The organism is Rhizobacter sp. (assembly GCA_019635355.1).
Taxonomy (GTDB): Bacteria; Pseudomonadota; Gammaproteobacteria; order Burkholderiales; family Burkholderiaceae_C; genus Rhizobacter.
In genome coordinates, this window is record JAHBZQ010000001.1 from 1 (window position 1) to 54,920 (window position 54,920).

Below are 54,920 nucleotides of genomic sequence, written 5' to 3' on the forward strand. Positions count from 1 at the left end.
CTGCTGGAGCTGTGGCGCGAGACGAAGCTCACCGTCTTCATGGTCACGCACGACCTGTCGGAAGGCTTCAACCTCGGCACGCGCCTGCTCGTGTTCGACAAGGTGCGCATCGACCCGCAGGCGCCGCAGGCCTATGGCGCGCGCATCACCTACGACATTCCGCTCAACCAGGGCCGGCTCGCCTCGGGCGCGCCGATCGCGTCGCTGCTGCCCGCGCAGGCCCTGGTCACTTCACAGGAGCCAACATGACGACCCCCGAATCGCTGGCGATCCGCGCCACGCTCTACGAAGAGACCGTTCCCGGCGGCGGCCACACCTCCTTCATCTTGAAGCGCGGCCAGGTGCTGCGCCTGACCGACGTGCAGGGCGGCGCCAACGTGAGCCTGATGCTGCTCAATGCGCACCAGCCGAGCGAGCGCCTCAACCTGCCCGACACGCTCAAGGGCCAGCACACCGCCCGCCTCACCGCCGGCCACTGCCTCTACTCCGACATGGGCCGCGTGCTCGCCGCCATCACCGCCGACAGCTGCGGCTGGCACGACCCCTTCGGGGGGGTGCTCAACGCCGACGAGGTGCGCGAGAAATACGGTGCCGGCCGCTACCAGGAGCTGCGCAACGACTTCTTCCGCAACGGCCACGACAACCTGCTGGTCGAGATGGGCAAGTGGAACCTCGACCTGCAAGACCTGCTGATGGTGGTCAACCTCTTCAGCAAGGTGACGGTCGACGACGAGGGCGCCTTCCACTTCGTTCCCGGCCACTCGAAGCCTGGCGACCACGTGGAGCTCTACGCGCCGATGGACACGCTGGTCGTGCTCACCGCGCTGCAACACCCGATGGACCCGAGCCCCGAATACGCGCCGCGCCCGGTGCAGCTCACTTGGGGCGAAGCGCACAGCGAGGGGCTCAGCCTCGCCTGCCGCAGGTCGCGCCCGGAGAACGAGCGCGCCTTCCACAACACCGAGCGCTTCCATCTCTGAGGAGCCCGCCATGACCACCTCCCTCACCAACAGCGAGCTGCGCGCGGACGACGCTGTCTTCCGCCACGTGATCCCCGCCGGCGAGCCCTACCTCTTCGAGGTGAAAGCCGGCCAGACCGTGCGCCTGCTCGACCTCGAAGGCAACCAGGCCGTCGACACGCTCTTCTACAGCGCCGCCAACCCGCGCGAGCGCTACGACGCGCAGCGCACCATGCGCCGCCAGAACAAGGCCTACCTCACCACCGGCACGGTGCTGTACTCCAACCTCGGCAACCCGCTGCTCACCATCGTGGCCGACACCTGCGGCCGCCACGACACGCTGGGCGGCGCCTGCGCGCAGGAGAGCAACACGGTGCGCTATGCGCTCGGCAAGCGCTACATGCACAGCTGCCGCGACAATTTCCTCTGTGCCTGCTTGCGCGACGGGCGCATGAACAAGCGCGACATCGCCGCCAACATCAACTTCTTCATGAACGTGCCGGTCACGCCCGAAGGCGGCCTCACCTTCGAGGACGGCATCTCCGCACCGGGCAAGTACGTCGAGCTGCGCGCCGAGCGCGACGTGATCGTGCTCATCTCCAACTGCCCGCAGCTCAACAACCCCTGCAACGGCTGGAACCCGACGCCCGCGGAGGTGCTGGTATGGAACTGATGACGCACTGGCGCCGCCTGCGCGCGGCGCTCTACGGCTTCTTGAAGACCCGCGCCGGCCTGTACGGCAGCCCACCCCGGCGCTGACGGCCCGGCACCCCAAGACACCCCGCCGTGGACGACCACGGCGCGCACCTTCCATTTGCGGGACGGCCCGCCCCCATCGAAGGACGCCCCATGTTCGACAAGCTGCTCATTGCCAACCGCGGCGCCATCGCCTGCCGCATCCTGCGCACCTTGCGCACGCTGGGCGTGCAAGGTGTGGCTGTGTTCTCCGAGGCCGACGCGGCCAGCCTGCACATCGCGCAGGCCGATGAGGCGCTGAGCCTCGGTGACGGGCCGGCCGCGCAGACCTACCTCGTCGTCGACAAGATCCTCGCCGCGGCGCGCAAGAGCGGCGCCACCGCCATCCACCCAGGCTATGGCTTCCTCTCCGAGAACGCCGCCTTTGCCGAGGCCTGCGAAGCGGCCGGCATCGCCTTCGTCGGGCCGACGCCGGAGCAGCTGCGCGTGTTCGGCCTCAAGCACACCGCGCGTGCCATCGCAAAGGAACAAGGCGTGCCCATGCTCGAAGGCACCGGCCTGCTCGACGACGTCGGGCATGCGCTGAAGGCCGGCGAGGAAGTGGGCTACCCGGTGATGCTCAAGAGCACCGCCGGCGGCGGCGGCATCGGCATGCGCGTGTGCCGCGACGCACGCGAGCTGGCCGATGCCTTCGATGCGGTGCGGCACCTCGGGCAAAGCAACTTCGCCGATGCGGGTGTCTTCATCGAGAAGTACATCCAGCGCGCGCGCCACCTCGAAGTGCAGATCTTCGGCGACGGCCAAGGCGGCGTGCTCGCGCTCGGCGTGCGCGACTGCTCGGTGCAGCGGCGCAACCAGAAGGTGCTGGAAGAAACCCCCGCACCCAACCTGCCCGCTGGCATGGCCGAGGCCTTGTGCGCCGCGGCGATCCAGCTCGGCAAAGCCGTGAGCTACCGCAGCGCCGGCACGGTGGAGTTCGTCTACGACAGCGAGGCGGAGCGTTTCTATTTCCTGGAAGTGAACACGCGGCTGCAGGTGGAGCACGGCGTGACCGAGCAGGTATGGGGCGTCGACCTCGTGCGCTGGATGGTCGAGCTGGCGGCGGGTGACCTGCCGCCGCTGGCCGAGCTGGCGAAGGGGCTTGCACCGCGAGGCCATGCGATCCAGGCGCGGCTCTATGCCGAAGACCCGGGCCGCAACTTCCAGCCGTCGCCTGGGCTGCTGACGCAGGTGCAGTTCCCGGCCGCCGATGGGCAGGCCTTGCGCATCGACACCTGGGTGGAAGCCGGCTGCGAGATCCCGCCCTTCTTCGACCCGATGATCGCGAAGCTGATCACCTGGGCGCCGAGCCGTGATGAGGCGCGTGCGGCGCTGGACGCGGCGCTTGGCCAGACACAGCTCTACGGCGTGGAGACCAACCGCACGTACCTGCGGCAGATCCTCGCCGATGCGCCGTTCGCGAGCGGCTCGCCGTGGACACGTTGCCTGGAGCAACTCACCTACCGTGCCGACACCGTCGAAGTGCTGGCCGGCGGCACGCAGACCACGGTGCAGGACCACCCAGGCCGACTCGGCTACTGGGCGGTGGGCGTGCCGCCCTCGGGCCCGATGGACAGCCGCGCGCTGCGCCTGGCCAACCGCCTGCTCGGCAATGCGGCCGATGCGGCCGGGCTCGAGATCACGATGAACGGGCCGACGCTGCGCTTCAACACCGCGGCGGTGGTGGCGCTCACCGGCGCGGCGATCGCCATCGAGCTCGATGGCCGGCCCCAGCCGATGGACACGTCGCTCGCCATTCCCGCCGGTGCAGTGCTGCGCCTGGGCAGCATCGCCGGCGCCGGCGCGCGCAGCTATCTGGGCCTGCGCGGCGGCATCGACGTGCCCGACTACCTCGGCTCGAAGAGCACCTTCACGCTCGGCCAGTTCGGCGGGCATGTGGGCCGCGCGCTGCGTGCGGGCGACGTGCTGCACCTCGCCGCGCTCGTTGACGCGTCCGCCGGCACCAGCCTGCCGCCCGCGCTGGGCACTTCGCTCGGCAGCGTGCGCGAGCTGCGCGTGGTCTACGGCCCGCACGGCGCGCCCGAGTACTTCACGCCGGCCTACATCGGTACCTTCTTCGCCACCGAGTGGGAGGTTCACTTCAACTCCAGCCGCACTGGCGTGCGCCTGATCGGCCCCAAGCCCGAGTGGGTGCGCGACAGCGGCGGCGAGGCGGGCCTGCACCCCTCGAACATCCACGACAACCCCTACGCCATCGGCGCGGTCGACTTCACCGGCGACATGCCGGTGATCCTCGGCCCCGACGGCCCGAGCCTTGGCGGCTTCGTCTGCCCGGTGACGGTGATCGAGGCCGACCTGTGGCAGCTCGGCCAGCTGAAGGCCGGCGACAAGCTGCGCTTCGTGCCGGTCGACATCGCCACCGCACGGCGGCTCGCGCAAGCGCGTGAAGACGAGGTGGCGTCACTCACGGCGGTGAGCGTGCCGTGGCAGCCCGCGCCGCTCGCGTCGCCCATCGTGCTCGACCTCGGCACGGGCGACAAACGCCTCGTCGCGCGCCTCGCCGGCGACACGCACTTGCTGCTGGAGATCGGCGACCCCGAGCTCGACCTGGTGCTGCGCTTCCGCGCGCATGCGCTGATGCGCACGCTCGAAGCGCAGGCGCTCGACGGCGTGATCGACCTCACCCCTGGCATCCGCTCGCTGCAAGTGCACTACGCGCCCGACGTGCTGCCGCTCGATCGCCTGCTGCAGACGCTTGCCGGCTTGTGGGATGGCGTGTGCGCCTCGCAAGACCTGCAGGTGCCTTCGCGCATCGTGCACCTGCCGCTGTCGTGGGACGACCCGGCCTGTCAGCTCGCGATCCAGAAGTACATGACCACCGTGCGCAAGGACGCACCCTGGTGCCCAAGCAACCTCGAGTTCATCCGCCGCATCAACGACCTGCCCGACCTCGACGCGGTGCAACGCACGGTGTTCGATGCCAGCTACCTGGTGATGGGCCTGGGCGACGTGTACCTCGGCGCGCCGGTCGCCACGCCGCTCGACCCGCGCCACCGCCTCGTCACGACGAAATACAACCCGGCGCGCACCTGGACGGCAGAGAACTCGGTGGGCATCGGCGGCGCCTACCTGTGCGTGTATGGCATGGAAGGGCCGGGCGGCTACCAGTTCGTCGGCCGCACGCTGCAGATGTGGAACCGCTACCGCGACACCCCTGCCTTCGACGGCAAGCCGTGGTTGCTGCGCTTCTTCGATCAGATCCGGTTCTACCCGGTATCCGCCGAGGAGCTGCTGCGCATCCGCCGCGACTTTCCGCTCGGGCGCTACCCCTTGCGCATCGAGCCCACCACGCTGGCGCTGGCCGACTACCAGGCCTTCCTCGCGCGCGAGGCCGAGGGCATTGCGGCCTTCCGTGCGCAGCAGCAGGCGGCCTTCCATGCCGAGCGCGAACGCTGGATCGCCAGCGGCCAGGCGCATTTCGAGAGCGAAGAAGCGGCCGTGGCCACGGGCGACGAGGTGCCGCTCAAGCCCGGCCAATGCGGCGTCGAGAGCTTCGTGGCCGGCAACCTGTGGCAGCTGCAGGTGAGCGTGGGCCAGAAGGTGGCGGCGGGCGACGTGCTGGTCATCCTCGAGTCGATGAAGATGGAGATCTCACTGCAGTCGCCCTCGGCCGGCACGGTGCGCGAGGTTCGCGTGCAGCCCGGTTCGCCGGTGCGGGCCGGGCAGTACGTGGTGGTGATTGACGAGGCCTGAGGCCGCGACGAGGCGTGAGGTCGCGCTAGAAGGTGAGCTTCACCGACTCGGCGCTGCGCTTGGCCGGGCCGTGGAAGACGGCCTCGACGTTGTTGCCATCCGGGTCGATCACGAAGGCCGCGTAATAGCCGGGGTGGTAAGGCCGCTCGCCGGGCGCGCCGTTGTCCTTGCCGCCACTGGCCAGCGCGGCCTTGTGAAAGGCATCGACCGTCGCGCGGTCTTTCGCCTGGAACGCGAAGTGGTGGCGGCCGGTGAGGTGGCCCTGCGCCGCCTGGCTGTCGGCGGTGGAGACGAAGAGCTCGTCGGCCCAGAAGAAGCCGTCGCCGGTGCCGCCGATCGGGATGCCCAGCACTTCGAGCACGGCCGTGTAGAAGCGCTGGCTGGCCGGCAGGTCGCGCACGACGAGTTGCAGGTGGTCGAGAAGGCGGCCGCGGTGCAGTTCGTTGGTTTCCATGAATGGCTCCTGTGGTGACTTCGGACCATCCTAGCCAGCAGGCGGCGTGCCGTGGCGGGTGTCAGGGCCTGTCAGGGCGCTGCAAAAAACTGCTGACGGGCATGTCGAAACCGGGCGCCGTCGCCCGTCGTGCCAACAGAGGGTCGTCCTCTGATGAAAGGAAGACAAACCATGAACGCCACCACGACCAACACCGTGCGCCTGCACCGCGTGCTGCGCACCACGCCCGAGCGGCTGTACCGCGCCTTCGTCGATGCCGAAGCGCTTGCCAAGTGGCTGCCGCCCAATGGGTTCACCGGCAAGGTCCACGAGATGGACGCGCGGGTGAACGGCCGCTACACGATGTCGTTCACCAACTTCTCGTCGGGCCACACCCACGGCTTCACCACCACCTTCCTCGAGATGAAGCCGGGCGAGCGGCTGGCCTACGTGGCGGTGTTTGACGACCCTGGCCTGCCGGGCGAGATCAAGACCACGGTCACGCTGATGAAGGTGAGCTGCGGCACGGCGCTGCACATCACGCAGGAAGGCATTCCGAGCGTGATCCCGGTCGATGGCTGCATGCTGGGCTGGCAGGAATCGCTCGCGCAGCTCGCCCTCTTGGTCGAGCCCGAGATCCCGGGCTGAAGCAACCGCGCCGATTCAGGCGCTGCGGCACAAGGCCGCCACCACGTCCGACTGCGTGATGATGCCAACGAGCCGCTTGTCGTCGTCGATGATGGGGATGTGGTGGTGGCCGGTGTCGGCGAAGAGCGGCACCAGCTCGCTCAAGTGCCGGTCGGCGCTGGCCACGCGCACCTGGCGCACCATGATCTGGCCCACGGTCTCGGGCTTGTTGGCATAGGGCGTGGGCGAGGGTGTGAGGAAACTGCGCAGGCGCTCCACCCAGCCGTGGTGGAAGTCGAGGTCGGCGTGGCGCATGAAGTCGGCGAGCGTCACCACGCCCACCACGCGCCTGACCTTGTCGACCACGGGCAGGGCCTTGATGCGGCGCTCTCGCAGGAGCTTCCAGGCGTCTTGCAGCGAGTCGCCGAATTCCACCGTGACGAGATCGGTCGACATCACGTCGCGGCAGCGCAGCTCGCCGAGGCGGCGGCGGTAGGCCTCGAGTTCGGTCTGCGCGAGCAGCGCCTGCAGGTCGTCGCGGCTGATGTCGAGCACCTGGTTGTAGCGGCGCAGCACGGCGTCGAGGTCGGCTTCGCTGAAGACCGGCTTGGGCGCGCTCGGCACCGGCGTGGCCAGGCTCTGGCCGTGCGGGTAGCGTTTGCCGGTCGCGTTGTTGTAGGCGATGCCGGCCACCGCCAGGGCCAGCGAATGCGTGAAGACGGGGGTGAACGCAAAGGCCGGGTCGTGCACGTTCGACAGCACCACCAGCAGCGCGCTGGCACCGCCCGGCGGGTGCAGGCAGCGGGTGGCGAACATCGCGGCGATCGCCAGGGCCACGGCCAGCGCGGCAGTGCTGGGCGAGCTGCCCAGCAGCATCGTGACCGCGATGCCCACCAGCGCGGAGACCGTGTTGCCACCCACCACCGACCACGGCTGCGCCAGCGGGCTCGCCGGCAGGCCGAACACCAGCACCGCGCTCGCGCCCAGCGGCGCGATGAGCCACGGCAGGCCGGCCAGCGCGCCCACGCCGTGCGTGGCGGCGAGGCTCAGCAGGGCGGTGCACAGGATGCCGATGCCCGCGCCCGTGGCCACGCGCCAGCGTTCGCGCGCGTCGACCGGCAGGGCGGCGGGCCTCAGGTCGGAGAGGCGCTGGGCGATACGCGAACGAAGCGGCGAGGTGATGAGATCGGTGCTGGACATGGGGCTGGTCGACGCGCCAAACGGGGAAGGCACGCATTGTGGCCGGGTGCTAAGCTGGCCCGCATCCGTTCGCTGAGACCCCAGCTTCACCCTTGCGAGAGACCCCACCATGCCCGGACTGCTGCCCCACGTCGACCCCGAAGGCCTGCTCGAGTTTTCGGTCGTCTACACCGATCGCGCGCTCAACCACATGTCGAAGAAATTCCAGGGGGTGATGCGCGACATCTCGGCCACGCTGAAGGAGGCCTACAACGCCAAGGCCGCGATCGTGGTGCCCGGCAGCGGCACCTTCGGCATGGAAGCGGTGGCGCGCCAGTTCGCCACCAACCAGAAGGTGCTCGTGATCCGCAACGGGTGGTTCAGCTTCCGCTGGACGCAGATCTTCGAGATGGGGAACATCCCTTCGTCTGCCACCGTGCTCAAGGCCAAGCGCATCGGCGCCGCACCCGACGCGCCGTTTGCACCGGCCTCCATCGACGAAGTGGTGGCCGCCATCGAGCGCGAGAAGCCGGCCGCGGTGTTTGCCGCGCACGTGGAAACGGCGAGCGGCATGCTGCTGCCAGACGACTACCTGCGCGCCGTGGGCCAGGCCGTGACGGCCGCGGGCGGCCTCTTCGTGCTCGATTGCATCGCCTCGGGGGCGATGTGGGTCGACATGGTGAAGAACCACGTCGACGTGCTGATCAGCGCGCCGCAGAAGGGCTGGAGCGGCTCGCCTGGCTGCGCCTTCGTGATGCTCGGCGAGCGGGCCCGTGCCCGCATCGACCAGACCACCAGCACCAGCTTCGCCTGCGACCTGAAGAAGTGGCTCGCCATCATGGAAAGCTACGAAGGCGGCGCCTACAGCTACCACACGACGATGCCCACCGATGCTCTGACCCGCGTGCGCGACGTGATGCTCGAAACGAAAGCCTTCGGCTTCGAGAAGGCGCGTGCCGCGCAGCAGGAGCTGGGCAGCAAGGTGCGCGCGCTGCTCGCGAAAAACGGCTTCAAGAGCGTGGCTGCGCCCGGCTACGAGGCGCCGGGCGTGGTGGTGAGCTACACGAGCGACCCCGAGATCCAGTCGTCGAAGAAATTCCTCGCCGCGGGCCTGCAGACGGCGGCCGGCGTGCCGCTGCAGTGCGACGAGGGAGCCGACTTCAAGACCTGGCGCATCGGCCTCTTCGGGCTCGACAAGCTCGGCAACATCGACCGCACCGTCAGCCAGCTCGACGCTGCGTTGAAGCAGATTCGCTAGCAGCGCCCAGGGCCTGCGCGAGGTAGGGCGCGGTGCGGCTGCCGGCCGCCTGCGCCACCTCGGCGGGCCGGCCGCAGGCCACCTGCCGGCCGCCCTCTTGCCCCGCGCCGGGGCCCATGTCGATCACCCAGTCGCTCGCGGCGGCCACGCGCATGTCGTGCTCGACCACCACCACCGTGTTGCCGGCGTCGACCAGGCCGTTGAGCTGCGCCATCAGCCGGTCGACGTCTGATGCGTGCAGGCCGGTCGTGGGCTCGTCGAGCACGTAGAGCGTGTCGCCGCGCTGCGAGCGTTGCAGCTCGGTGGCGAGCTTGATGCGCTGGGCTTCGCCGCCCGACAGTTCGGTGGCCGGCTGGCCCAGGCGCAGGTAGCCGAGGCCGATGTCCTGCAGCAGCTGCAAGGGCCGGCGCAGCGGGGCTTCGTCGGCGAAGAAGGCCAGCGCCTCGCTCACCGTCATACCGAGGACTTGCGCGATGTTCTTCTCGCGCCACGTGACCGTGAGCGTCTGCTCGTTGTAGCGCGCGCCGTGGCAGGTGGGGCAGGGGGCATAGACGCTCGGCATGAAGAGCAGCTCGACGCTCACGAAGCCTTCGCCTTCGCAGGTGTCGCAGCGGCCCTTGGCCACGTTGAACGAAAAACGCCCGGCATCGAAGCGGCGCTTGCGGGCCGCGGGCGTGGCGGCGAAGAGCTTGCGCACGTGGTCAAAGAGGCCGGTGTAGGTGGCGAGGTTGGAGCGTGGCGTGCGGCCGATGGGTTTCTGGTCGACGCGCACCAGGCGGCGGATGGCCTCCATGCCCGAGCCGATGCGGCCGCGTGCAGTTTCGGTGATCTCGCCGGCGGCATCGTCGCCTTCGTCGTCGGCGGGTGGGGGCTCGTGGCCGAGCTGCGCTGACACGAGCTGCACCAGCGCCTGGCTCACGAGGCTCGACTTGCCCGAGCCCGACACGCCGGTGACGCAGGTGAAGGCGCCGAGGGGAAAGCGCGCGTCGAGGCCGCGCAGGTTGTGGCAGGTCACGCTTTCGAGCGTGAGCCAGCGTGTGACGGGGCGCTGTGGCGCAACGAGCCGCCGCGCGCCGAAGAGGTGCTTCGCGGTGTGGGACCCGGCCACCTCGCGCAGCCCCTCGGGCGGCCCGCTGTAGAGCACCTGCCCGCCGAGTTCACCCGCGTCGGGCCCCACGTCGACCAGCCAGTCGGCGCGGCGCATCAGCGACACGTCGTGCTCGACGACGAAGATCGAGTTGCCTCCGTCCTTCAGCCGCCCGAGCGCGCGCAGCAGCGCTTCGCCGTCGGCGGGGTGCAGGCCAGCCGAAGGTTCGTCGAGCACGTAGACCACGCCGAAGAGGTTGGAGCGGATCTGCGTGGCCAGGCGCACCCGCTGCAGCTCGCCGGGCGAAAGCGTGGGCGTGCTGCGGTCGAGCGAGAGGTAGCCCAGGCCCAGGTCGCACAGCGTGCTCACGCGTTCCAGCACGTCGTGCGCGATGCGCTGGGCGGCGATGCGTTTTTCTTCCGACTGGTGAGGGGTGAGGCGCACGTCGGGCGCGGCCGCATGCGCCGCGCCGCCCGCAGCCACGCGGCGCGCCGTGTGCTCGCGGGTGGCCGAGCGGCTCAGGGCGGGTGATGCGGTGGGGTCGATTTCGAAGCGGCCTTCTGCGGCGGGCCGCAACGCGTCGGCCAACTGCGTGAGCGGCATCTGCGCCAGCTCGCCGATGTCCAGGCCCGCAAAGGTGACGCCCAGCGCCTCGCGCTTGAGCCGCTTGCCCTGGCATTGCGCGCAGAGGCTGCCCACCATGTAGCGCGAGACACGCCTTTTCATCAGCGCGCTCTGCGTGGTGGCGAAGGTCTGCAGCACGTACTTGCGCGCACCGGTGAAGGTGCCGTGGTAGCTCGGCTCCTCCTTGCGGCGCAGCGCGGCGCGCGTCTCGGCCGGGGTGAAGCCGGCGTAGACGGGCACGGTGGGCTGCTCGTCGGTGAAGAGGATCCACTGGCGGTCTTTCTTCGGCAGATCGCGCCAGGGTGTGTCCACGTCGTAGCCCAGCGTGACGAGGATGTCGCGCAGGTTCTGCCCGTGCCACGCGGGCGGCCAGGCGGCCACCGCACGCTCGCGGATGGTGAGCGAGTCGTCGGGCACCATCGATTGTTCGGTCACCTCGTACACATGCCCGAGGCCGTGGCACACGGGGCAGGCGCCTTGCGGCGTGTTGGGCGAGAAGTCTTCGGCGAAGAGCATCGGCTGGCCGGGCGGGTAGGTGCCGGCGCGCGAATACAGCATGCGCAAGAGGCTGCCGATGGTGGTGACGCTCGCCACCGTCGAGCGCGTGCTGGGCGTGCCGCGCTGCTGCTGCAAGGCCACCGCTGGGGGCAGGCCGTCGATGGAGTCGACGTCGGGCACGCCCACCTGGTCGATGAGGCGGCGCGCATAGGGCGCGACCGATTCGAAGTAGCGCCGCTGCGCCTCGGCGTAGAGCGTGCCGAACGCGAGCGACGACTTGCCCGAGCCGGAGACGCCGCTGAAGACGACGAGCGCGTTGCGCGGCACGTCGAGGTCGACGTTCTTCAGGTTGTGCTCGCGCGCGCCGCGCACGCGCACGAAGCCGTCTTGTGGCGGCACTTGGACAGAGGTGTGGGCTGGGGTGAGCTTGGGCATGGCACGAGACTTCGGCAATTCACATGCCCATCGTCCGCCGTCGCTCCTGACGCGCTCCTGCCCTCGGCTCGCATACGATCGGCGCCCATGAGCAATGCCACACCGACCCGTGCCGCGCCGCGCGAGGGCTCCGACGCCGAACTCCACCCCTATGGCCGGCCCGCTGGCGGGTGGCGGCTCCAGCTCTTCCGAGTGATCTTCGAAGCGGACACGCCGGCGGGCAAGTTGTTCGACGAAGTGCTGATCGGCCTCATCCTCGCGAGCCTTGCGGTGGTGGTGCTCGACAGCATTGCGTCCATCCACGCGGCCTACGGGAGCGTCTTCACCGTGCTCGAGTGGAGCTTCACGCTGCTCTTCACGCTCGAGTACATCGCCCGGCTCGTGTGCGTGCAGCGGCCCATGCGCTATGCCCGCAGCGTGTTCGGTGTGATCGACCTGGTGGCGGTGCTGCCCACCTACCTCGCCATCCTCGTGCCGGGGCTTCATGCGCTGATCGACGTGCGGGTGCTGCGGCTCTTGCGCATCTTCCGCATCTTCAAGCTCAGCGCCTACATCGCCGAATACGGCGCGCTCGGGCGGGCGCTCTACGAGTCGCGCCGCAAGATCTTCGTCTTCCTGTCGTTCGTGATGATGGTGGTGCTCATCATGGGCACGCTGATGTACGTGGTGGAGGGGCCGGCACACGGCTTCCACAACATCCCGACCGGCGTGTATTGGGCCATCACCACGATGACGACGGTGGGCTTTGGCGACATCACACCCAAGACCGACCTCGGGCGCTTCATCGCGTCGATCATGATGCTGCTCGGCTGGGGCACGCTGGCCGTGCCCACCGGCATCGTGAGCGCTGAGTTCACCGCGCAGAAGCTGCGCCCGCGCACGCGCCATTGCATGGCCTGCGGCAGCGACGGGCACTCGATGTCGGACCGCTTCTGCCGCGACTGCGGTGCGGCGCTGCCGTCGGTGACGACGCCGAAGTGACGCTCAGGGCTTGAACATCAGGTCCAGCACGCGCTGGGCCCGCCGGGTGTTGACGCGGCGCGTGCCGATCAGGTTGGCGATCAGCTCGTTGGCCCCCGGGGCTTCGGTGTAGGCCATCTGCGCCTCGCCGTAGCGGCGCGCGTCGAGTCGCCCCTTGACCAGCGTGCGCACGGTGTCGTGCCGGTGGTCGGCGGTGATGGCCACCATCGTCTCGGCCAACGTGGCGGCCGGCCCTTCGATCAGGTGCGCGAAATGCCCGCCCGTGTAGAGCAACGAGCCGGTCAACTGGCGGCGTGCGTTGAGCTGGCGCGCGTTGGCCACGATGTCGTGCACCTGCTCGCGCGAGGCGAGCGAGCGGCTCACATAGAAGATCTGATACAGGTCGGGACGGTCCACAGGCTGAAGGGTATCGGTGGACGGTCGTGCGGCATGGGCGGAAGACGCCTGGCAAACCTGCCCTTTTCAGGGGCCCGCGGCTTAACGTTCACCTAACGCTCGCCTAAGAATGCCTTCATCGGGCCTTTCTATCGTGGCCGCATGCGGGGGTGGCCCCGCCCGGTTCTCTTGAAAAGAAAGGCTCGCCATGAAACTCAACCCTCTGAATGCCACCCTGGTGGCCGCGGGTGTCCTCGCAATGGGCACGGCTGGGGCGTTCAGCCTGAAGCCGTGGTTCCAGGACAAGGCGGAAGCAGCGCCCTCGACCCCACCGGCGGTGGTCGCCGCCGCCACACCTTCGACCACCGGCGCCACGGTCGCAGCGGCGGCGATGGCGCCGGTCGCGCCCATCCCGGCGCAGGCCGTGGTGCCCAACTACCGCGCGATCTTTGCGCAGGCGGGGCCGGCCGTGGTCGGTGTCACGGTGTCGGGCACGCACAAGCTCTCGGCCGACGAGCAGCAGATGCAGGGCGGGCTGCCGCCCGGCTTCGAGAACGACCCCTTCTTCAAATTCTTCCGCGGCCTGCCGGGCATGCAGGCGCCGCGTGGGCGCGGCGGCATCCCGGAGCAGCCGTTCCGCGGCCAGGGCTCGGGCTTCATCATCAGCGCCGATGGCCTCATCCTCACCAACGCGCACGTGGTGCGTGAGGCGAAGGACGTGACGGTGAAGCTGAGCGACCGCCGCGAGTTCACCGCCAAGGTGCTGGGCAGCGACCCGACCACCGACGTGGCGGTGCTGCGCATCAACGCGAAAGACCTGCCGACCGTGCGCCTGGGCAACCCCAAGCAGCTGGAGGTGGGTGACCCGGTGATGGCCATCGGCTCGCCCTTCGGTTTCGAGCAGACCGCCACGCAAGGCATCGTGAGCGCCAAGGGCCGCTCGCTGCCCGGCGATTCGGTGGTGCCTTTCATCCAGACCGATGCGGCGGTGAACCCCGGCAACTCGGGCGGCCCGCTCTTCGACGGCAGTGGTACGGTGGTGGGCATCAACGCCCAGATCTACTCGCAGTCGGGTGGCTACCAGGGCCTGTCGTTCGCGATCCCCATCGACGTGGCGTTGAAGGTGAAAGACCAGATCGTCGCCACCGGCAAGGCCCAGCACGGCCGCCTCGGCGTGACGGTGCAGGACGTGAACCAGTCGCTCGCCGAATCCTTCGGCATGAAGCGGCCCGACGGCGCACTCGTGGCCAGCGTGTCGCGCAACAGCGCGGCCGCCAAGGCGGGCCTGAAGCCGGGTGACGTGATCACCGAGGTGAACGGCGAGCCGGTGGTGCGTTCGGGCTCGCTGAGCAGCCTGATCGGCATGGCCAGCCCCGGCGACAAGGTGAAGCTCAAGGTCTGGCGCGACCGTGGCCAGATCGACGTCGACGCCACGCTCGGCGGCGCCGAAGACGCGCAGCAGCAGGCCGCCAACGACGAGCAGGCCGACCGCGCTGGCCAGCTCGGCCTGGCCCTGCGGCCGCTGTCGCGCGACGAGCGCCGCCAGGTCGAGACCGAAGGCAGCCTGCTGGTCGAGAACGTGACGGGAGCCGCCGCTCGCGCCGGCATCGAGCGCGGTGACGTGCTCATCGCCATCAACGGCAAGCCGGTCACCTCGGTCGAGCAGATCAAGAGCGTGATGTCGAGCAAACCGAAGAGCGTGGCGCTGCTGGTCGAGCGTGACGGAGAACGGATCTTCGTGCCGGTGAACCTCGGCTGATGAGGCCGTAGGACTTGGCCGCGACATGCGTTGACGGCGAAACAGCAGGGCGGAATTGAGCGACAAAGACGTACCTTCCAACAACCTTGAGAGGACGCCATGAAGAATTCGATTCCGCACCTGCTGATCCCGGCCGCCATCGCCGCCCTGGCGTTGGCGGGCCACCCGGCCAAGGCGCAAGACGATCCTGCCTCGCCACCGCCCGGGGCCTCGGCCCGCTCGGTGCTGCCGGGCGAGGCGGTGCCGCTGCCCGAGGTGCAGACCTCCGGCAACGTGAGCTTCGTGTCGGGCGGCATCCCCTACGAGCAACTGCCGGCCTTCAACGCCGCGCGCAGCCAGTTCCCGCTCAACATCGAGGTCTACGAGCGTGATGGCGCACGCAACGCCTTCACCGCCGATGCCGACGTGCGCGTGATCGACGCCAAGAGCGGCGACGTGGTGCTCGAGACCAAGACCGAAGGCCCCTACCTGTGGGCGAAGGTGCCGCCGGGGCAGTACAAGGTGGAGACCACGCTCAACGGCAAGGTGAAGGAGGCGCGTGTGTCGGTGAGCGGCGCGAAGCCGGCCCGCACCATCGTCGTGTTCCCGGACGGGACCACCGAGTGATCAAGCCACGGAGGCGTCAGCCTCCGTTTTGCATCAGCTCGGTGTAGCGCCGCTGCATCTCCTGCGGCGCCACCTTCTCGATCGAGTGGCCAATGAGCCAGGTGTGGCCGAACGGGTCGCGCAGCTTGCAAGAGCGCTCGCCGTAGAACTGGTTGGTGGGCGGGCTCAGCAGCGTGGCACCACAGGCCACGGCCTGCTCGCCCATCGCGTCGCAGTCGTCGACGTGCAGGTGCACGACCATGCCCGACAGGCCCTGCGCCGGCGGCGCGGTGATGCCGTACTCGGGGTACTCCTCCGAGAGCATCAGCACCGCGCTCGGCCCCATCTGCAGCTCGACGTGACCGACGCGGCCAGAGGGCTCGGTCAACCGGTACAGCTCTTCGGCGCCGAAGGCCTGCGTGTAGAAATCGACGGCCTGTTGCGCGCTCGGCACGCAGAGGTAGGCGTACAACTCGTGGATGCTGTTCTTCATGGGTGGCTCCTGGTGATGACCCATGCTAGGCCGCCGGGGTCGGCGTGTATTGGAGGTTTTTTCACCGCCCTGCCGGGGGCACGGCCATGTGGGTGGGCTGATCGGGCTGCAGCGGCGCGTAGGCCGTGGGCGTCATGCCGGTGAGGCGCTTGAAATCGCGGATGAGGTGGGACTGGTCGGCGTAGCCGGCTTCTGCGGCGGTGAGTGCCCAGTCTTTCGAGGGCGCCGTGGCCAATCGCGACAGCAGGGCCTGGAATCGCAGCACGCGGGCGTAGCGCTTGGGCGTTAGGCCCACCTGCTGCTCGAAGCGGGCGATGAAGCGGGTAGGGCCGAGTCCACTCGCGCGTTGCAGCGGCTCGATCGGATTGCCGGTGGGGTCGTGGGCCATCGCCTGCACCGCTTGGGCGACGAGCCTGTCGCGGGGTGGGGCCAGGGCCAGCCGGGCCACGAGATACGCCTCGAGGCGCAAGAGGCGGCCGTGCAGGCCCGGTGTGTCTTGCAGCTCCTCGCGCAGCGCGCGGGCGCTCGGGCCCCAGAGGGTGTCGAGCGGCACGGTGCGGTTGCGCAATTCGGGCAGAGCGCCGCCGAAGAAGGCCGCGGCGCCACCGGGTTTGAAGTGGACGCCGACGACGCACGACGCGCCGGTGGTGTCGCGCTGGCAGGCGTGGTCGTGCGCCCCGTGCAGCACGCCGCCGTCGAAGTGTTCGCCGGCGCGGTCGTCGCTGCCGCGGTAGCGGCTGATGCGCTGGCCGTCGAGCAGCGGGATCACGATGTCGGCACGGCCGGTGGGCAGGTTGAACTCGCGCGCGTGGGGCAGGGCGCCGCGCTCGCTGGCCCACAGCATCTCGACGTGCGGCACCAGCGGGGCGATGGGGCGGCGCGTCAGCAACATGGCCTGTCGATCTAACGAGGGCCTACTGGCTGCGGGCCGGGGCGCGCACCACGGTCACGCTGCACTCGGACTGCGCGGTGACCTCGGTCGACACGCTGCCCAGGTAGCGGCGCAGGCCGCCGCTGCTGCGGGCGCCCATCACGATGTGGTCGACCTGGTTCTTGCGCGCGTAGTCCACGATGGCGGTGGCCGGGTCGGGCGCTTCCAGCACATGGAAGGTGATGCGGCCGGACTGCATGTCGAGCTTCATCTCTTTCGCGATCGGGCGGGCCCAGTGCTTGAGCTGCACCAGCAGGTTGACGTGCTTGCTGCTGCCGTCGGCTTCGAGCAGCTCGTCCATGCCGATGCGGGCGGTCTTCATGACGGCGAGGCAGGCGAGGCGTGCGTTGGGCTCGGTCTGCAGCAGGCGCAGGGCGGTGAGGCGCAGGGCTTCGAGCAGCTCGGGCTCGGCGCCGCCCACGTCGACGGCGGCGAGCAGGATGGGGCTGCGCGCGAGCTGCGTGGTGGCGCTGGCGCGTGCGTTGGGCTCGGCGCCGAGCGCGGAGAACCAGCGCGACATGCGTTTCATGGTGCCGCTGCGCTCGCGCCGCTTGGCGCGCTCGGTGAGCGGCACCTGGGCTGGGTTCTGCAGCTGGAAGGCGAGCTGCGCGCCGGTCTGCTGGCGCTGCTCGGGATTGGGTTCGAGCGCCTGCAGGATGACTTCCTGCAGCCAGGGCGGGCAGTCCTTGCGCAGGTTGATCGGCGGCACCGGGTCCTGGTAGAGCCGCTCGCGCAGGCCGCGCACCGAGTCGGGGTTGCCGAAGGGGCGCTCGCCGGTCGTCAGGTGATAGAGGATGACGCCGAGCGCGAAGAGGTCGCTGCGCGGGTCGTTGCGCACGAACTGCACCTGCTCGGGCGAGATGTAGGGGCCGGTGCCCATCGGCAGCTCGAATTCTTCGTCGAGCAGGTCGGGCAGCTGGTCGTGGCGCGAGAGGCCGAAGTCGACCAGCACCGCCTCGCCCGTGATGCGGAACATGATGTTGCTCGGCTTGATGTCGAGGTGCACCAGGTGCTGGCGGTGCAGGTCGTGCAGCGCGGTGGCCACCTTGATGCCGATGTCGACCACCTTGGCGATGGGCAGCGGCGCTTCGTCGAGCAGCGGCCGCAGCGAATCGCCGGGGATGCGCTCCATCACGATGTAGGGCTGCGAGGTGAAGTCTCCCTTGGCCACGAAGCGCGGCACGTGCGGGCCGCTCAACTTGGGCAGGATCATCTGCTCGACCTCGAAGCCGACGATGCTCGCCGGATCTTCGCCGCCGAGGATGCGCGGGACCTTCATGATGAGGTCCATCGGGTCGTCGCTGCTGACGTCGACCACTTTCCACAGGTGGGCCATGCCGCCCTGGTGCAGGTGGCGCTCGAGCTTGAAGTGGTCGATCAGCTCGCCGGCCTGCAAGGGGCGCAGCGGGTGCGTGGCCGGTGCGGCCGCGCCGAAATTGCTCGGGGGGTTGTCGAGTTCAGCCGCCATCTTCCAAACGCTTCGCGAGACGTTGCGGCAGGCCGGCGGCCCGCACCTTGGCCGCGGCCGTGTCGTAGTCGTAGGGCACGCGGAAATACGTCAGCTCGGCGCTCTCGCTGTCGTAGACGGCGTAGCAGGCGGCGGGGTTGTTGTCGCGCGGCTGGCCGGCGGCACCCGGAATCACCAGCCACTGGCGCTGCGGCGACAGCGGAATCGGCACGCCCGGCACGGGCTGGAACTCGCCGATCTTGCCGGTGGGCGCAAGGTGGTAGAGCCGCGGCTCGTGCACATGGCCGCAGAAGGTGACGCGGCACGCAGTGGCGTGCATGCTGCGCACCGCGTCGGCCCGCGCGTGGATGTAGCCCCACTCGCCGGGCGCGTAGGCGTTGGCGTGCACGTAGAGACGGCCATCGTCGACGGCGGTGAGCGGGAGGCTTGCGAGGAAGTCGACCTGCGCGTCGTCGAGCTGCTCGCGCGTCCACGCGACGGTGAAGCGCGCGTCTTCGATCATCGTGGGCTGCGGGCCGATCACGGTGGCGGCGTCGTGGTTGCCGCGGATGGCGATGGCGCCCTGCGCCACGTGCTCGCGGATCTGGTCGACCACCCAGGCGGGGTCGGCGCCGTAGCCGACGAAGTCGCCGAGGAAGACGTACTTGGTGGCCTGCTGCCCCTTGGCGTGCGCCAGCACCTCCGACACCGCCTCTCGGTTGGCATGGAGGTCGGTGATGAGGGCGATCTTCATGAGGCGAGTGTTATCCGATACGGCCCAGCAGAAGGAACTCCATCAGCGCCTTCTGGACGTGCATTCGATTCTCGGCCTCGTCCCACACCACGCTTTGCGGCCCGTCAATGACCTCGGCCTCCACCTCTTCGCCGCGGTGCGCCGGCAGGCAGTGCATGAAGAGCGCATCGGGCTGGGCCACGGCCATCATCTCGCGGTCGACGCACCAGTCGGCGAAGGCCTTCATGCGGGCTTCGTTCTCGGCCTCGTAGCCCATGCTCGTCCACACGTCGGTGGTCACGAGGTGGGCGCCGCGGCAGGCGTCGAGCGGGTTCTTGAAGGTCTTCAGGCACTGCGTGTTGGCCACGCCGGCCACCTGGGGGTCGATCTCGTAGCCGGTGGGCGTGCTCACGTGGAGCGTGAAGCCGAGGATGTCGGCCGCCTGCAGCCAGGTGTTGGCCATGTTGTTGCCGTCGCCCACCCAGGCCACCGTCTTGCCGCGGATGCTGCCGCGGTGCTCGATGAAGGTGAAGATGTCGGCCAGGATCTGGCAGGGGTGGTACTCGTTGGTGAGGCCGTTGATGACCGGCACGCGCGAGTTGGCGGCGAAGGTCTCGATCTTGGTCTGCTCGTAGGTGCGGATCATCACCAGGTCGACCATGCGGCTGATGACCTTGGCCGAGTCTTCCACCGGCTCGGCGCGGCCGAGCTGGCTGTCGCCGGTGGTGAGGTGCACCACGGAGCCGCCCATCTGGTACATGCCCGCCTCGAAGCTCACGCGGGTGCGCGTGCTGGCCTTCTCGAAGATCATGGCCAGCGTGCGGTCGGTGAGCGGCGTGTACTTCTCGTAGTTCTTGAAGCGCTGCTTGATGATCGCGGTGCGCTCGAAGAGGTAGGCGTATTCCTCGGCGCGCAAGTCCTTGAACTGGAGGTAGTGCTTGATGAGGCTCATGCCGGGCTTCATGACGCGGGCTTGGCGAAAAACGCCTTGATCAGCGGGCAGAGGATGGCGAGCAGCTGCTTCACCTCGTCGGCGTTGATGATGAGCGCGGGCAGCAGGCGCACCACCTTGTCGGCGGTCACGCTGATCATGAGGCCGGCTTCAGCGGCCTGGCCGAGCAGCTCGCCACAGGGGCGGTCGAGCTCGACGCCGATCATCAGGCCCTGGCCGCGGATGTCGACCACGCCGGGCAGGCTACCCAGCTCGCGCTTCAGCCCCTCGGTGATCAGCTGGCCCATGCTGGCGGCGTTCTCGAGCAGCTTGTCCTCTTCCATGATGCGCAGCGTCTCGACACCGGCGCGCATGGCGAGCGGGTTGCCGCCGAAGGTGGTGCCGTGGTTGCCGGGGCCGAACACGTTGGCGGCTTTCGGGCCGCAGACGAAGGCGCCGATGGGCACGCCCGAGCCCAGGCCCTTGGCGAGTGGCATCACGTCGGGCTTGATGCCGGCCCATTGGTGGGCGAACCACTTGCCGGTGCGGCCCATGCCGCATTGCACTTCGTCGAGCATGAGCAGCCAGCCTTTTTCGTCGCAGATGCGGCGGGCCTGGCGCAGGTACTCGGCATGCGTGGGGTTGATGCCGCCTTCGCCCTGGATCACTTCCAGGAAGATGGCGACGACGTTGGGGTTGGACGCGGCGACCTTCTCGATGGCGGCAATGTCGTTCAGCGGCACGCGCACGAAGCCTTCGACCAGCGGGCCGAAACCGGCCTGCACCTTGGGGTTGCCGGTGGCCGAGAGCGTGGCGATCGAGCGGCCGTGGAAGGCGCGTTCATAGACGATGATCTCCGGCTTCTCGATGCCCTTGTCATGGCCGAACTTGCGCGCGATCTTGAGCGCGCCTTCGTTGGCTTCGAGGCCCGAGTTGCAGAAGAAGACGTTGGTCAGGCCCGAGATCTCGACCAGCTTGGCGGCGAGTTGCTCCTGCAGCGGCACCTGGTAGTAGTTGGAGCTGTGCATCAGCTTGCCGACCTGGTCTTGCAGCGCCGGCACGAGCTTGGGGTGCGCGTGGCCCAGCGTGTTGACCGCGATGCCGGAGAGCCCGTCGAGGTATTTCTTGCCGTTGGTGTCCCACAGCCAGCAGCCTCGGCCGTAGGCCAGCGCCATCGGCAGGCGGCCATAGGTTGGCATCACGTGCGGCATGGGGGAGGCAGACAGCTTGTCGGGGGCGTTCATGGAGGGGCTCCGAAAGAATGACGCTGGAAGAGACAAGGCCCGCAGGGAAGTGCGGGCCTGGGGCGTTTGATTCTAAAGGGGGTGTATGGCGCCACCGCCTCGTGGAAGGGGTGATGGCCCGTTGAGTTTTGCAAAGGTCTCGTTCGGCAAACGCGAACGATGTGGGGTGCGGCGGGGACCCGTTCACGCACCGCGCTTTCAGGGCGCAATGCGGCGAGCCGATAAGTCCTCATGGACGTGGCAGAACTCACCCCGACGCGTGCTGCATCGCAGCACATGCGAGGCACAATAGCGCCTTCACCGCAGGCCGTATCAGGGCACGACCCGAGCGCGGCACGCCGTGCCGACCCCGCGTGCCACCGCATGACCACCGCCAAACCCCGAGAAGTTTTCATCCAGGGCCTGACCAAGGACGGCAGGACCTTCCGCCCGAGCGATTGGGCAGAGCGCTTGGCGGGGGCGATGTCGTGCTTCCGCCCTGGCGGCGCCACGGCCGGCGGCCCCGGCGCCTTCATCGGCTACTCGCCGTATTGCGTGCCGCGGGTGATCAACGGCGTGAAATGCGTGATCGTCAACGAGGCACTGCGCGACATCGAGATCATGGCGTGGGACTTCGTCATGAACTTCGCACGCGACAACGAGCTGCAGGTGACCGAGGCCTGCCTATTGCCGGAACCGCCGTCCAAGCCCCAGGCGTGACGATGCCACCCCGGAAATGAAAAAACCCGCCTTTCGGCGGGTTTTCTCTTCGCAGTACCGGGAAATCAGTTTCAGGCGGCGGTGGCGAGGGCCTTGACCTTGGCCGACAGGCGGCTCTTGTGGCGAGCGGCCTTGTTCTTGTGAAAGAGGCCCTTGTCTGCCACGGAGTCGATCACGCTCTGGGCGGCCTTGAAGATTTCGGTGGCTTTCGCCTTGTCGCCAGCGGCAACAGCCTTCTGGACGTTCTTGATCACGGTGCGGAACTTCGAGCGCAGCGCGGTGTTGGCAGCGTTCAGCTTGACGTCTTGACGCACGCGCTTGCGGCCAGAGGCGATGCGGACGGTCTTTTTGGCTTTGGAGGAGGTTGCCATGGAGCTTGTACCCGGTTTGAGCGAAGTCCGCGAGTATAGCAGGCACAGCCGCGCAGCCGCAAACGGCGGGTAGGCGCTCCCTATAATCCCGCCGCCCATGAACCTGCTGCGCGCCGCGTCGACCGTCTCCCTGCTGACCCTGGCCTCGCGCATCACCGGCCTGGCCCGTGACACCCTCATCGCCGCGGCCTTCGGCGCGAGCGGCTGGGCCGACGCGTTCAACGTCGCGTTCCGCATTCCCAACCTGCTGCGGCGCCTCTTCGCCGAAGGCGCCTTCGCGCAGGCCTTCGTGCCGCTGCTGGGCGAGACCCGCGGGCGCGAGGGCGACGAGGCCACGCGCCGGCTGATCGACGCCGTCGCCACCATGCTCTTCTGGGCGCTGATCGTGACGGTCGCCCTCGGCATGGTGGCCGCGCCGGCCGTGGTGTGGCTGATGGCTTCGGCGCTGCAGGAGTTCGACGGCGCGGTCGTGATGACCCGCATCATGTTCCCGTACATCGGCTTCATGTCGCTGGTGGCGCTGGCCGCGGGCGTGCTCAACACCTGGAAGCGCTTCGCGGTGCCGGCCGCGACGCCGGTGCTGCTCAACCTCTCGATGATCCTGGCGGCCTGGCTGCTGGTGCCGCAGTTCCGCCGCTGGGGCGTCGAGCCGGCCTATGCGCTGGCGGTGGGCGTGATGGTGGGCGGCGTGCTGCAGCTGGCGATCCAGGTGCCGGCGCTGATGCGCATCGGCTGCCTGCCGCGCATCGGGCTCACGCCCTCGCGCATTGCGGCGGCATGGCACCACCCCGGCGTACACCGCACCTTGCAGCTGATGCTGCCCGCGGTGCTGGGGGTGTCGGTCGCGCAGCTGTCGATGATCATCAACACGCAGATCGCGTCGCACGTGTCGGTGGGCGCGGTCTCGTGGCTCTTCTATGCCGACCGGCTGATGGAGTTCCCGACCGGCCTGCTGGGCGTGGCGCTCGGCGTGGTGCTGATCCCGCAGCTCTCGCAGGCGCACGGGCGCGGCGACGCCGCGGGATATTCGGCGATGCTCGACTGGGGTCTGCGCCTGGTGTTGCTGCTGACGCTGCCCTGCGCCGCGGCCCTGCTGGTCTTCGGAACGCCGCTGATCGCGGTGCTCTTCCACCGCGGCCAGTTCACCGCGGCCGACGTGCAGCAGACGGTGATGGCCCTGCGGGGCTACGGCGTCGGCCTGATCGGCATCGTGGCGGTGAAGGTGCTGGCACCCGGCTTCTATGCGAGCCTCAATGTGCGCACACCGGTGAAGATTGCCATCGGCGTGCTGGTGCTCACGCAGATCCTCAACTGGCTGCTCGTGCCGCACCTCGGGCATGCGGCGCTCGCGCTCTCGATCAGCCTGGGCGCGACCGTCAATGCGCTGCTGCTTTTCTTCGGCCTGCGCCGGCGCGGCAGCTACGTGCCGAGCCCCGGCTGGGCCGCTTTTGCCGCGCGGGTGGTGCTGGCGACCGCCGTGATGAGCGGTGCGCTCTGGTATGCCGCCGGCCTGTTCGACTGGGTGGCGCTCGGCCGACACGAATGGCAGCGCGTAGGCTGGCTCGCGGCCTGCATGACGGGCGCCGTGCTGCTGTACTTCGCCACGCTGCTGGCCACCGGCCTCAAGTTCAAGCAATTCATGCGGCGCGGATAGACTGGCCGCCCAACGCTTGAACGCCATGCCCACCTTCCCGCAGTTCCAGGCTCAGACCCCGCTGGAGTACTTCGCCCTGCTGGTGGCCGACGACGACAACTTCTCCTTGCTCGAGGCGGCCATCTCGCTCGGCCAGGACGACAACCCCTCGCTTGACACCCAGGCGGTGCTGCACCAGATCGACACGCTGGCGGCGCGCCTCAAGGTGCGTGTGCCGGCCGATGCCGGACCGCGCCAGCGCCTGCGCGTGCTGAACCAGTTCTTCTTCAACGAGCTGGGGTTCGCCGGCAACGTCAACAACTACTACGACCCGGCGAACAGCATGCTCGCCGCGGTGCTTGAAACGCGTCGCGGCATCCCGATCACGCTGGCGCTGCTCTACATCGAATTCGCGCAGCAGGCAGGCTTGCGCGCGCGTGGCGTCTCGTTCCCGGGCCACTTCCTCGTGAAGGTCAAGCTCAGCGAGGGCGAAGTGGTGATCGACCCCTTCACCGGCCAATCGCTCTCGCGCGAGCGTCTCGACGAGCTGTTGTTGCCCTACCGGCGCCGGCAAGGCCTGACCGGCGACCTCGACGTGCCGCTCAGCCTCTTCCTGCAGGCCGCGCCGCCGCGCGACGTGATGGCGCGCATGCTGCGCAACCTGAAGGAGATCTACCGCACAGGCGCCGATTGGCCGCGCCTCGTGGCGGTGCTGAACCGCCTGGTCGTGCTGCTGCCCCAGGCCTGGGACGAGCGCCGAGACCGTGGCCTCGCGCAGGCCGAGATGGGCGCGCTCGATGCGGCGGCGCTCGACCTCGGCGCCTACCTCGCCCATTGCGCGGACGCCCCCGACCGCGACGCCATCGGCCAGCGCCTGATGGCCTTGCGCGAGCCGGGCCCCGGCCCGCTGCACTGACCGCTGTATGAACGGCCAGCACCCCGCGGCCTGCCCCTAGAATCTGCCGCTTCCGCGGCTTCGCTCATCCCCAGGCGACGATGCAACTCACTCCCGCCCAGCGGCAAACCCTCTCCTGGCTCCTGATCGCCGTCATCGGCATGCTGTTGGTGTGGCTGCTGGCGCCGGTGCTCATGCCCTTCCTCTTCGCGGGCATCCTGGCCTACATCCTCGAGCCGGCCGTGGAGAAGCTCGTGAAGCGCAAGCTGCCGCGGGTGCTGGCGGTCACGCTGGTGGAGGTGGCGGCCTTCGTGCTGATCCTGTCGGTGCTGCTGCTGATCGTGCCCATCGTGTCCAAGGAGCTGCCACTCTTGCGCGAGCAGCTGCCGCTTCTGGCCGACAAGCTCAACCACACCGTGTCGCCGTGGCTCGCGCAATACGGCATCGAGGTGGCGCTCGACGTGGCGAGCATCAAGGCCTTCATCGTCAAGTACCTCGGCGCCAACGTCGAAGACGGCCTGACCACGCTGCTCAGCTCGGCCCGCATCGGCGGCAGCTTTCTGCTGGCGCTGATCGGCAACGCGGTGCTGATCCCCGCGGTGCTGTTCTACCTGCTGATGGACTGGCCGCGGCTCGTTGCCCGCATCGACGGCCTCGTGCCGCCGCGCCTGCGCGACAGCGTGCGTGGCTTCGTGCGCGAAAGCGACGAGATGCTCGGCCAGTATCTGCGCGGCCAACTGCTGGTGATGGTGATCCTCGCCGTCTTCTACAGCGTGGGCCTCGCGCTCTTCCGCTTCGACCTCGCCTTGCCGGTGGGTGTGTTCACCGGGCTGGCGGTCTTCATTCCGTACCTGGGCTTTGGCCTGGGGATGCTGCTGGCGCTGATCGCCGGCGTGCTGCAGTTCGCCAGCTGGTACGGCGTGATCGCGGTCGCGGTGGTCTACGGCTTGGGGCAGGTGATCGAGAGCTTCGTCCTCACGCCGCGGCTGGTGGGCGAACGCATCGGCATCAACCCGCTGACGGTGATCTTCGCGCTGCTGGCCTTCGGCCATCTCGCGGGCTTCGTCGGCGTGCTGCTGGCCCTGCCGGTGTGCGCAGTGCTGGTGGTCGCCGGCAAGCGGGCGCTGGCCTGGTACACGGGCAGCAAGCTCTATCTGGGTTGAGCGTGAGACAGATCCCCCTGGCCATCGCAGACGAGCCTGTGCGGTCGTTCGACAGTTTTGTCGCCGGCGCGAACCTCGCCGCGGTGGAGCATCTGCGCGGCGTGATGCTGCAGGCAGCGCCGGTCTACCTGTGGGGCCCGTCCGGTGTGGGCAAGACCCATTTGCTCCAGGCGCTTGCCCATCACGCGCAGCGTGCCGGGGGCCGGGTGGGCTGGTTCAACGCCGCGTCGGCCGTGCCCTGGGACTTCGACGAGAGCCTCGCCCTGATCGTGTTCGACGACTGCGACCGTTTCGACGAAGCCCAGCAGCACGCCGCGTTCGCCCTTTTCGTCGAAGCCACGACCCACCGAATCCCGGTGGCGGCAGCGGGCCTGCTGCCGCCGGTTGACCTGCCGCTGCGCGACGACCTGCGCACCCGCCTCGGCTGGGGCCACGTCTTTGCGCTGGCGCCGCTGGCCGAGTCGGAAGCACGCGCCGCGATGCGCCGCGAGGCCGACCGCCGCGGCCTCTTTCTTTCCGATGACGTGATGAGCTACCTTTTGACGCGCTTCGCGCGCGACCTCAAGCACCTGATGACGGTGCTCGACCGGCTCGACGAATTCGCCCTTGTCCACAAGCGCGCGATCACCGTGCCGCTGCTCAAGCAGATGCTGGCCGAAGAGAAGGGCATGGCATGACGCGCAACCTGTGCCTGTTCGACCTCGACGACACCCTGATCCCGCTCGACTCCGACCACGCCTGGGGCCGCTTCATGATCCGGCAGGGCTGGGTCGATGCCGACGAATTCGACAAGCAGAACGACGTCTTCTTCGCCCACTACAAGGCCGGCACGCTCGACATCCACGCCTACATCGCCTTTGCCACTGCCCCCTGGCGCGAGCGCCCGGCGAGCGAGCGGCAGGCCGCGCAAGACCGCTTCATGCAGGAAGTGATCGCGCCCCAGATGCGGCCCGCCGCCCGAGACTTGGTGTTGCACCACCAGCAGCAGGGCGACCTGGTGGCCATCGTCACCGCCACCAATGAGTTCGTGACGGCCCCCATTGCCCGCGCGTTCGGCGTGCCCCACCTGCTTGCCGTCGAGCTCGAAAAAGACCCCGGGGGTAACATCACCGGCCGCATCGCCGGGGTGCCCTCGTTCCGCGAAGGCAAGACGGTGCGCACGCACGAGTGGCTCGCGGGTCTGGGCCACAAGCTGCAGGACTTCGAGCGCATCAGCGTCTACAGCGATTCCGCCAACGACCTGCCGCTGCTCGAATTGGCGACCGACCCCGTGGCCACCAACCCTTCCGCCCCGCTCGAAGCCATCGCCCGCGAGCGGGGTTGGCGCATTCTTCGGCTGTTCGATTGACGGACTGATGATCAAGAAGTTCATAGACAAACTGCTGGGCAAGACCAGCGCCAAGCCGGCCATCCCCAAGGGCAAGCGGGTCGAAGTGCCGCTGGCCGAGCACAACATCGACCTCAAGCTCGTCGACGACAACGCCATCCGCGTCGTCAAGACCCTGGCCGACGCCGGCTACGAGGCCTACATCGTGGGCGGCGCGGTGCGCGACCTGCTGCTGGGCCTGCGGCCCAAAGACTTCGACGTGGCCACCAACGCCACGCCGGAGCAGGTGAAGAGCCTGTTCCGCCGCGCCTTCATCATCGGCCGGCGCTTTCGCATCGTTCACGTGGTGTTCGGGCGTGGGCGTGAGCATGAGGTGATCGAGGTGTCGACCTTCCGGGCGGTGCTCGACGCCTCGGCCTCGGAGCAGGTGGCCGGCAACGAGAAAACCTCCAAGGCCGAGCTGGCCGACAAGCACCATGCGGTCGACGCCAGCGGCCGCGTGCTGCGCGACAACGTCTGGGGCCCGCAGATCGAAGACGCCGCGCGGCGCGACTTCACCGTCAACGCGATGTACTACGACCCGCAGAAGCAGATCGTGGTCGACTACCACGGCGGCATCAAGGACGCGAAGAAGAAGGTCCTGCGCATGATCGGCGACCCGGTCACGCGCTACCGCGAAGACCCGGTGCGCATCGTGCGCGTGGTGCGCTTCGCCGCCAAGCTCGGCTTCACGATCGACCCGAAGACGCGCGCGCCGATCCGCGAGCTGGCCGGCCTTCTCGACGACGTGCCCGCCTCGCGCACCTTCGACGAGATGATCAAGCTCCTGCAGACGGGCCATGCGCTGGCGAGCATCGAAGAGCTGCGCAAGCAAGGCCTGGTGGGCGAGCGCACCGGCGTGTTCCCCATCCTCGACGTGGTGCTGGCCGATGCCAACAAGCACCCCGAGCGGCAAAAGTTCGTGGAGCTGGCCCTGTCGGACACCGACCGGCGTGTCAACGAAGGCAAGCCGGTGGCGCCGAGCTTCATGCTCGCCTGCATGCTCTGGCACGACGTGCTCGACCGCTGGGAGAAATTGAAGAAGAAGGGCGAGCCGCCGTTCCCGGCGCTTCAGCAGTCGGTCGACGCGGTGTTCGATGCGCGCATCGGCGACATCTCCGGCCGCGGCAAGCTGGCCGCCGACATGCGCGAGATCTGGCTCATGCAGCCACGTTTCGAGCGGCGCACCGGCAACGGCCCGTTTGCGCTGGTGGAGCAGCCGCGCTTCCGCGCCGGCTTCGACTTCCTGCGCCTGCGGGCTGACGCGGGTGAGGGCGACCCCGAGCTGGCCCGCTGGTGGGAGGAGTTCTCGCTGGCCGACGAAGAGAAGCGTGCCCGGCTCGTGGAGCAGGTGCGTGGCCCGGGTGGCTCGCGCCGGCGTGCACCGGCGGCCGCCGCAGCGCCGGCCGCCACCGAAGGCGAGGGTGACAGCAGCTACCCCGAGGGCAGCAGCGATGCGCCCCGCAAGCGCCGCCGCCGTCGCCGCAAGCCTGCGGGCGGTGGCGCGGGCGATGCCGCCCCGCCGTCCAACAGCTGACACGCAACCACGTGGTGCCGTTGCTGGCCTACATCGGCCTGGGGGCCAACCTGGGCGACCCAGCCGAGACCGTGCGCACGGCCATCGAGGCGCTCGGCCGCATGCCGGCGAGCCGGGTCGAAACTGTCTCGTCGCTCTATCGCAGCGCGCCCGTTCATGCCGACGGGCCTGAGTTCATCAACGCCGTGGCCGCGCTGCACACCACGCTGACGGCGTATGAATTGCTCGCCCAACTGCAGGCCATCGAGGCTGAGTTCGGCCGCGAGCGGCCGTATGTCAATGCCCCCCGCACGCTCGATCTCGACCTGCTGCTGTATGGCGACCGCGAGATCGCGTCTGACGACCTCACCGTGCCGCACCCTCGCATGCACGAACGCGCCTTCGTGCTGCAGCCCCTGGCCGAACTGGCCGGCGATGGCCTCGTGATCCCCGGCCGCGGGCCGATCGCGACGTTCTTGCCAGCCGTCGCCACGCAAGCCATCACCCGACTGGAGACCGCATGAACATGACCCGCACACGCCTGCCCGAGCGTGCGTCGCCGCTGGAAGCCGGCTTCCGGCCGGAAGGGCTGGCCCGGCTGACGGCCGCATTCCAGGATCAGATCGACCGCCAGCGCCTTCCGGGCGTCGTCGCGATGGTGGTGCGTGGCGGCAAGCTGGCGTACTTCGAGGCCCTGGGCCGGCGCGACCCGGCGCTGCCCGAGCCGATGCAGCGCGACAGCATCTTCCGCATCTACTCGATGACCAAGCCCATCGTGTCGGTGGCGGTGATGATGCTGTTCGAGGAAGGGCGTCTCTTCCTGCACGATCCGGTGGCGAAGTACCTGCCGGAATTCAAGGACGTGGCGGTCGGCGTGGTGCGCGCCGACGGCCAGATCGACAGCGTGCCTGCCGAGCGCGCGATGACGGTGCAGGACCTGCTGCGCCACACCTCGGGCCTCACTTACGAGATCCTGGCCGAAGCGCCCATCCGCAAGCTCTACGCCCGCGCCAAGATCTACCGCCGCGACTGGACCAATGCCGATTTCAGCCAGGCCCTGGCCAAGCTGCCGCTCATGTACCAGCCGGGCACCGTGTGGGACTACAGCCGCGCGACCGACGTGCTCGGCCGCCTGGTGGAAGTGGTCTCGGGCCAGCCGCTGCGAGACTTCTTCACCAGCCGCATCTTCGAGCCGCTGCGCATGATCGACACCGGGTTCCACGTGCCGGCGATGTCGCAAGGCCGGCTGGCCGAGCCGTTCGCGAACGACCCCGACACGGGCGCCGAGGTGCGCGTGCTCGACGTGCGCGACCCTGTCGCCCTGGACATGGGCGGTGGAGGCCTCGTGTCGACCGCCACCGACTACGCGCGCTTCACGCAGATGCTGCTCAACAAAGGCGTGCTCGACGGCCAGCGCCTGCTCAGCCGCAAGACCATCGAGCTGATGACGAGCGACCACCTGGGCACGATCCCGAGCGTCAACGACCTGCTGCCGCCGGGGCACGGTTTTGGCCTGGGTTTTGCTGTGCGCCTGCAGGCGGGCATCACGCCGGTGGCGGGCTCGGCGGGGGCGTATTTTTGGGGCGGCATGGCCGGCACCACCTTCTGGGTCGACCCGGCGGAAGACATGCACGCGGTGCTGATGGTGCAGGCGCCGGGGCAGCGCGACGAGGTGCGGGCCTTGTTCCGCAACCTGGTCTACGGTGCGATCGGCGATTGAGATTCAGATGAAAGAAGGCAGCTCGACATGACCGGCATCTCGATTCCGTTGCAGACCGTGGCGCTGCTCGTGGCCTCGAACGTCTTCATGACGTTCGCGTGGTACGGCCATTTGAAGAGTCTGTCGGCCAGCCCCTGGTACATCGCGGCGCTCATCAGCTGGGGCATCGCGCTCTTCGAATACCTGCTGCAGGTGCCGGCCAACCGCATCGGGTACAGCGGCGGTTTCACGCTCGCGCAGCTCAAGATCACGCAGGAGGTGATCACGCTGGCGGTCTTCGTGCCGTTTGCGATGGTCTACATGAAGGAGCCGTTCAAGCTCGACTACCTTTGGGCCGGCCTGTGCCTCATCGGCGCGGTCTATTTCATCTTCCGCAACTGATGTCGGCGCAGGGCCTCGAACGCTTCCGCCACATCGCCATCGAAGGCCCGATCGGCGCGGGCAAGAGTTCGCTCGCACGCCGCCTCGCCGCGCATCTGGGCGCCGAGCTGATGCTCGAGCGAGCCGACGAGAACCCGTACCTCGAACGCTTCTACGCCGACGTGCCCGGCTATGCGTTCCAGACGCAGGTGTTCTTCCTCTTCCAGCGCATGCGCCAGGTGCGCGAACTGGCCCAGCCCGGCCTGCTTGCGCCGGCGGTCGTCAGCGACTTCATGCTCGCCAAGGATTCGCTCTTCGCCCGCATGAACCTGAGCGACGAGGAGTACCGCCTCTACCAGCAGATGTACGCCCAGGTCTCGGCGCAGTTGCCGCAGCCCGATCTCGTCATCTGGCTGCAGGCCTCGCCGCCCACGCTCATCCAGCGCATCAAGCAGCGTGGCATCGCCATGGAGCAGCGCATCGCGGCCGACTACCTGCAGAAGCTCTGCGATGCGTATGCCGATTACTTCCAGAGCTTCGACGGGGCGCCGCTGATGGTGGTGAACAGCGAGAACTTCAACCCGGTGGAGCGCGAAGCCGATTTCCACGCGCTCGTCAACGCCCTGGCCGAATTCCAGGGCCCGCGGTCGATGTTCGACTTGCGTCCGCTCGGGCCGGGCTGAACCCGGGCGCTACACTCTGCGCCTTGTCGTTGTGACCGTTCTGTGACAGAGCCGCATCAAGCGGCCTGATGAGCCCCCCTCCCTGGAGAACCACCATGTTGTTTGGCAAGCTGCTGCCACGCGAAGGCAATTTTTTCGAGCTTTTCAACCAGCATGCGAATTTCATCGTCGAAGGTGCGCGCGCCTTCATCGCGATGATCGAGAACTACAACAACCTCGACCAGCGTGAGAAGTACGCCAACCTGGTGGTGTCGGCCGAGCGCTCCGCCGACAAGGTGACGGCCGAGGTCAACCGCCTGCTGCACAAGACCTTCATCACCCCCATCGACCGCGAGCAGATCCACAGCCTGATCAACGCGATGGACGACATCGTCGACCTGCTGCAGGACGCGACCGAGACCATGCAGCTCTACGACGTGAAGGCGATGACCGAAGAGGTGCTGCGCCTGGGCGACCTGAGCGCCAAGTGCTGCGAGCGTGTGCAGCATGCCGTCTCGCTGCTGCCCAAGCTCAGCCAGAGCGACGCCGCCGAGGCGGCGATCAAGACCTGCGAAGAGATCGACAAGCTCGAGTCGGACGCCGACCGGGTGATGCGCTCGGCAATGTCGAAGCTCTTCCGCGAAGAGACCGACGTGCGAGAGCTGATCAAGCTGAAGGCGATCTACGAGCAGCTCGAGTCCATCTCCGATCGCTGCGAAGACGTGGCCAATCTCATCGAGGGCGTCGTCCTCGAAAATTCCTGATCCCACCCGGAGCTGCGGATGCAAACGATCCAGGTGGCGTTCTGGGTGGTGGCGATGCTGGTCGTGCTGGCCCTGCTGTTCGACTTCATGAACGGCTTCCACGACGCGGCGAACTCGATTGCGACGGTGGTGTCGACCGGCGTGCTGAAGCCTCAGCAGGCGGTGCTGTTCGCGGCGTTCTTCAACGTGCTCGCGATCATGGTGTTCCACCTCAACGTGGCGGCCACGGTGGGCAAGGGCATCGTCGATGCGGGGGTGGTCGACCACCATGTGGTGTTCGGCGCGCTGATCGGGGCGATCACCTGGAACGTGATCACCTGGTGGTATGGCATCCCGTCGAGCTCCTCGCATGCGCTGATCGGCGGCATCTGCGGCGCGGTGATCGGCAAGGCCGGCATTGGCGCGCTGATCGGGTCGGGCGTGTTCAAGGTGGTGGCGTTCATCTTCGTGTCGCCGCTGCTGGGCTTCATCCTCGGCTCGCTGCTGATGGTGGTGGTGGCCTGGGTCTGCCGGCGCAGCTCGCCGCTTCGGGTCGACAACTGGTTCCGAAGGCTGCAGCTGGTGTCGGCCGGGCTGTACAGCCTGGGCCACGGCGGCAACGACGCGCAGAAGACCATCGGCATCATCTGGATGCTGCTCATCGCAACGGGCTACTCGGCCGTGGGCGACAAGCTGCCGCCGACCTGGACGATCTGGGCCTGCTACCTGGCCATTGGCCTGGGCACGATGTTCGGCGGCTGGCGCATCGTGAAGACCATGGGCCAGAAGATCACCAAGCTCAAGCCGGTGGGCGGCTTCTGTGCCGAAACGGGCGGGGCGCTGACGCTCTTCCTGGCCACGGCGATGGGTGTGCCGGTGTCGACCACCCACACCATCACCGGCGCCATCGTCGGCGTGGGCTCGGTGCGCAGCGCCTCGTCGGTGCGCTGGGGGGTGGCCGGCAACATCGTCTGGGCCTGGATCTTCACCATCCCGGCCTCGGCCTTCGTGGCCGGGATCTTCTACTGGATCAGCCTCTCGCTGTTCGCGTGAAGGCTCGCCGCAAGGTCACTGGCTGATCTTGCGGCCTTCTTCCACCTGGTACTCGAAGTAGCGCTGGCCGCCGTAGGCGATGGTGGCCATCAGCACGGTGGCGCCGACCCCGAGACACAACACCACGGCAAACACGACACCCCAGCCGGCTTCATGCTGGCGGCCGGCGTCGGCGTTGTAGCGCTCGTTCCAGCGTTCGTCGGGCATGAGGCCATAGACGATGCCGGCGAGCATCGCGCCTGCGAGGGCCAAGCCGAGCAGCGGCACCAGGGCCCATGACACATGGTCGTCCTGCCCGAGCGTGTAGGCGCGCAGCACGCCGTAGAGGCCGACGAGCGTGGGCAGCGGCCAGAGCCAACCCCAGGTATCGCGCGAGCCGTAGAGGTAGAAGCGGTGCAGGCCCAGGCCACCGCCGATCAGGGCCAGCCAGGCCGCCAAAGTCTTGGATTTGTAGGCGTTCATGCGAGAGGCGGGCGTGCGCCAGGGAGCCTGTGAGTTTATAATGCGCGGTTTCGATGGCGGTGGGCCCTGGGGTCACCTCAAAGCCTGCGTATCTACGACATCGAACCATTTGGCAGGAGTCTCACTTCTGCTTTTTCGATCTGCCTGGCCCTGAGTGTCTCCTGTGGTGCGGTGGATGTTGTCAGGAATCGAGGAAACAACATGGTCGTGATTCGACTCTCACGTGGTGGCGCCAAGAAGCGCCCGTTCTACAACATCGTCGTCGCTGATTCGCGCAACCGTCGTGACGGCCGCTTCATCGAGCGCGTCGGCTTCTACAACCCCGTCGCTTCCGGCGCCGAGCAGCCGCTGCGCGTGGCCTTCGACCGCGTCGACTACTGGACCGGCAACGGCGCCCAGCTGTCGCCCACGGTCGCTCGCCTGGTGGCTGACGCCAAGGCCAAAGCGGCCTGACGACGGCTGTGGCTTCCTCCGCCCCGGCGGCCGGCACCCCAGCCGACGCCTGGCCTGAAGACGCGGTGGAGGTCGGTCGCATCGTCGACGCCTGGGGAGTAAAAGGCTGGATCAAGGTCCAGCCTTTTGCATCTGACCCCCAGGCTTTGTTCTCGACCAAGCGCTGGTACCTCCAGCCGCCTGAGGGGCCGGTCGTCAAGCGGCCCGTGGCTGCCAAACCGGCAGCACCGTTCCCCTCTCTCCTCAAGATCGTGCAGGCCAAGGACCACGGCGACGTGGTGGTGGCCCAGGTGCAGGAAGTCGAAGACCGCAGCGGGGCCGAGGCCCTGCGCGGAGGCCGGATCTTCGTCTCGCGTGCGAGTTTCCCGACCGCCGATGCCGATGAGTACTACTGGGTCGACCTGATCGGCATGGCCGTGGTCAACCGCCAGGGCGAGGGCTTGGGCACCGTCGTCGGTTTGATCGACACCGGCCCGCACAGCGTGTTGCGCATCCAGCCAGAAGACCCCAAGGCGGAAGAACGGCTCGTGCCCTTCGTCTCGGCCTATGTGGATGACGTGAAGACGGCCGAGAAGCGCATCACCGTCGACTGGGGCCTCGACTATTGAGGTTCGGGAAGCATGCGCTTCGACGTCGTCACGATTTTCCCCGAGCTCTTCACACCGCATCTGACGCAGGGCGTGACCCGCCGCGCCTTCGAGTCGGGCCAGGTGGACGTGCGCCTGTGGCCGCTGCGAGACCATGCGGACAACAACTACCGCCGCGTCGATGACCGTCCCTATGGCGGCGGGCCCGGCATGGTGATGCTGGTCGAGCCGCTGCAGCGGGCGCTGGAGGCGATTCGCGCATCGCGCGGCGACAGGGCGCCCGTGGTGCATTTCACGCCCACTGGCCGGCGCCTGGACCAGGCGATCGTGCAGGAATTCGCGACAGGTGAGGGTGCGGTGCTGCTGTGTGGCCGCTATGAAGGCATCGACCAGCGTTTCATCGAGCGGCACGTCGACATCGAACTGAGCCTGGGGGATTTCGTGCTCTCTGGCGGCGAGATCCCCGCCCTCAGCCTGCTGGACGCGGTGGCCCGTCTGCAGGAGGGTGTGCTGAACGACGCCCAGTCGCATGAGCAGGACAGCTTCTCCGATGGCTTGCTGGACTGCCCGCACTACAGCCGCCCCGAGGTGCTCGAAACGCCGGACGGACCTCTGCCGGTGCCGCCCGTGCTCCTGTCGGGGCACCACGCCGCCATTGCGCGGTGGCGCCGCGAGCAGTCGCTCGCATTGACGGCACGCCGCCGCCCCGACTTGATCGACGCTGCCCGAGCCCGCGGCGCGCTGTCGGCTGCGGATGAGAAGTATCTGCTCTCACTTGGGCTATAATTTCCGGTTTTCCGATCCTCTGCCCCGGAGAGGTGTGTCACCTGACCCACCCAGATCAATCAAGACCCGCGCTGGCACGATCACTAGGAGCTTTCCGTGAACCTCATCCAGACCCTCGAGCAAGAAGAGATTGCTCGCCTCGGCAAGAAGATCCCCGAGTTCGCCCCCGGCGACACCGTGATCGTCAGCGTCAACGTCGTTGAAGGCACCCGCAAGCGTGTCCAGGCCTATGAAGGCGTGGTCATCGCCAAGCGCAACCGCGGCCTCAACTCCAGCTTCATCGTGCGCAAGATCTCCAGCGGCGAAGGCGTGGAGCGTACGTTCCAGCTGTACAGCCCGCTGATCTCGAACATCGAAGTCAAGCGCCGCGGCGATGTGCGCCGTGCCAAGCTGTACTTCCTGCGTGAGCGCTCCGGCAAGTCGGCCCGAATCAAGGAAAAGCTCGCTTAAGCGGGCCCGCGCCCAGCGCGTCTCAAAAAGCCGCCTCCCGAGGCGGCTTTTTCGTTTCCAATCCAATTCGCTATGGCCCTGAGTTTCGATCCGCTCGAGTTGCCGGTGGCGTCGGTCGACGGTCACCTGCCCGCCGTGTCGCTGGAAGAGTTGCGCGCCGAAGCCTTGCGTCGCCGCTTCGTGGCACCGCCCGTGTGGGCACCGGAAATCGCAGTCGAGCGCCAGTTCACGCAGCGCGAGCCGACGCATGCCTCGGTGCTGGTCCCGCTGACCCAGCGCGACGAGGGTCTGGCCGTGCTGCTGACCCAGCGCACCGACCATCTGCACGACCACCCGGGGCAGGTGAGCTTCCCCGGCGGGCGGGCCGAGCCTGAAGATCCCGACGCTGTGGCCACTGCGTTGCGCGAAGCCGAGGAGGAGATCGGCCTCCTGCCCTCGTTCGTCGACGTGATCGGTCAGCTGCCCACCTACACCACCGGCACCGGGTTCATCGTGACGCCGGTGGTGGGGGTGCTGCAACCGGGCTACAGCCTGCAGCCCGACCCGTTCGAGGTGGCGGAAGTCTTCGAGGTGCCGCTGTCGTTTCTGATGAACCCGGCCAACCATCGCTGGCACGAGGTCGAGACGGGCGGCGTGAAGCGCGAGTTCCTCTCGATGCCGTGGACGGGCATCGACGCCTCTGGCCAGCCCCGGCGTTACTTCGTGTGGGGCGCGACCGCCGCGATGTTGCGCAACCTCTACCGCTTTCTTGCCGCGTAAAGGGGCGCCGCTATCATCGGCCGCACATGAGTTTCTTCGCCGTTTTGTTCGCGCTCCTCATCGAGCAGCTCAAGCCCCTGCCGCGCGTCAATTTCGTCCATGATTCCCTGCGGGGTTGGATGCACTGGACGGGCCGCAACTTCGATGCCGGCAAGCCCCATCACGCCTGGGTCGTGTGGGGCGTGACGGCGCTGGTGCCGGCGCTGCTGGCCTGGGGCCTCTATCTCGTGGCGGCGCAGTTCGGGTTCGTGGCCGCGCTGGCGTGGAACGTCGCGGTGCTCTACGTGACGATGGGCTTTCGCCAGTTCAGCCACTACTTCACCGACATCCGGGACGCCCTGCAGCGTGGCGATGAGACCACCGCCCGCAGCCTGCTGGCAGAGTGGCGCCATCTCGATGCGAGCGAGCTGCCCCGCACCGAGTTGCTGCGCCATGTGATCGAACATTCGCTGCTCGCGGCGCACCGCCATGTGTTCGGCGTGTTCTTCTGGTTCGTCGTGCTGTCGACGCTGGGTTTCGGCCCGGCCGGTGCGGTGCTCTATCGCATGGCCGAGTTCGCCAGCCGCTACTGGGGTTTCAAGAGCCGCGTGGTCGGCATCCCCAGCAACGAGCGCCTGCTCGCGTTGTCGCAACGGGTTTTCAGCCTGGTCGACCACCTGCCGGCGCGCCTGACCGCCTTTGGTTTTGCGGTGGTGGGCAACTTCGAGGAAGCGGCGGCCTGCTGGCGGCGCGATGCGCATCTGTGGAAGCACGCCAACGAGGGGATCATCCTGGCCGCGGCGGCCGGTGCCGTCGGCGTGCAACTCGGCGGCACGGCCGCACCCGGCGTGACCCCCGACCGGTCCAAGACCTTCGACAGCGGCGCCAGCGAAGACACCGCCGGTGCCGAAGGCTCCACGCCGGGCGCCTTGCCCCAGCTCGATCACCTGCGCAGCATCGTCGGCCTGGTGTGGCGCTCGGTCGTCTTGTGGATGCTGCTGTTGGCCTTGCTCTCGCTGGCCAACCTCATCGGCTGATCAATAGCGGGTGGGCGCCGAGAGCTCGGCGAACAGCTCCGAGTAGATGCGGTAGCGCGACTCGTTCACCTCGCCCGCCTCGAGCGCTGCGCGCACACCGCAGCCTGGCTCATGCAGGTGGGTGCAGTTGTAGAACTTGCAGTGCTGCGAGGGGCCCGCGAGGTCGGGCATCAGGCGTGGCAGGTCTTGCGCGCTGATCTGGCGCAGGCCGAATTCCTGGAACCCCGGTGAGTCGATCAGCCCCGTGAGGCGGCTCTCGTCCAGCCAGTACCACTGCGTGGACGTGGTGGTGTGCTTGCCTGAGTTGAGCGCTTGCGAGATCTCGCCCACCTGCGCGCGCGCGTCGGGCGCCAGCAGGTTGATCAGGGTGCTCTTGCCGGTGCCGCTCGGCCCGAGCACGAGCGTCGCCTGGCCTTGCAGCAGTGAGAAGAGGGCGGCGCGCGCCTCTTCGGGGCGAGCCTTCAGCGCCACCTCGCGCACGTCGTAGCCCATTGCGGCATACGGCTTCAAGCGCTCGCGGGCAGTGGTGATCTGCGGCAGGTCGGCCTTGTTGAGGAGGATGCGTGCGCTGATGCCGGCGCTCTCGGCGGCCATCAGTGCGCGGGCCAGCTGCGATTCGCTGAACACCGGCTCGGCGGCCACCATCACGAGGATCTGGTCGAGGTTGGCGGCGAACGATTTTGTCTTCCACTCGTCCTGCCGGAACAGCAGGTTGCGCCGAGGCTCCACATGCTCGATGACACCTTCGTCGCCCGTCGGCTGCCAGCGCACACGATCGCCGACCACGCAGTCGCTTTTCTTGCCGCGCGGGTGGCAGATGACGCGCCGGCCCTCGGGCGTTTCGACGACGTAGTGGCGGCCGTAGCCGGCCACCACCAGCCCGACATCGAGCTCAGCCGACAAAGGCCACCAGCGCGTCGGCCTTGGCCGCGCAGATGAAGTCGTTGATCGAGATGCCGCCCACCGAATGTGTGTTGTAGCGGACCACGCAGCGGTTGTAGCTCACGAGCAGGTCGGGGTGGTGGTCTTCGGTGTGCGCGACCCACGCCAGCGCGTTCACGAACGCCATCGTCTCGTGGTAGTTCTTGAAGCTGAAGGTCTTCTCGATGGCACCGTCTTTCAGATGCCAGCCACTCACCTGCGCCAGGTGGTCGTGGATCTCACGGTCGTTCATGGGCGCGCCGCTGAGCGGCTGGCACTTGCGGTTGAGCAGGTGGGTCATGCGCGACTCGCTTGAAGGCTGGCGTGCGACTGGATGGCGGTGAGCCGCTCCAGTGCGGCCGGGTGGGAGTAATAGAAGCGAACGTACACCGGATCGGGCGTCAGCGTCGAGGCATTGTCTTCATGCAGCTTGAGCAGGGCCGCCGCCAGGTCTTGCCCGCTGGCCTGTGCGCAGGCATAGGCGTCGGCCTGGAATTCGTGCTTGCGCGAGAGCTGCGCAAAAAGCGGCGAAACGAAGAACGCGAACACCGGCACCACCAGCAGGAAGAGCAGGAGTGCCACCGCATCGTTCGGTGCGCCGAGCGAGGGCTGCACACCCAGGGCCGTGTAGAACCAGGTCTGGCTCGACAGCCAGCCCAGCAGCGCGAAGCCCGCGAGGCTCATCGCGAACATTGAGACCATGCGTTTGGTCACGTGCTTGTGCTTGAAGTGGCCGAGTTCGTGGGCCAGCACCGCCTCCACCTCGCCGGGGGTGAGCTTGTGAAGCAGCGTGTCGAAGAACACCACGCGCTTGGCGGCACCCAGGCCGGTGAAGTACGCGTTGGCATGGGCCGAGCGCTTGCTGCCGTCCATCACGAAGAGGCCCTTGGCCTGGAAGCCGCAGCGCTGCATCAGCGTCTGCACACGGGCCTTGAGCGACTCGTCGGCGAGGGGCTGGAACTTGTTGAAGAGCGGGGCGATGACGGTCGGGTAGAGCACGAGGATCAAGAGGTTGAAACCCATCCATGCGCCCCAGGCCCACAGCCACCACAAGGTGCCGGCCGCGCCCATCAGCCACAGGATCAGCGCGGCGATTGGCAGCCCGATGAGGGCGCCCACGATCACGCCCTTGACCATGTCGGCGAGGTAGAGCTTCCACGTCATGCGGTTGAAGCCGAAACGCTGCTCGATGCGGAAGGTGCTGTACAGCTCGAAGGGCAGGTCGAGCAGCCCGCCGATGAAGGCGAAGGCCGCCAGCAGGGCGAGCTGGTAGGCCATGCCGCCGAAGCGCGGCTCGATGGCGTCTCGCACGGCCACGTTGAGGAGGTCCAGGCCGCCGAGCAGCGTCCAACCCAGCAGCACAGCGCTCCCAAAGGCGGTGCTTAACAGGCCGAAGCGGCCCTTGGCGAGGGTGTAGTCGGCGGCTTTCTGATGGGCCGCGAGTGGCGTGGTCTGCGCAAAGGCGGGGGGCACCGTGTCGCGGTGGGCCGCCACGTGGCGCATCTGGCGCGTGGACAGCCAGAACTTCACCAGCAGCGAGACCACGAGCGCTGCGGCGAAGAGCAGGGTGAGAGCGGTGCTTTGCATAGATCAGAAGTGTAGGCTGCGAGAATGCCCCGCCAAGGAGAAGCGCATGACCGACAACACCACCAACCCCATCCTGCCCAGCAGCGACCAGAACCTCATCTGGATCGACCTCGAGATGACCGGCCTCTACCCCAACACCGACCGCATCATCGAGATCGCGGTGGTGGTGACCGATGCCAACCTGACGCAGCGTGTGGAGGGCCCCGTGTTCGCCGTCCACCAGAGTGACGCCACGCTCGACGCGATGGACGCCTGGAACAAGGGCACGCACGGCAAGAGCGGGCTGATCGACCGGGTGAAGGCCTCGACCATCAATGAAGACAGCGCCCAGGCTCAGATGATCGACTTCCTGAAGCGCTATGTGCCCAAGGGCAAGTCGCCGATGTGCGGCAACAGCATCTGCCAGGACCGCCGCTTCCTCGCCAACTACATGCCCGCGCTGGAAGATTTCTTCCACTACCGCAACCTCGACGTCAGCACGCTCAAGGAACTGGCCAAGCGCTGGAAGCCCGACATCCTCGCCGGCTTCAAGAAGGCCCAGGCGCACACGGCGCTGGCCGACATCCACGAGTCGATCGACGAGCTCGTGTACTACCGCGAGCATTTCCTCGCGAAATAAAGGGCTGAGGCCTCGTGGAAACCCGAGGTCGCTGCTACAATCCGCGCTTCGCCTGAGCATGGAAGTCTGATTTGGTGCTCTGGCGTTTCGTTCATCCCCTCTGACCTCATCGAGTCTTCCCACAGCCCAGTGCTGTGCGGCCTGTTCGAACCCACATCGGGAATGGTTGGCGGCGATGCCGTCGCTTTGACTGTTCCTGATCCCCACCGCCGGCGGCTTTGCCGGTCACGGTTCGGACCTTCTCCCCAGCGACTTCACCTGCGAGCCCTTTGATGGCTGCGCGTGGTGCTGTTCTGCGCTTCGTCGCGCAGGCAGCGCTTTTGTTTCGAGAAAGAAGACGATGAGTTTCGACACCCTGGGCCTGAATCCGGCCATCACCCGCGCCCTCTCTGACGCCGGCTACACCGAGCCGACCGACGTGCAGGCCGCCGCCATTCCGCCGGCCCTCGAAGGCAAAGACCTGATGGTCGCTTCCAGCACCGGCAGCGGCAAGACCGCCTCGTTCATCCTGCCCGCACTGCAGCGCATCCTCGCCGCCCGCGGCGACAACACCAAGCGCCGTGAAAAGGGCGTGGTCTACGGCCCGCGCATCCTCGTGCTGGCCCCCACGCGTGAACTCGCGATGCAGGTCGACAAGGCCGCGCTGACCTACGGTCGCCATGTGCAAGGCCTGCGCTCGACCACCGTGGTCGGCGGCGTGCCCTACGGCGCCCAGCTCAAGGCCCTGCGCGGCCCGCTGGACATCCTGATCGCCACCCCCGGCCGCCTGCTCGACCACCTGACCAGCGGCAAGGCCATCCTCGACAACGTCGAGATGCTGGTGCTCGACGAAGCCGATCGCATGCTCGACATGGGCTTCATCGACGACATCCGCACCGTGGTCGACCACCTGCCCGAAGGCCGCCAGACGGTGATGTACAGCGCCACCTTCGTGGGCCACGTCGGCCGCCTGGCGCAAGACCTGCTGCGCGATCCGCAGCGCATCGAGATCGCCTCGCACACCGACACCCACGAAAACATCGAGCAGCGCCTGCACTGGGCCGACAATAAGTCGCACAAGGACGCACTGCTCGACCACCTCCTCACCGAGAAGGACATGGAGCAGGCCGTGGTGTTCACCAGCACCCAGCGTGACGCCGACTGGCTCGCCGACCGCCTGGCCGACATGGGCCACCAGGTCGCCTCGCTGCACGGTGGCATGCCGCAAGGCCGCCGCACCCGTGTGCTGCAGGGCCTGCGCAACCGCCAGCTCAAGGTGCTGGTGGCCACCGACGTGGCCGCCCGCGGCATCGACGTGCCGACCATCAGCCACGTCATCAACTACGGCCTGCCGATGAAGGCAGAAGACTACGTGCACCGCATTGGCCGCACCGGCCGCGCCGGCCGCAATGGTCTCGCCGTGACGCTGGCCGAGCGCATGGACGTGAGCATGATCCGCCGCATCCAGCACTTCACGACGCAGAACATCCCCGTCGCGACCATCTCCGGCCTCGAGCCCAAGCAGCCCGAGCCGCGCATGTTCGCGCCGCGGGGTGATGCCAAGTTCGGTGGCGGCAAGCCCTTCCAGGGTCGTCCGGCCCACGGCAAGGGCGGCTTCGGCCACAACGCAGGCCACGGTGGCGGCAATGGTTTTGGCGGTGGCGGCTTCGGCGGCAACCAGAAGCCCTGGCACAAGCCCCAGCAGCAGCGTGCCGGCGAAGGCTTCGCGCCGCGTGATCGCGCGCCGTTCGATCGCGACAGCGCCCAGCACAACCGCTACAGCGTCGATCGCCCGAACGACCGCCACAACAGCACCTTCGTGCCGCACGGCCAGCAAATGCCGCGTGGCGGCGCCTTCGACCGTGCGCCGGTCGATCGCAATGCCGGTGGTTTTGCCCCGCGCAAGGCCGGCCCGGCCAAGGGTGGCTTCAACAAGCCGCAGCGCCCGCGCCAGGGCCAGGGCGGTTTCAGCCGCTGAGGCAGACGAGCGTCAAGCCACGCGCTTGACGCTCACGTCCACCTTCATCCCGAGGTAGGACGCCGGCTCGCCGATCCAGCTGCCCGACACAGGCGACGCCTGTTTCGGGTCGCGCGCCACGCCCACTCGCAGCAGTTGGTAGCCACCGAGCAGGTTGTTCGTCGGGTCGAAGGGCACCCAGCCCGCTCCCGGCAGATAGGCCTGCAGCCACGCATGGGTGGACCCCGCGCCGACCACGTTCGGCTCTGTGTCGGGGTTGGCCTCGTCCAGCGACGGATCGTACAGATAGCCCGACACGAAGCGCGTAGCCACGCCCAGGCGGCGTGCCGCTTCCATCATCAGCAGCGCGAAGTCGCGGCAGCTGCCGCTGTTCTTCGCGAGTGTCTCCAGCGGTGTCTGCGTGCCTTCTTCGTTGCGGGCGGCGTAGGTGAAGTGGTCGCGGATGTGCTGATTCATCTTCACCAACAGATCGCGCGTGCCGGTCGGGCCTTCGGTGTTCATGAACTGTCGCGCCCAGGCGGTGAGCTGGCCCTCAGGGTCGTCGTAGTGCGGCCGCAGGAAGTGCTCGAGGTCGAAGCGTTCGTCCACCGAGTAGGCGAACGGAAAGAACTCGGCCGACGGCGACAGCGGCAACTCGAGGTTGTTGCTGTGCGCATGCTCGATGGTGAACGAGCACACGATCTTCAGCTCGGCCGCTTCGCTTTGCGGCTGCACCAGTGCCACCGAATTGGAGAACTGGTCCTGGATCAGCCGGATGTTCGCGTCGGGGGTGACGACAAGGTCGGTGGCGAGCACCCGCAGGTCGTGGCTGTCGAGCGGGCGGAACATCACCCGGTGCTCGCCGAAGGTCACTGGCTTGGAATAGCTGTAGGTCGTCGTGTGGACGATGTCGTACTTGATGGGCATGGGCCCTCCTCGAACCGGGAGGCCGCAGTGTGGGGCCTCGTGGTCGGCTCGTCTGTAGGAGGGCAGTGCCGCACGGCGTCAGACGCCCAGCAGCTCCACCTCGAACATCAGCGTCGCGTTCGGCGGGATCACGCCACCGGCGCCGCGTGCACCATATCCGAGCTCCGGCGGGATCACGAGGATGCGCGTGCCGCCGACCTTCATGCCTTGCACGCCCTCGTCCCAGCCGCGGATCACCATGCCGGCGCCCAGGCCGAAGTCGAACGGGTCGTGGCGGTCCTTGCTGCTGTCGAACTTGGCGCCCTTGACGCCATCGTTGTAGAGCCAGCCGGTGTAGTGCACGGTGACGTGCTGGCCGGCCTTGGCTTCGGGGCCAGAGCCGACGGTGGTGTCTTCGTATTGCAGGCCGGAAGCGGTGGTTTGCATGGTGGGGCTCGCTGAGTGGAGGTGAGGATGGCGATGCTAACCGCCCAAACCCGGCACGGTGCCGGGGGCAATCGTTGCCCTCGCACGGCACCGTCGCCTCGCTCACTAGAGTCGGTTCTTTCAAACGAAAGGGGCGACCATGACTCAGGACCAACGCAAAGTCGCAGTGCTCGTGGGCAGCCTGCGCAAGGACTCGATCAACCGCAGGCTCGCCAACGCGATCGCCAAGCTCGCGCCCGAGCGCTTCAGCTTCCAGCAACTGAACATCGGCGACCTGCCGCTCTACAACCAGGACCGCGACAACGACATGCCCGAGCCCGCCCAGCGCCTGAAGCGCGAGGTGGCGGCGGCCGACGCGCTGCTCTTCGTCACGCCGGAATACAACCGCTCCATCCCGGGCGTGCTGAAGAACGCTCTCGACACCGCCTCCCGCCCCTACGGCAAGAACGCGTTCGCCAAGAAGCCGGGCGGTGTGATCGGCACTTCGGGCGGTGGCATCGGGACCGCGATGGCGCAGCAGCACCTGCGCAATGTGCTCGCCTACCTCGACGTGCCGCTGCTCAACCAGCCGGAGGCCTACATCCAGTACAGCGAGAACCTGGTCGACGATGCCGGGCAGGTGACCGACGAGAAGAAGCGCGCCTTCCTGCAGGCTTGGGTCGACGCCTACGTGGCCTGGGTCGACCGGGTGCTGTCGGCGCCTCGCTGAGTACGCCACGCGGCCACCATTGCGGCCAGCCAGTCGGCTTGCGGCGCGCTCACGTCGGGCAAGCCGAGTACGCGGGCCGATGCGCGCAGGGCGAGCAGCGGGTCGCGCAGGTCCAGCGCCTGCGCGCCGTTCTGCTTCGAGAGCTTTTCGCCATTGGCGCCGAGCACGAGGGGCGTGTGCAGGTAGGTCGGCGTCGGCAAGCCGAGCAGGCGCTGCAGGTGGATCTGGCGGGGCGTGTTGTCGGCCAGGTCTTCGCCGCGCACGACGTGGGTGATGCCCTGCGCTGCATCGTCGACGACCACGGCCAGCTGGTAGCTCCACAGGCCGTCGGCGCGCTTGAGCACGAAGTCGCCGACCTCCTGCGTGAGGTTCTGGCGCTGGGGGCCGAGACGGCGGTCGTGCCAGTCGACCCACAGCTCGTGGCCGTCGGCGTTGCACGAGAGGCAGCGCACCGCCCGGGCGGGTTTGCCGTGCAGGCCGTCGCGGCAGGTGCCCGGGTAGACGAGTTCGCCGTGGCGCGGCTTGCTGCGCCCTGAGGCGGCGAGTGCACGCTCGATGTCGCTGCGGGTGCAGCCGCAGGCGTAGGCCGCATCTCGTGCGATCAGCGTGTCGAGCGCTGCCTGGTAGATCGCCCCACGCTGCGATTGCCAGACGGGTGCCTCGTCCGGCACCAGGCCGCAGCTGGCGAGTTGCTGGAGGATGAGCTGGGCGGCACCGGGCACGCAGCGCGGCGTGTCCACGTCTTCGATGCGCACGAGCCAAGTGCCGCCGTGCGCACGCGCATCGAGCCAGCTCGCCAGCGCGGCCACCAGCGAGCCGGCGTGCAGCGGCCCGGTGGGCGAGGGCGCAAAGCGGCCGCGGTAGGCCACGCTCAAAGACTGCCGAGCGGCACCCGGCTGGCATGCATCTGCAGCAGTGCCTTGCGAGTGGTGGCGCTTTCCAACTGGTCGAGCCACCAGCGCAGCGCGAGGCCCATCTGCGGCTTGCGCGCGCCGCCGGTCGCGGCCCCTCGCCACGCGTAGCCCATGCGCGCGTTGAGCTGCGGGCGCTGCACGGTCTTCACGACCAGGTGGCCGGCTGCGATGTGCTCGCGCACCATCGGCTCGGGGATGAAGCCGCAGCCCATGCAGCGCAGCAGCGCTTCGATCTTCGCGGGCATGGTGCTCACGGTGAACACGTCCTGCCCCGGCAGCAGGTTGACGGTCAGGGGCGCGAGCCGCTGCGCCGAGTCGGCCACGGCCACGGCGCGGTGGCGCATCAGCTCGGCGTCGGTGATGGCGTGGTCGATCGCGGCCAGCGGGTGGTGCGGCGCGACGACAAAGACGAAGGGCAGGGTGCCCAGCGTCTGCAGCTGCACGCCGGCCGGCGGCGTCTGCTCCATGCCGACGCCGATGGCGAGGTCGGCCTGCCCGTTGACCAGCGCCTCCCAGGTGCCGGCGAGGATTTCGTTCCGAAGGCGCAGCCGGGTGCCCGGGCCGCTGCGCTCGGGGTCGTCGCCGCGCGGGCATTGCGCATAGAAGGCTTCGCAGATCTCGAACATGGTCACGCGCGAGATGGCGCCATCCACCGCCACGGTGAGCTGCGTCTCCCAGCCGGTGGCCACGCGCTTCACGCGGTTGGCCACCGCATCGACCTGCTCCAGCAGCCGCCGGCCCTCGTTCAGCAGTTCCTCGCCTGCGGCTGTGAGCTTGGCCTGTCGCGAGCGGCGGTCGAAGAGCAGCACGTCGAGCGCGTCTTCGAGCTGGCGCACGTTGTAGGTCAGGGCCGAGGGCACCTTGCCCAGCTCGCGGGCGGCGGCCGCAAAGCTGCCGGTGCGCGCGATGACGTCCATCATCGCCAGGGCTTCGGGGGTGAGCACATTGCGGGCGTTCAGCATGGGTTCATCTTATTTGAACGGACGCTTCAAGAGGCCACGCCTGTGGGCAGCGCCCCGAGGATCAACATTCCTTTCCAGAAAGGAACGACATCACATGATCACCCTGCGCAAATCCTCCGAACGCGGCTACGCCGACCACGGCTGGCTCAAGTCCTTCCACAGCTTCTCGTTTGCCGACTACTACAACCCCGAGCGCATGGGCGTGGGCAACCTGCGTGTCATCAACGAAGACCGCATCGCCCCCGGCACTGGCTTCGGCACGCACGGGCACCGCGACATGGAGATCGTGTCCTACGTGCTCGACGGCGCCCTCGGCCACAAGGACAGCATGGGCAACGGCACCGAGATCGTGCCCGGCGACGTGCAGCGCATGAGCGCCGGCCGTGGCGTGCAGCACAGCGAGTTCAACCACGCGAAGGGCCAGACCACGCACTTCCTGCAGATCTGGATCATCCCGAGCGAACGAGGCATCACGCCGGGCTACGAGCAGAAGCACTTCGACGCGGCCAGCAAGCGCGGCAAGCTCGCACTCGTGGCCAGCCCCGACGGACGCGAGGGCTCGGTGACGATCCATGCCGACGCGGCCTTGCGCGCCGGGCTCTTCGACGGGCCTGAGTCGGCCCAGCTGGTGCTCGACCCCGCGCGCCTGGCCTACGTGCACGTGGTGCGCGGCAGCGTCGAGGTCAACGGCCAGCGTGCGCAGGCCGGCGATGCGGTGGTGCTCGAGTCGGAGTCGAAGCTCACGCTGGGCCAGGGCCAGGAAGCCGAGGTGCTGGTGTTCGACCTCGCGCCGTGAGCGTGGCCTGAAGGCCTTGATACAGTGCCCGCATGGACACGGTGATCAAGGTCTTCAGCATCCTCCCCTGGGGCGACTGGGCCGCGCTGGCGGCCTTTTTCATTGGCTGGTCGGGCTATGCGTGGTTCGCCAAAGACCGCTCGCAGACCCGGCCCTCGGTGCTCGCCACCACCAACCGCTACCGCCGGCTGTGGATGATGCAGGCCACCTACCGCGACGTCCGGGTGATCGACGGGGTGGTGATTCAGAACCTGTCCACCAGCCCATCGTTCTTCGCCTCGACCACCATCCTCTTGATCGGCGGTCTGCTGGCCGCCTTGAGCGCCGGCGACAAGGCCAGCGACCTGGTGCGCGACCTGCCCTTCGCCGCGCGCACCACCGTGCTCATCTTCGAGCTGAAGCTCGTGCTGCTGCTGGTGATCTTCGTGTACGCCTTCTTCCGCTTCACCTGGTCGATGCGGCAATACACCTTTGGCGCGCTGATGATCGCTGCCGCTCCCGAGGCCAAGCAGTTCGACGCGCTGGGGGACGAGGCCGAAGACAAGCGCAAGGCCTTCGCCGACAAGGCGGGCCGTGTGGTCGGCATGGCGGCCGAGACCTTCAACGATGGCTTGCGTGCCTACTACCTGGCGTTCGCAGCGGTAGGGTGGTTCTTCTCACCGCTGATCTTCATGATGGCCACCGCCGGGGTGATCTGGATCCTGTACCAGCGGGAGTTTCACTCCGAGGTGCTGGGGGCGCTCAACAGCTGAGGAGCCGCGGCTGGCACGAGAGACGGGTCGAGCGACTCGCGCTCGTCGAACACGAAGCAGCCGCCCTCGTAGTGCTGCCCGCCCACTTCCTCGAAGTACTTGAGAATGCCACCTTCGAGCTGCACCACGTGCTCGATGCCCGCCTCGGCCATGTAGATCGCGGCCTTCTCGCAGCGGATGCCGCCGGTGCAGTAGCTCACCACGCGCTTGCCCGCCAGCTCGTCTCGGTGCTGGGCCACCTGCTGCGGGAACTCGGTGAACTTGCTGATGTTCCAGTCGATCGCGTTGCGGAACTTGCCGTAGCCCACCTCGAAGGCATTGCGGGTGTCGAGCGTGACCACCGGGCGGCCATCGTCGTCAACGCCGGCCTGCAGCCAACGTGCGAGTGTCTTCGCATCGACCGCGGGTGCACGACCCGCGTGCGGCCGGATCGTCGGGTGGTTCATGCGGATGATCTCGCGCTTGACCTTCACCAGGAGCTTGCCGAAAGGCACCTGCTCGGACCAGCTTTCCTTCGGCTCGAGCGTCGCGAAACGCGCGTCCTGCTTCAGCCAGGCGACGAAGCCGCGCACGGCTTGCGCATCGCCCGCGAGAAAGAGGTTGATGCCCTCTTCGGCCAGCAAGACGGTGCCTTTCAGCTGCCGTTCTGCAGCTTGTGAGCGGATGCTCTCGCGCAGCGCGAGCGTGTCCGTCAAGGGCACGAAGAGGTAGGAAGAGATGTTCAAAACTGCTGACACAGCCGGCATTTTAAGGAGGCTCGCCCTCCCTAAAATGCCCCGATGGCCTTCGTACACCTGCGCACCCACACCGAGTTTTCAGTCGTCGACGGCACCCTGCGCATCGACGAGGTCGTGGGCGCCGCGGCGAAAGACGGCCAGGTGGCACTGGCCATCACCGACCTGTCCAACATCTTCGGCGGCATCAAGTTCTACAACGCGGCGCGCAAGAAGGGCGTGAAGCCCATCCTCGGCGCCGACGTGTGGCTGGAGCCCACCGACGGCGAGAAGCAGCCGAGCCGCATCGTGCTGCTGGTGCAGAGCAAGACGGGTTACCTCAACTTGTGCGAGCTGCTGTCGCGCGGTTGGCTCGACCCTTCGGCGCGTGGGCAGGCCTTGTTGAAGTGGGAGTGGCTCTCGGCGTTGCATGAAGGGCTGATCGCGCTGTCTGGCGCTGAACTCGGCCCGGTCGGCCAGGCGCTGATGGCGCAAGACACGGCACGCGCCACGGCCGTGGCCGAACGCCTGGCGGCGATCTTTCCGCAGCGCTTCTACATCGAGCTGCAACGCGCCGGCCAGCCGACGAATGAAGCCCATGTGCGCGCCGCCGTGCCGCTGGCCGCGCAGCTCAAGCTGCCGGTGGTGGCCACGCACCCGGTGCAGTTCCAGACGCCCGAAGACTTCGAAGCGCACGAAGCCCGCACCTGCATCGCCGAAGGCGAGACGCTCACCAACCCGCGCCGCATCAAGCGCTTCACGCGCGAGCAGTACTTCAAGTCGCAGGCGCAGATGGAGGCGCTCTTTGCCGACATCCCGAGCGCCATCCAGAACACCGTCGAGATCGCCAGGCGCTGCAGCCTCTCGCTCGTGCTCGGCAAGCCGCGCCTGCCCGACTTCCCCGTGCCCGAAGTCAATGGGGAACGGATGGAGCCCGAGGCGTACTTCCGCTACGCCTCGCACGAGGGCCTGAAGGAGCGCATGCTCCATCTCTTCCCCGATGCGGCGGAGCGCGAGAAGAACATGCCGCGCTACGTGGAGCGCCTGGAGTTCGAGCTCAACACCATCCTGAAGATGGGCTTCCCCGGCTACTTCCTGATCGTGGCCGACTTCATCAACTGGGCCAAGAACAACGGCTGCCCGGTCGGCCCGGGCCGCGGCTCCGGCGCCGGTTCGCTCGTCGCCTACGCGCTCAAGATCACCGACCTCGACCCGCTGCGCTACAACCTGCTGTTCGAGCGCTTCCTGAACCCGGAGCGTGTGTCGATGCCTGACTTCGACATCGACTTCTGCCAGGGCAACCGCGACCGGGTGATCGACTATGTGAAGGACAAGTACGGCCGCGATGCCGTGAGCCAGATCGCGACCTTCGGCACCATGGCCGCCAAGGCTGCGCTGCGCGACGTGGGCCGCGTGCTCGGCATGGGCTACGGCCACGTCGACGGCATTGCGAAGCTCGTGCCGGCGCCGCCCGGCAAGACGGTGACGCTCGCGCGTCCTGGTGACAAGCCCGACCCCGGCCTCATCTACGCGCGCGTCGAAGCGCCCGAGATCGAGCAGCGTGAGAAGAACGAAGAAGAAGTCGCCGAACTGCTGGCGCTCGCCGAGCGTGTGGAAGGCATGGTGCGCAACATCGGCATGCACGCGGGTGGCGTGCTGATCGCGCCCGGCAAGATCACCGACTTCTGCCCGCTCTACATGCAGCCCGGCAGCGACTCCGCGGTGAGCCAGTACGACAAGGACGACGTCGAAGCCATCGGCCTGGTGAAGTTCGACTTCCTGGGTCTGGCCACGCTCACGATTCTCGAATTGGCGAAGGACTACATCCGTGCCCGCCGCCCGGGGCAGGAGAACTTCGCGCTCGAGAACATCCCGCTCGACGACCGAGCTGCCTACCGGCTGATGAGCGAAGGCAAGACGGTGGCCGTGTTCCAGCTGGAATCGTCGGGCATGCAGCGCATGCTGCGCGACGCCAAGCCCAGCGTCTTCGAAGACATCATCGCCCTCGTGGCGCTGTACCGCCCGGGCCCGATGGACCTGATCCCGAGCTTCTGCGCGCGCAAGCACGGCCGCGAGGAGGTGGAGTACCCGCATCCGATGATGGAAGAGGTGCTCAAGGAGACCTACGGGATCATGGTCTACCAGGAGCAGGTGATGCAGGTGGCGCAGCGCCTGGGCGGCTACTCGCTCGGTGGCGCCGACCTGCTGCGCCGCGCGATGGGCAAGAAGAAGCTCGAGGAGATGGTGGCCCACCGCGCCACCTTCGCGCAGGGCGCGGCAAAGAACGACATTCCCGAGCCGCTCGCCAACGAGATCTTCGACCTGATGGAGAAGTTCGCGGGCTACGGCTTCAACAAGTCGCACGCCGCGGCCTATGCGCTGCTCGCGTACCACACGGCCTACCTGAAGGCGCACTACCCGGCCGAATTCACCGCGGCCAACATGAGCGTCGCGCTCGACGACACCGACAAGCTCAAGATCTTCTACGACGACGCGGTGCAGAACCTCGGCCTCACCTTCGAGCCGCCGAACATCAACACCGGCAACTACCGCTTCGAGCCCGTGGCCGACAAGGTCGTGCGCTACGGGCTGGGCGCGATCAAGGGCACCGGCCAGAGCGCGATCGAAGCCATCATCCAGGCGCGCAAGGACGGTGGTCCGTTCAAGAGCCTGTTCGACTTCTGCGCGCGGGTCGACCGCAGTCGCATCAACAAGCGCACGGTCGAAGCGCTCATCAAGGCCGGTGCCTTCGATTTGCTGCACCCCGAACGCTCGATGGCCGTGGCGAGCATCGGCCTGGCTTTCGACTATGCCGACACGCAAGCCGCGCATGCCGACCAGGGCGGTCTCTTCGACTTCGGCGACTCGCACGCTGCGTCGACGCAGGAGCCCGAGCTGGTGCCCGCCGCACCGTGGAGCATCAAGGAGCGCCTGAGCCTCGAGAAGGTCGCGCTCGGCTTCTACCTCTCGGGCCATCTCTTCGATCAGAGCGAAGACGAGGTGCGCCGCTTCGCCAAACGCAAAATCGCCGACCTCATCGATTCGCGCGAGCCGCAGGTGCTGGCCGGCATCATTGGCGACCTGCGCGTGATCAACGGTCAGCGTGGGCGCGTGGCGATCTTCAAGCTCGACGACAAGAGCGAGGCCATCGAATCGGTGGTCAACGAAGACGTGCTCAACGCCAACAAGGACCTGCTGAAAGACGACGAACTCGTCATCGCTGTCGGCAAGGTGCAGCCCGATCGATTCTCGGGCGGCATGCGTTTCAACATCCAGCAAGTGTGGGATCTCGCCACCGCGCGCTGCCGCTTCGGCAAGTACCTGCGGGTCGAGGTGAACGGCAGTGTGCCGCCGGTGGCCGAGGTGCTGCGCGACTTTCCGAGCCGGCGCATCCAAACCGAGCAGGGCCCTGTGGCCCAGGGCCTCGGCGTTCGACTGGTGCTGCAGCGTGAAGCGGCGAGCGGCGAACTCGACCTCGGCGAAGAGGGGCGCTTCTACCCCACCGACGAAGCGCTGCAGCGTTGGCGTGAAGGCAGCCACGGCAAGGCGAGCGTCGTTTACGAGTGATCAACACGGAGCGCCCCGCGGCGAGGGTGGTGCGCCCGCCACGCCCAAGGGCAGCCCCTGATCTTCGGCCCCGGGTGGCATGCCTACACTGCGGCGCATGCCCGAGACGAATCCGACGACTGGTTTGATCCTCACCGGCGGCGGCGCACGCGCTGCCTACCAGGTGGGCGTGCTGAAGGCAGTGGCGAAGATCCGGCGTGACGCCGCGCCCTGGCAATACGGCAACCCCTTTCCCGTGATCACCGGCACCTCGGCCGGGGCCATCAACGCGGCGGCGCTGGCCACGCATTGCGACGACTTCGACGGCGCGGTCAAGGCGATGGCCCGTGTGTGGGAGAACTTCCGCGCCGAGCAGGTGTACCGCAGCGATGCACTGGGCGTCATCCGCACCGGCGCACGCTGGCTCACGATGATGTCGCTTGGCTGGGTGATTGCCCGCTGGCGCCGCGCGAGGCTGCGCTCGCTGCTCGACAACAGCCCGCTGGAGCAACTGCTGAGCGAGATGGTGGCGGTGAAGCGGCTGCCCGAGGTGATGAAGTCGGGCCACCTGCAGGCGCTGGCGATCACCGCGTCGAGCTACAGCTCGGGCACGCACGTGACCTTCTACGATGCCCTGCAGGAGTTTTCTCCCTGGAACCGCTCACAGCGCGTGGCGGTGCGCTCGCCGATCACCGTGCAGCATCTCTTGGCGTCGGCGGCGATCCCCTTTGTCTTCCCGGCCGTGCCGCTCGACTTCGACGGCGTGACCGAATACTTCGGCGACGGCTCGATGCGCCAGTCGGCCCCCATCTCGCCCGCCGTGCACCTGGGCGCACGCCGCATTCTCGTGATCGGTGCCGGCCGCATGCACGAGCCGCCCGGGCGGCGCAAGGTGAGCGGGGCCTACCCCAACTTCGCGCAGATCGCGGGCCATGCGCTGTCGAACATCTTCCTCGACGCACTCGCGGTGGATGTGGAGCGCCTGCAACGCATCAACAACACGCTCTCGCTGCTGCCGCCCGAGGCGCTGGCCGGCACCAGCCTGCGGCCGATCGAGGTGCTGGTGATCGCGCCCTCGCAGCGCCTCGACGACCTGGCGGCCAAGCATGTGAGTGCGTTGCCCACCTCGATCCGCGCGCTGCTGCGCGGCATCGGCGTGAGCGGCAAAGGCTCCGACACGCGTGGTGCAGCATTGGCGAGCTATCTCCTCTTCGAGCAGGCGTACACGCGTGAGCTGGTGGCGCTGGGCTGGGCCGACACCATGGCGCGGCGCGACGAGGTGACTGGCTTCTTCGGCTGGGAGCGCCGCCGCGAGCGGCGCGGGCCGGTGCCCGACACCGACTTCCAGACGACCGAGCTGGAGTGACGCGTTGAAAAGACAAAGGCCCGCGGTGCATGTGCGCCGCGGGCCTCGTGATGACAGCGATCGATCTGTTTTACTTGCTGCTCTTCGCCGGGCTCTTGGCGTCGGTGGCGGCAGCGGCATAGGCCGCACCGTTGACCGTCAGGCCCTCCTTCGACAGGCGGGTGGCGGCGCCGCTCTTGATGCCCTTCACACGCGCCATCAGGTCGGCCCAGTCCTTGAATTGGCCCTTCTTGCGTTCGTCGAGGATGCGCACCGACACCTTGGTGCCGATGCCCTTGACGGATTCGAGCGCGGCCTGGTCGGCCTTGTTGACGTCGACCGCAGCGAAGGCGGTGGCCGCGGCGAACAGCATGGCGAGGGTGCAGATCAGCTTCTTGAACATGTTGTGAACTCCCTTTGATTTCGTCTTGGTGTTGACGGGGAGCAGCCGTTCTGCACCCCTGGCGGCACTGTAGCCAGGGGGTACCTTGAAGTCTTTCCCCTTCAGGAACGCCGACGAAAGGGGGTCGAGTGAATAGGGGAGGTCAGGCCGGTTGTTGGTTGAGCCACTGCACGTAGCGCGTGACGCCCGTCGTGACGTCGGCAAAGCGGTGGTCGCAGCCGGCAGCGCGCAGCTGTGTCATGTCGGCCTGCGTGTAGCACTGGTACTTGCCGACGAGGGCGGACGGGAAGTCGAAGTACTCAATCAGGCCCTTCGTCACAAGCTCGGTGAGCGACAACGGTGCTTCGCCCTTGAGGCCGCGAGAGGCGTTGACCACGGCAGCGGCTACGTCGTTGAAAGGCTGTGCGCGGCCGGTGCCGAGGTTGAAGATGCCGCTCTTCTGGGGGTGCTGCAGGAACCACAGGTTCACCGCGACCACGTCGTCGACCGAGATGAAGTCGCGCGACTGCTCGCCCGCGTTGTAGCCACCGTAGGGCCCGAAGAGGCGCACGCGGCCCTTCTCGCGGAACTCGTTGAAGTTGTGGAAGGCCACCGAGGCCATGCGGGCCTTGTGCTGCTCGCGTGGGCCGTAGACGTTGAAGT

At 67.8% G+C, this 54,920-nt stretch carries 57 protein-coding genes (1 of these 57 running past the window's edge); 35 read left to right on the forward strand and 22 right to left on the reverse strand.

Going from position 1 to position 54,920, the window contains the following annotated elements; translation table 11 throughout:
• The 4 genes from KF892_00005 to uca all read left to right on the forward strand — a co-directional run.
• Positions 1–249, forward strand: a 249-nt coding sequence (locus tag KF892_00005; GenBank protein MBX3623364.1) for a hypothetical protein, incomplete at its 5' end; no start/stop codon positions are given.
• Positions 246–980, forward strand: a complete 735-nt coding sequence (locus tag KF892_00010) for an urea carboxylase-associated family protein (protein ID MBX3623365.1) — start codon at positions 246–248, stop codon at positions 978–980. The genes KF892_00005 and KF892_00010, both read left to right, overlap by 4 nt.
• 10 nt (positions 981–990) lie before the next feature.
• Complete coding sequence (locus KF892_00015) at positions 991–1,632, forward strand: urea carboxylase-associated family protein (GenBank protein MBX3623366.1); 642 nt, start codon at positions 991–993, stop codon at positions 1,630–1,632.
• Positions 1,633–1,808: 176 nt separating this feature from the next.
• The gene (gene uca / locus KF892_00020) at positions 1,809–5,408 is read left to right on the forward strand and encodes an urea carboxylase (GenBank protein MBX3623367.1); all 3,600 of its coding nucleotides are present in this window, start codon (positions 1,809–1,811) and stop codon (positions 5,406–5,408) included.
• Between the two features lie 25 nt (positions 5,409–5,433).
• On the opposite strand, the gene KF892_00025 is transcribed toward uca, so the two are convergent.
• Positions 5,434–5,862, reverse strand: a complete 429-nt coding sequence (locus tag KF892_00025) for a VOC family protein (GenBank protein MBX3623368.1) — start codon at positions 5,860–5,862, stop codon at positions 5,434–5,436.
• 171 nt (positions 5,863–6,033) lie between these two features.
• Between KF892_00025 and KF892_00030 the strand changes: the two genes are divergently transcribed.
• Positions 6,034–6,489, forward strand: coding sequence for an SRPBCC family protein (locus KF892_00030; protein ID MBX3623369.1), 456 nt, complete (start codon positions 6,034–6,036; stop codon positions 6,487–6,489).
• A gap of 15 nt (positions 6,490–6,504) precedes the next feature.
• Here KF892_00030 and KF892_00035 read toward each other — a convergent pair whose 3' ends face one another.
• Complete coding sequence (locus KF892_00035; GenBank protein MBX3623370.1) at positions 6,505–7,668, reverse strand: HPP family protein; 1,164 nt, start codon at positions 7,666–7,668, stop codon at positions 6,505–6,507.
• Between the two features lie 109 nt (positions 7,669–7,777).
• Here KF892_00035 and KF892_00040 point away from each other — a divergent pair, with 109 nt between their 5' ends.
• A complete protein-coding gene (locus KF892_00040) occupies positions 7,778–8,905 on the forward strand; it encodes an alanine--glyoxylate aminotransferase family protein (GenBank protein MBX3623371.1) in 1,128 nt (375 codons plus the stop codon).
• Here KF892_00040 and KF892_00045 read toward each other — a convergent pair.
• The gene (locus KF892_00045) at positions 8,868–11,549 is read right to left on the reverse strand and encodes an excinuclease ABC subunit UvrA (protein MBX3623372.1); all 2,682 of its coding nucleotides are present in this window, start codon (positions 11,547–11,549) and stop codon (positions 8,868–8,870) included. The two genes, KF892_00040 and KF892_00045, sit on opposite strands and share 38 nt — an antisense overlap.
• Positions 11,550–11,636: 87 nt before the next feature.
• Between KF892_00045 and KF892_00050 the strand changes: the two genes are divergently transcribed.
• Positions 11,637–12,530 carry an ion transporter gene (locus KF892_00050; protein ID MBX3623373.1) on the forward strand — a complete coding sequence of 298 codons (894 nt, stop codon included), beginning with the start codon at positions 11,637–11,639 and terminating at the stop codon, positions 12,528–12,530.
• Between the two features lie 3 nt (positions 12,531–12,533).
• Here KF892_00050 and KF892_00055 read toward each other — a convergent pair whose 3' ends face one another.
• Complete coding sequence (locus tag KF892_00055) at positions 12,534–12,926, reverse strand: BLUF domain-containing protein (protein ID MBX3623374.1); 393 nt, start codon at positions 12,924–12,926, stop codon at positions 12,534–12,536.
• Positions 12,927–13,113: 187 nt separating this feature from the next.
• Between KF892_00055 and KF892_00060 the strand changes: the two genes are divergently transcribed.
• Complete coding sequence (locus KF892_00060) at positions 13,114–14,664, forward strand: Do family serine endopeptidase (protein ID MBX3623375.1); 1,551 nt, start codon at positions 13,114–13,116, stop codon at positions 14,662–14,664.
• Positions 14,665–14,763: 99 nt separating this feature from the next.
• A complete protein-coding gene (locus tag KF892_00065) occupies positions 14,764–15,270 on the forward strand; it encodes a hypothetical protein (GenBank protein MBX3623376.1) in 507 nt (168 codons plus the stop codon).
• A 16-nt stretch (positions 15,271–15,286) separates the two neighbouring features.
• Here KF892_00065 and KF892_00070 read toward each other — a convergent pair whose 3' ends face one another.
• From KF892_00070 to KF892_00095, 6 genes are all read right to left on the reverse strand, one after another.
• Positions 15,287–15,742 (reverse strand): VOC family protein, encoded by a 456-nt coding sequence (locus tag KF892_00070; GenBank protein MBX3623377.1) that lies wholly within the window; start codon positions 15,740–15,742, stop codon positions 15,287–15,289.
• 61 nt (positions 15,743–15,803) lie between these two features.
• Positions 15,804–16,634 (reverse strand): AraC family transcriptional regulator, encoded by an 831-nt coding sequence (locus KF892_00075; protein MBX3623378.1) that lies wholly within the window; start codon positions 16,632–16,634, stop codon positions 15,804–15,806.
• Between the two features lie 22 nt (positions 16,635–16,656).
• Positions 16,657–18,141, reverse strand: coding sequence for a protein kinase (locus KF892_00080; protein MBX3623379.1), 1,485 nt, complete (start codon positions 18,139–18,141; stop codon positions 16,657–16,659).
• Positions 18,131–18,874, reverse strand: coding sequence for a metallophosphoesterase family protein (locus KF892_00085; protein ID MBX3623380.1), 744 nt, complete (start codon positions 18,872–18,874; stop codon positions 18,131–18,133). The genes KF892_00080 and KF892_00085 overlap by 11 nt, the downstream gene beginning before the upstream one ends.
• Before the next feature lie 10 nt (positions 18,875–18,884).
• Complete coding sequence (gene argF, locus KF892_00090) at positions 18,885–19,817, reverse strand: ornithine carbamoyltransferase (GenBank protein ID MBX3623381.1); 933 nt, start codon at positions 19,815–19,817, stop codon at positions 18,885–18,887.
• The gene (locus tag KF892_00095; GenBank protein ID MBX3623382.1) at positions 19,814–20,983 is read right to left on the reverse strand and encodes an aspartate aminotransferase family protein; all 1,170 of its coding nucleotides are present in this window, start codon (positions 20,981–20,983) and stop codon (positions 19,814–19,816) included. The genes argF and KF892_00095 overlap by 4 nt, the downstream gene beginning before the upstream one ends.
• A 408-nt stretch (positions 20,984–21,391) precedes the next feature.
• Here KF892_00095 and KF892_00100 point away from each other — a divergent pair, with 408 nt between their 5' ends.
• Complete coding sequence (locus tag KF892_00100; GenBank protein MBX3623383.1) at positions 21,392–21,727, forward strand: DUF3579 domain-containing protein; 336 nt, start codon at positions 21,392–21,394, stop codon at positions 21,725–21,727.
• A gap of 71 nt (positions 21,728–21,798) precedes the next feature.
• Here KF892_00100 and rpsT read toward each other — a convergent pair whose 3' ends face one another.
• A complete protein-coding gene (rpsT, locus tag KF892_00105) occupies positions 21,799–22,098 on the reverse strand; it encodes a 30S ribosomal protein S20 (GenBank protein ID MBX3623384.1) in 300 nt (99 codons plus the stop codon).
• A gap of 97 nt (positions 22,099–22,195) precedes the next feature.
• Here rpsT and murJ point away from each other — a divergent pair, with 97 nt between their 5' ends.
• The 12 genes from murJ to KF892_00165 all read left to right on the forward strand — a co-directional run bounded on the left by murJ (position 22,196) and on the right by KF892_00165 (position 33,209).
• Positions 22,196–23,752, forward strand: coding sequence for a murein biosynthesis integral membrane protein MurJ (gene murJ / locus KF892_00110; protein ID MBX3623385.1), 1,557 nt, complete (start codon positions 22,196–22,198; stop codon positions 23,750–23,752).
• Between the two features lie 25 nt (positions 23,753–23,777).
• Complete coding sequence (locus KF892_00115; protein ID MBX3623386.1) at positions 23,778–24,647, forward strand: tetratricopeptide repeat protein; 870 nt, start codon at positions 23,778–23,780, stop codon at positions 24,645–24,647.
• 80 nt (positions 24,648–24,727) lie between these two features.
• Positions 24,728–25,789, forward strand: a complete 1,062-nt coding sequence (locus tag KF892_00120; GenBank protein MBX3623387.1) for an AI-2E family transporter — start codon at positions 24,728–24,730, stop codon at positions 25,787–25,789.
• Positions 25,790–25,791: 2 nt separating this feature from the next.
• Positions 25,792–26,466 carry a DnaA regulatory inactivator Hda gene (hda, locus tag KF892_00125; protein MBX3623388.1) on the forward strand — a complete coding sequence of 225 codons (675 nt, stop codon included), beginning with the start codon at positions 25,792–25,794 and terminating at the stop codon, positions 26,464–26,466.
• Positions 26,463–27,137 carry an HAD family phosphatase gene (locus tag KF892_00130; protein ID MBX3623389.1) on the forward strand — a complete coding sequence of 225 codons (675 nt, stop codon included), beginning with the start codon at positions 26,463–26,465 and terminating at the stop codon, positions 27,135–27,137. The genes hda and KF892_00130 overlap by 4 nt, the downstream gene beginning before the upstream one ends.
• Positions 27,138–27,144: 7 nt before the next feature.
• Positions 27,145–28,692, forward strand: a complete 1,548-nt coding sequence (gene pcnB / locus KF892_00135; GenBank protein ID MBX3623390.1) for a polynucleotide adenylyltransferase PcnB — start codon at positions 27,145–27,147, stop codon at positions 28,690–28,692.
• A 20-nt stretch (positions 28,693–28,712) separates the two neighbouring features.
• Positions 28,713–29,195 carry a 2-amino-4-hydroxy-6-hydroxymethyldihydropteridine diphosphokinase gene (gene folK / locus KF892_00140; protein ID MBX3623391.1) on the forward strand — a complete coding sequence of 161 codons (483 nt, stop codon included), beginning with the start codon at positions 28,713–28,715 and terminating at the stop codon, positions 29,193–29,195.
• A 2-nt stretch (positions 29,196–29,197) separates the two neighbouring features.
• Positions 29,198–30,391: a beta-lactamase family protein gene (locus tag KF892_00145; protein MBX3623392.1), complete on the forward strand. Its 1,194-nt coding sequence runs from the start codon at positions 29,198–29,200 to the stop codon at positions 30,389–30,391.
• A 27-nt stretch (positions 30,392–30,418) separates the two neighbouring features.
• Entirely contained in the window at positions 30,419–30,772 is a 354-nt protein-coding gene (locus tag KF892_00150) for a DMT family protein (protein MBX3623393.1), read from the forward strand.
• Positions 30,772–31,434, forward strand: a complete 663-nt coding sequence (locus tag KF892_00155) for a deoxynucleoside kinase (GenBank protein MBX3623394.1) — start codon at positions 30,772–30,774, stop codon at positions 31,432–31,434. Before KF892_00150 ends, KF892_00155 begins: the two co-directional genes overlap by 1 nt.
• A gap of 95 nt (positions 31,435–31,529) precedes the next feature.
• The gene (locus KF892_00160; protein MBX3623395.1) at positions 31,530–32,177 is read left to right on the forward strand and encodes a DUF47 domain-containing protein; all 648 of its coding nucleotides are present in this window, start codon (positions 31,530–31,532) and stop codon (positions 32,175–32,177) included.
• Between the two features lie 18 nt (positions 32,178–32,195).
• Positions 32,196–33,209, forward strand: coding sequence for an inorganic phosphate transporter (locus KF892_00165; GenBank protein MBX3623396.1), 1,014 nt, complete (start codon positions 32,196–32,198; stop codon positions 33,207–33,209).
• Positions 33,210–33,224: 15 nt separating this feature from the next.
• Here the strand turns inward: KF892_00165 and KF892_00170 are convergent, their stop codons facing one another.
• The gene (locus KF892_00170) at positions 33,225–33,671 is read right to left on the reverse strand and encodes a hypothetical protein (GenBank protein MBX3623397.1); all 447 of its coding nucleotides are present in this window, start codon (positions 33,669–33,671) and stop codon (positions 33,225–33,227) included.
• Positions 33,672–33,872: 201 nt separating this feature from the next.
• On the opposite strand from KF892_00170, the gene rpsP reads away from it, so the two are divergent.
• From rpsP to KF892_00200, 6 genes are all read left to right on the forward strand, one after another.
• Positions 33,873–34,124: a 30S ribosomal protein S16 gene (gene rpsP / locus KF892_00175; GenBank protein MBX3623398.1), complete on the forward strand. Its 252-nt coding sequence runs from the start codon at positions 33,873–33,875 to the stop codon at positions 34,122–34,124.
• Between the two features lie 8 nt (positions 34,125–34,132).
• Complete coding sequence (rimM, locus tag KF892_00180) at positions 34,133–34,732, forward strand: ribosome maturation factor RimM (GenBank protein ID MBX3623399.1); 600 nt, start codon at positions 34,133–34,135, stop codon at positions 34,730–34,732.
• 12 nt (positions 34,733–34,744) lie between these two features.
• Positions 34,745–35,497 (forward strand): tRNA (guanosine(37)-N1)-methyltransferase TrmD, encoded by a 753-nt coding sequence (gene trmD / locus KF892_00185; GenBank protein ID MBX3623400.1) that lies wholly within the window; start codon positions 34,745–34,747, stop codon positions 35,495–35,497.
• A gap of 96 nt (positions 35,498–35,593) precedes the next feature.
• On the forward strand, positions 35,594–35,947 hold the full coding sequence (gene rplS, locus KF892_00190; protein MBX3623401.1) for a 50S ribosomal protein L19: 354 nt from the start codon (positions 35,594–35,596) through the stop codon (positions 35,945–35,947).
• 72 nt (positions 35,948–36,019) lie between these two features.
• On the forward strand, positions 36,020–36,706 hold the full coding sequence (locus tag KF892_00195; GenBank protein ID MBX3623402.1) for a CoA pyrophosphatase: 687 nt from the start codon (positions 36,020–36,022) through the stop codon (positions 36,704–36,706).
• Positions 36,707–36,732: 26 nt separating this feature from the next.
• A complete protein-coding gene (locus KF892_00200) occupies positions 36,733–37,722 on the forward strand; it encodes a CobD/CbiB family protein (protein MBX3623403.1) in 990 nt (329 codons plus the stop codon).
• Here KF892_00200 and rsgA read toward each other — a convergent pair whose 3' ends face one another.
• Genes rsgA through KF892_00215 form a run of 3 tightly spaced genes read right to left on the reverse strand, consistent with a single transcriptional unit; the run spans position 37,723 to position 40,230 of the window.
• The gene (gene rsgA / locus KF892_00205; protein MBX3623404.1) at positions 37,723–38,625 is read right to left on the reverse strand and encodes a ribosome small subunit-dependent GTPase A; all 903 of its coding nucleotides are present in this window, start codon (positions 38,623–38,625) and stop codon (positions 37,723–37,725) included. It abuts the gene before it with no gap.
• A complete protein-coding gene (locus tag KF892_00210) occupies positions 38,615–38,944 on the reverse strand; it encodes a 4a-hydroxytetrahydrobiopterin dehydratase (protein MBX3623405.1) in 330 nt (109 codons plus the stop codon). Before KF892_00210 ends, rsgA begins: the two co-directional genes overlap by 11 nt.
• A complete protein-coding gene (locus tag KF892_00215) occupies positions 38,941–40,230 on the reverse strand; it encodes a M48 family metallopeptidase (protein ID MBX3623406.1) in 1,290 nt (429 codons plus the stop codon). The genes KF892_00210 and KF892_00215 overlap by 4 nt, the downstream gene beginning before the upstream one ends.
• 46 nt (positions 40,231–40,276) lie before the next feature.
• Here KF892_00215 and orn point away from each other — a divergent pair, with 46 nt between their 5' ends.
• A complete protein-coding gene (gene orn / locus KF892_00220; protein MBX3623407.1) occupies positions 40,277–40,849 on the forward strand; it encodes an oligoribonuclease in 573 nt (190 codons plus the stop codon).
• A 340-nt stretch (positions 40,850–41,189) separates the two neighbouring features.
• Positions 41,190–42,806, forward strand: coding sequence for a DEAD/DEAH box helicase (locus KF892_00225; protein ID MBX3623408.1), 1,617 nt, complete (start codon positions 41,190–41,192; stop codon positions 42,804–42,806).
• A gap of 12 nt (positions 42,807–42,818) precedes the next feature.
• On the opposite strand, the gene KF892_00230 is transcribed toward KF892_00225, so the two are convergent.
• Both KF892_00230 and KF892_00235 read right to left on the reverse strand, forming a co-directional pair.
• Positions 42,819–43,712: a transglutaminase family protein gene (locus KF892_00230; protein MBX3623409.1), complete on the reverse strand. Its 894-nt coding sequence runs from the start codon at positions 43,710–43,712 to the stop codon at positions 42,819–42,821.
• A 78-nt stretch (positions 43,713–43,790) separates the two neighbouring features.
• Positions 43,791–44,138 (reverse strand): FKBP-type peptidyl-prolyl cis-trans isomerase, encoded by a 348-nt coding sequence (locus tag KF892_00235; protein ID MBX3623410.1) that lies wholly within the window; start codon positions 44,136–44,138, stop codon positions 43,791–43,793.
• Positions 44,139–44,277: 139 nt separating this feature from the next.
• Here KF892_00235 and KF892_00240 point away from each other — a divergent pair, with 139 nt between their 5' ends.
• Positions 44,278–44,847: an NAD(P)H-dependent oxidoreductase gene (locus KF892_00240; GenBank protein ID MBX3623411.1), complete on the forward strand. Its 570-nt coding sequence runs from the start codon at positions 44,278–44,280 to the stop codon at positions 44,845–44,847.
• On the opposite strand, the gene gluQRS is transcribed toward KF892_00240, so the two are convergent.
• Complete coding sequence (gluQRS, locus tag KF892_00245) at positions 44,805–45,722, reverse strand: tRNA glutamyl-Q(34) synthetase GluQRS (protein ID MBX3623412.1); 918 nt, start codon at positions 45,720–45,722, stop codon at positions 44,805–44,807. The genes KF892_00240 and gluQRS overlap by 43 nt on opposite strands.
• On the reverse strand, positions 45,719–46,723 hold the full coding sequence (locus tag KF892_00250) for a LysR family transcriptional regulator (GenBank protein MBX3623413.1): 1,005 nt from the start codon (positions 46,721–46,723) through the stop codon (positions 45,719–45,721). The genes gluQRS and KF892_00250 overlap by 4 nt, the downstream gene beginning before the upstream one ends.
• A 94-nt stretch (positions 46,724–46,817) precedes the next feature.
• Here KF892_00250 and KF892_00255 point away from each other — a divergent pair, with 94 nt between their 5' ends.
• Positions 46,818–47,519: a pirin family protein gene (locus tag KF892_00255; protein ID MBX3623414.1), complete on the forward strand. Its 702-nt coding sequence runs from the start codon at positions 46,818–46,820 to the stop codon at positions 47,517–47,519.
• Between the two features lie 32 nt (positions 47,520–47,551).
• Positions 47,552–48,271 (forward strand): DUF599 domain-containing protein, encoded by a 720-nt coding sequence (locus KF892_00260; protein MBX3623415.1) that lies wholly within the window; start codon positions 47,552–47,554, stop codon positions 48,269–48,271.
• Here KF892_00260 and KF892_00265 read toward each other — a convergent pair.
• The gene (locus tag KF892_00265; protein ID MBX3623416.1) at positions 48,238–49,008 is read right to left on the reverse strand and encodes a sulfurtransferase; all 771 of its coding nucleotides are present in this window, start codon (positions 49,006–49,008) and stop codon (positions 48,238–48,240) included. The genes KF892_00260 and KF892_00265 overlap by 34 nt on opposite strands.
• 42 nt (positions 49,009–49,050) lie before the next feature.
• On the opposite strand from KF892_00265, the gene dnaE reads away from it, so the two are divergent.
• Both dnaE and KF892_00275 read left to right on the forward strand, forming a co-directional pair.
• The gene (gene dnaE / locus KF892_00270; GenBank protein ID MBX3623417.1) at positions 49,051–52,551 is read left to right on the forward strand and encodes a DNA polymerase III subunit alpha; all 3,501 of its coding nucleotides are present in this window, start codon (positions 49,051–49,053) and stop codon (positions 52,549–52,551) included.
• A gap of 97 nt (positions 52,552–52,648) precedes the next feature.
• Complete coding sequence (locus KF892_00275) at positions 52,649–53,896, forward strand: patatin-like phospholipase family protein (protein ID MBX3623418.1); 1,248 nt, start codon at positions 52,649–52,651, stop codon at positions 53,894–53,896.
• Between the two features lie 70 nt (positions 53,897–53,966).
• Here the strand turns inward: KF892_00275 and KF892_00280 are convergent, their stop codons facing one another.
• Both KF892_00280 and rfaD read right to left on the reverse strand, forming a co-directional pair.
• Positions 53,967–54,278, reverse strand: a complete 312-nt coding sequence (locus KF892_00280; protein MBX3623419.1) for a DUF655 domain-containing protein — start codon at positions 54,276–54,278, stop codon at positions 53,967–53,969.
• 142 nt (positions 54,279–54,420) lie between these two features.
• Positions 54,421–54,920 carry the final stretch of an ADP-glyceromanno-heptose 6-epimerase gene (gene rfaD, locus KF892_00285; protein ID MBX3623420.1) on the reverse strand. Its footprint extends 502 nt past the window's final position, so the window shows 500 of its 1,002 coding nt (coding positions 503–1,002); its start codon lies off the right edge, out of view; it ends in the stop codon at positions 54,421–54,423.

What these genes read in the sequence shown, in the direction of transcription:
- KF892_00070 (MBX3623377.1), bottom strand. Translation starts at nt 15,742, where the DNA reads ATGAAGAACAGCATCCACGAGTTGTACGCCTACCTCTGCGTGCCGAGC.
- KF892_00035 (MBX3623370.1), bottom strand. Translation starts at nt 7,668, where the DNA reads ATGTCCAGCACCGATCTCATCACCTCGCCGCTTCGTTCGCGTATCGCC.
- orn (MBX3623407.1), top strand. Translation starts at nt 40,277, where the DNA reads ATGACCGACAACACCACCAACCCCATCCTGCCCAGCAGCGACCAGAAC.
- KF892_00075 (MBX3623378.1), bottom strand. Translation starts at nt 16,634, where the DNA reads ATGTTGCTGACGCGCCGCCCCATCGCCCCGCTGGTGCCGCACGTCGAG.
- KF892_00240 (MBX3623411.1), top strand. Translation starts at nt 44,278, where the DNA reads ATGACTCAGGACCAACGCAAAGTCGCAGTGCTCGTGGGCAGCCTGCGC.
- rpsP (MBX3623398.1), top strand. Translation starts at nt 33,873, where the DNA reads ATGGTCGTGATTCGACTCTCACGTGGTGGCGCCAAGAAGCGCCCGTTC.
- KF892_00080 (MBX3623379.1), bottom strand. Translation starts at nt 18,141, where the DNA reads ATGGCGGCTGAACTCGACAACCCCCCGAGCAATTTCGGCGCGGCCGCA.
- KF892_00200 (MBX3623403.1), top strand. Translation starts at nt 36,733, where the DNA reads ATGAGTTTCTTCGCCGTTTTGTTCGCGCTCCTCATCGAGCAGCTCAAG.
- KF892_00210 (MBX3623405.1), bottom strand. Translation starts at nt 38,944, where the DNA reads ATGACCCACCTGCTCAACCGCAAGTGCCAGCCGCTCAGCGGCGCGCCC.
- uca (MBX3623367.1), top strand. Translation starts at nt 1,809, where the DNA reads ATGTTCGACAAGCTGCTCATTGCCAACCGCGGCGCCATCGCCTGCCGC.
- KF892_00255 (MBX3623414.1), top strand. Translation starts at nt 46,818, where the DNA reads ATGATCACCCTGCGCAAATCCTCCGAACGCGGCTACGCCGACCACGGC.
- KF892_00050 (MBX3623373.1), top strand. Translation starts at nt 11,637, where the DNA reads ATGAGCAATGCCACACCGACCCGTGCCGCGCCGCGCGAGGGCTCCGAC.
- KF892_00015 (MBX3623366.1), top strand. Translation starts at nt 991, where the DNA reads ATGACCACCTCCCTCACCAACAGCGAGCTGCGCGCGGACGACGCTGTC.
- KF892_00010 (MBX3623365.1), top strand. Translation starts at nt 246, where the DNA reads ATGACGACCCCCGAATCGCTGGCGATCCGCGCCACGCTCTACGAAGAG.
- KF892_00275 (MBX3623418.1), top strand. Translation starts at nt 52,649, where the DNA reads ATGCCCGAGACGAATCCGACGACTGGTTTGATCCTCACCGGCGGCGGC.
- KF892_00280 (MBX3623419.1), bottom strand. Translation starts at nt 54,278, where the DNA reads ATGTTCAAGAAGCTGATCTGCACCCTCGCCATGCTGTTCGCCGCGGCC.
- KF892_00060 (MBX3623375.1), top strand. Translation starts at nt 13,114, where the DNA reads ATGAAACTCAACCCTCTGAATGCCACCCTGGTGGCCGCGGGTGTCCTC.
- KF892_00115 (MBX3623386.1), top strand. Translation starts at nt 23,778, where the DNA reads ATGCCCACCTTCCCGCAGTTCCAGGCTCAGACCCCGCTGGAGTACTTC.
- KF892_00215 (MBX3623406.1), bottom strand. Translation starts at nt 40,230, where the DNA reads ATGCAAAGCACCGCTCTCACCCTGCTCTTCGCCGCAGCGCTCGTGGTC.
- rpsT (MBX3623384.1), bottom strand. Translation starts at nt 22,098, where the DNA reads ATGGCAACCTCCTCCAAAGCCAAAAAGACCGTCCGCATCGCCTCTGGC.
- KF892_00260 (MBX3623415.1), top strand. Translation starts at nt 47,552, where the DNA reads ATGGACACGGTGATCAAGGTCTTCAGCATCCTCCCCTGGGGCGACTGG.
- KF892_00065 (MBX3623376.1), top strand. Translation starts at nt 14,764, where the DNA reads ATGAAGAATTCGATTCCGCACCTGCTGATCCCGGCCGCCATCGCCGCC.
- KF892_00025 (MBX3623368.1), bottom strand. Translation starts at nt 5,862, where the DNA reads ATGGAAACCAACGAACTGCACCGCGGCCGCCTTCTCGACCACCTGCAA.
- KF892_00160 (MBX3623395.1), top strand. Translation starts at nt 31,530, where the DNA reads ATGTTGTTTGGCAAGCTGCTGCCACGCGAAGGCAATTTTTTCGAGCTT.
- KF892_00165 (MBX3623396.1), top strand. Translation starts at nt 32,196, where the DNA reads ATGCAAACGATCCAGGTGGCGTTCTGGGTGGTGGCGATGCTGGTCGTG.
- KF892_00195 (MBX3623402.1), top strand. Translation starts at nt 36,020, where the DNA reads ATGGCCCTGAGTTTCGATCCGCTCGAGTTGCCGGTGGCGTCGGTCGAC.
- KF892_00230 (MBX3623409.1), bottom strand. Translation starts at nt 43,712, where the DNA reads ATGCCCATCAAGTACGACATCGTCCACACGACGACCTACAGCTATTCC.
- dnaE (MBX3623417.1), top strand. Translation starts at nt 49,051, where the DNA reads ATGGCCTTCGTACACCTGCGCACCCACACCGAGTTTTCAGTCGTCGAC.
- KF892_00170 (MBX3623397.1), bottom strand. Translation starts at nt 33,671, where the DNA reads ATGAACGCCTACAAATCCAAGACTTTGGCGGCCTGGCTGGCCCTGATC.
- KF892_00150 (MBX3623393.1), top strand. Translation starts at nt 30,419, where the DNA reads ATGACCGGCATCTCGATTCCGTTGCAGACCGTGGCGCTGCTCGTGGCC.
- KF892_00120 (MBX3623387.1), top strand. Translation starts at nt 24,728, where the DNA reads ATGCAACTCACTCCCGCCCAGCGGCAAACCCTCTCCTGGCTCCTGATC.
- KF892_00130 (MBX3623389.1), top strand. Translation starts at nt 26,463, where the DNA reads ATGACGCGCAACCTGTGCCTGTTCGACCTCGACGACACCCTGATCCCG.
- trmD (MBX3623400.1), top strand. Translation starts at nt 34,745, where the DNA reads ATGCGCTTCGACGTCGTCACGATTTTCCCCGAGCTCTTCACACCGCAT.
- KF892_00045 (MBX3623372.1), bottom strand. Translation starts at nt 11,549, where the DNA reads ATGCCCAAGCTCACCCCAGCCCACACCTCTGTCCAAGTGCCGCCACAA.
- KF892_00030 (MBX3623369.1), top strand. Translation starts at nt 6,034, where the DNA reads ATGAACGCCACCACGACCAACACCGTGCGCCTGCACCGCGTGCTGCGC.
- KF892_00235 (MBX3623410.1), bottom strand. Translation starts at nt 44,138, where the DNA reads ATGCAAACCACCGCTTCCGGCCTGCAATACGAAGACACCACCGTCGGC.
- KF892_00155 (MBX3623394.1), top strand. Translation starts at nt 30,772, where the DNA reads ATGTCGGCGCAGGGCCTCGAACGCTTCCGCCACATCGCCATCGAAGGC.
- KF892_00095 (MBX3623382.1), bottom strand. Translation starts at nt 20,983, where the DNA reads ATGCCAACCTATGGCCGCCTGCCGATGGCGCTGGCCTACGGCCGAGGC.
- argF (MBX3623381.1), bottom strand. Translation starts at nt 19,817, where the DNA reads ATGAAGCCCGGCATGAGCCTCATCAAGCACTACCTCCAGTTCAAGGAC.
- KF892_00100 (MBX3623383.1), top strand. Translation starts at nt 21,392, where the DNA reads ATGACCACCGCCAAACCCCGAGAAGTTTTCATCCAGGGCCTGACCAAG.
- pcnB (MBX3623390.1), top strand. Translation starts at nt 27,145, where the DNA reads ATGATCAAGAAGTTCATAGACAAACTGCTGGGCAAGACCAGCGCCAAG.
- KF892_00225 (MBX3623408.1), top strand. Translation starts at nt 41,190, where the DNA reads ATGAGTTTCGACACCCTGGGCCTGAATCCGGCCATCACCCGCGCCCTC.
- KF892_00040 (MBX3623371.1), top strand. Translation starts at nt 7,778, where the DNA reads ATGCCCGGACTGCTGCCCCACGTCGACCCCGAAGGCCTGCTCGAGTTT.
- KF892_00250 (MBX3623413.1), bottom strand. Translation starts at nt 46,723, where the DNA reads ATGCTGAACGCCCGCAATGTGCTCACCCCCGAAGCCCTGGCGATGATG.
- KF892_00145 (MBX3623392.1), top strand. Translation starts at nt 29,198, where the DNA reads ATGACCCGCACACGCCTGCCCGAGCGTGCGTCGCCGCTGGAAGCCGGC.
- KF892_00085 (MBX3623380.1), bottom strand. Translation starts at nt 18,874, where the DNA reads ATGAAGATCGCCCTCATCACCGACCTCCATGCCAACCGAGAGGCGGTG.
- murJ (MBX3623385.1), top strand. Translation starts at nt 22,196, where the DNA reads ATGAACCTGCTGCGCGCCGCGTCGACCGTCTCCCTGCTGACCCTGGCC.